Source organism: Candidatus Poriferisodalis sp. (genome assembly GCF_965221945.1).
GTDB lineage: Bacteria > Actinomycetota > Acidimicrobiia > Acidimicrobiales > Poriferisodalaceae > Poriferisodalis.
In genome coordinates this window covers 1483386-1539245 of sequence record NZ_OZ244925.1, presented here as the reverse complement: position 1 = coordinate 1539245, position 55860 = coordinate 1483386, and the positions used below count along the sequence as shown (strand labels likewise).

Sequence of the window (55860 nt, the reverse complement as noted above, 5' to 3'; positions counted from 1 at the left end):
TCAGGCTCCACCGGAATTGATCGAACGCACGGAGACCAAGCTCGGCTTGAACGACTCACTGCCCGAGCAATTCTTTACCTATGTGAAGCTCACGCTAAGAGGCGATCTCGGCGACTCATGGTTCACCTCACAGCCGGTCCGCACAGACATCGCCGAACGCCTGCCTGGGACGATCGAGCTCATGGGCATCTCGATGGGTCTGTCGGTCCTGATCATGATCCCGCTAGGGGTGCGAGCGGCTCGACCAAAGGGACGCCTCATCGACAAGATTCTTGCCCAGTTCATCCGGATCTATGGCCTGCTGGCTGGGTCGTTGGCCGACTTCTGGCTCGCCCTGATCTTCATCTTCGTGTTCTTCACGACGTGGAACATCGCGCCAACACCGCTCGGCGCGTTAGACGTCGACCAGATGCGCCCTGAATCGGTGACCAACTTCTTGATCATCGACTCCATAATCGCCGGCGAATGGGGCGTGCTGCGGAACTACCTCGGTCACCTCGTCGGCCCCGTCCTGGTGCTGATGTTCGTGTACGGCGGTCCGATTCTCAAGATCACCTACGTCAAGATGACCGAGATCGAGGACAGCCCCTACCTCCAGAACGCCCGCGTCATGGGCTTGCAACGCAAGACTCTCAACCGATACGCGCTGAGGAATGCACTCCCACCGATCATCACGACCATCGGCGTCATGTACGGCTTCCTGCTCGGAGGGGCCGTGCTCGTCGAGAACGTGTTCAGCATCAACGGGTTCGGTAACTATGGCGTGACGGCGGTCCTTGAAGCCGACTACGCCGCCGTCCAGGGGTTCCTGCTCGTATCGGCCCTCTTCATCATGTTCGTGTACCTCGTCGTGGACATCCTCCACGCCTGGTCCGATCCGAGGGTTCGACTATGAACACACCATCGACCGAGCCCGCCCGTCGGCGCTGGAACCCCTTCCGTACCCTCGGCCCGGCGGCGACCATCACCTATATCGCGGTCGCGATCTGGATCATTCTGATGTTCATCGGCCCGAGCATCGGCCCGTACGGCCCCGAAGAGATCGACAGCGACTCGATCCTGCAGCGGCCCGGCTCAGAGCACTGGCTCGGCACTGATCGGTCGGGGATGGACATCTTCTCGCGCATCCTGGCTGCGCCGCGTGTGAACCTGTTCATCGCCATCACCGCAGTGATCATCTCCATCGTCATCGGTTTCCCGATCGGCGCGCTGGCCGGCTACATAGCCGGTGTCGGTCGTGTGACGGCGGCGAGCAGCGAGTTCATCATGCGGTCTATGGATGTGCTCCAGGCCTTTCCCGTCTTCATCTTCGCCTTGGCCCTCGTCGCCGTTCGAGGTCCGTCGACCACGAACGTGATCGTCGCCATGGCGTTCGTCAACATCCCCCCGTTCGTGCGCCTCGGGCGCGCCGAGATGCTCACCGTGCGAGAGCTGCCCTACGCCGACGCGGCGCGCGTGCTCGGCCATTCGGGTCCGCGCATCGTGTTCCGCCATCTCATGCGGAACTCGATTCAAACGAGCGTCGCCACGATACCGGTGGTCATGGGCTTCGTGATCCTGTTCACGGCCAGCCTGAGCTTCGTCGGCGCGGGCGTGCCTCGTCCGACACCCGAGCTCGGATCGATGGTCGCCATCGGGGCGACCAATATGGTCACCGGCCAATGGTGGCCGGCGCTGTTCCCCGGCATCGCCTTGGGCCTCATCGTCCTGTCGTTCGCCTTCGCGGCCCAGGACGTCGGCTTGAGGATCCGGGCCGTGAAGCGGGGCACAGCGGTCGGAATCCAGCCCGGGACGGAGCTCTGAAGGTGCTCGAGCTGAGCCATCTGAACATCGGCATCAGCGATGGCGGTCGAGGCGTCGAACCGATCCTCACCGACATCGAGCTGACGGTCGAGGCCGGTCAGGCCGTCGGTCTGGTCGGTGAGACCGGGACGGGGAAGTCGCTGCTCGTGCAGACGATCGGTGGGCTGGTCGATCATCCCATCGTCGCCGAGGGAGCGATACGCCTCGACGGGCGCGACCTGCTGGCGATGGAGCTCGACGAGCGCCGCAAGATCCTCGGCCGCGAGCTGGCCATTCTCATGGGCGGCGGCCGCTCCCGGCTGAACCCCCTCGAGCGGGTTGGCAATCAGATCGCGAGGGTTGCCCTCGACCACGACGAGTCGCTCGACAGGAAGGACGCCTACGACAGGGCTGTCGAGCTCATCCGGCGCGTCGGCATCCCCGATCCCGAGATCCGGGCGCAGAGCTACCCTCATGAGCTCAGCGGCGGTATGTGTCAGCGCGTGGTCATCGCGATGTCGCTCGTGAACCGGCCTAGGTTCCTGGTCACCGACGACCCGACGACCGGCCTCGACGTCACCGTGGCCCGTCAGGTGCTCGACGACTTCAACTCGCTGATCGAAGATTCTGGACTCGGGCTGCTGATCGCGACCGGAGATCTGGGTATCGTCGCTCAGTACTGTGACCGTGTGGCCGTGCTGAGCGGAGGGCGGCTGACCGAGAATGCCGACGTGAAGACGTTCTTCGAGAATCCAGAGCACGAGTACAGCAAGCGCCTGCTCGAGGTGACAGAGCTTGACCGGGCGCGAGCGGCTGGTGACAAGGGAGGCGGCAATGGGTCCGGAGAGTGAGACGCCGCTCATCGAGATGCGAGGTCTGGTCAAGCACTTCCACATCCCTCACCAGGGCACGCTCGTCGCCGTCGACGACGTCAACCTCTCCATCGCCAAGGGCGAGACGCTGGGGCTGGTCGGGGAGTCCGGGTCCGGGAAGACCACGATCGGCCGTCTCATTCTCCGCCTGACCGAGCCGACCGCGGGCGAGGTGCTCTACAACGGAGAGCGGATCAGCGACCTCAAGGAGAAGGAGTTCCGGCGCTTACGGCCCAAGCTCCAGATGGTCTTTCAGGATCCGTTCCTGTCGCTCAACCCGCGTATGACCATGCGCAACATGCTGAGGGACGCGCTCCACGCGATGAAGCTCTCGCGCGCCGACCGAGCGCGCCGCGTCGACGAGGTCCTGGAGATCGTACGGGTGCCGCCCGGGCTCGTCGATGCACACCCCGAAGCGCTCACGACGAGCCAACAGCAGCGGTTCGCGGTCGCACGAGCGCTCATGATGGAGCCCGACCTGATCGTGCTCGACGAGCCCGTCTCCAACCTCGACGTCGTCGGTCGCGGCGAGATCCTCGGGCTGCTTCACGAGCTCCAGGATCGGCTCGACGTCTCTTATCTCTTCATCTCCCACGACCTGACCGCCGTCCGGAGCGTGAGCAAGCGCATCGCCGTGATGTACCTCGGGCGCATCGTCGAGGTCGAGGAGACCGACGCCCTGTTCGCCCGTCCGCTCCATCCGTACACCCGCTCGCTGCTGGGCGCCGTGCTGTACCCGGACCCAAACGCGGCCGCGCCGACCTACGAGCTGAGCGGCGAGATCCCGAGCCCCATCAACCTCCCGATCGGCTGCCCCCTGTTCTCCCGCTGCCCGGCAGCAGAGATGGAGTGCTCGGGGTGGGAGCCGCAACTCCTCGAGATCTCTGTCAACTCGAGCACCCGCCCGGTCGCGTGTCGCCGGGCCGAGGAGATGCTTCGCGCCGGCTCCGTGTGACGGCAGGAGGTTGGCCACGTGCCAGACATCGTGCTCACGGAGAAGTCAGGTCAAATCGTGACGATCACGTTGCATCGTCCCGAGGTGCTGAATGCCCTGAGCCTCGAGGCGCTCACTGGGCTCAACGAAGCCCTCGCTGCTGCTGACCACGACGCCGACGTGCGGGCCGTCGTCCTCGCTGGCAGCGGCAACGCGTTCACCGGTGGCTGGGATCTCCACGAGGCGGTGTCGCTCGACGAGTCACGGCTCAGCGACGCGATCGACGCCTTTCAGGCCATCACGCGCACCCTGAGGCACATCGGGACGCCCGTCATCGCCGCCATCGACGGGTATGCGATCGGCGGCGGAGTCGAGATGATCTGCGCATGCGACCTCCGCATTGCATCGCACCGCTCCAGCTTCGGATGCCCCGAGGTGAGCATCGGCGTGACGATGACCAATGGCGCGGCCTCCCTCCTCGCTCGAGTCGTCGGCGAGGGCAATGCACGGGAGATCGTCCTGCTGGGCGACGTGATCGACGCCGCCGAGGCACACCGCATCGGTCTCGTGAACCGGGTCGTCGACTCGGGCTCGCTCCTCGACACCGCCAACGAGATGGCCGGGCGGATTGCCAGCCGGGCGCCGCTGGCCGTGCAGCTCTCGAAGCGCCTCATGGACCAGATGCAGCAGGACGAGCTCGAGCGAGCGCTCGAGCTCGAGACCGAGACCATTCACCGCGCGCTGGCGACCAACGACGCCCGAGAGGGCATCACCGCGTTCGTCGAGAAGCGACCAGCTCGCTTCGAGGGCCGCTGACGGGGCGAGCGTCCGGTCCAAGAGCTCGCCCGACCCGTCAGGCGTGGATGGGCGGCACCTTGTCGCTCCATGGCTGGGCCCGTTCGATCTGCGCTGCCAGCCGGAACAGCAGGGAATCGTTGGCGTGCTTGGCGATGAACTGCACGCCGCAGGGCAAGCCCTCGGTGCTCCAATGAAGCGGCAGTGACATGGCGGGCAGACCGCTGACATTGTGCGGGAGCGTGAAGACAATCTCCGGAATCAGTAGCTCGAACTGATAGTGATCGAAGCTCAGGGTCATGTCGTAGTAGCCGACCCTGTGCGGCGGGTTGGGCATTGTCGGCGTGATCACCACGTCATAGGGCAGGCAGTCCTTGGCGATGGTCCAGCCGAAGGCGTGCATCGCCTCGATGTCGTCGACGAGCGCTGCTGCGCTCATCTGCTCGCCGCGCTCGACCATCTCTTGAATCACATTGCCGAGCTCGTCCTGCCGTGGCGCACGCCCGACTCTCCTCGTTGTATCACGGAGGAGGCCGGCCGTCGCCGCGCAGGCCATGCGCGAGAAGACCTCGCTGAGGGAGTCGAAGTCGAAGCTGTATTCCGCCTCCTCGACGTCGTGGCCGAGCGAGCTGCACAGCTCTGCCGCGTTGTGGGCGCCTTCGACGCAATCAGGATGGACGGGCTTACCGTTTGCGGCCTTCGTGATGATCGCGATTCTGAGCCGCCCGGGATCTCTGCCGACCTCGTCCAGGAACGGAAGCTCGGGCCGCGGCAGTGAGTACACATCGCCAGGCGTCGAATACTGGGTCAGGTCGTGATAGGCCGCCTGGTCTCGCACACTCAACGACACACAGCCGTCGACGACGCAGCCGTACCACGGCGCCGCTTGGAGCGGGGCCAACGTCGTGCCACCACGCGATTGCTTGAGTCCGACCAGGCCGTTGTTGGAGGCCGGGATGCGGGTCGAGCCGCCGCCGTCGCTGGCGGTGGCCAGGGGCACGACGCGGGCGGCTACGGCAGCACCCGAGCCGCCGCTGGAGCCACCTGGCGTGTGGTCGCGATTCCATGGATTGCGCGCCGGCGGATAGATGGGCGGCTCGGACGCGGCGCAGTAACCGAGCTCAGGCGTCACTGTCTTGGCGAGCCGGATGAAGCCACCCTCGGCGATGCGCTCGGCGATCACGCTGTCTTCTTCGGCGACGACATCCTGGAGGTAACGGCAGCCGCCCGTCAGAGGCAGTCCTTCGTAGCTGATGCCCAGATCCTTGAGCAGCAGGGGCACGCCGATAAAGGGCCCGTCCGGCAGCGGGCCACTGGCTGACTCCCGGGCTGCGTCGTAGTTCTTGAACATCACGCAGTTGAGCTCGGGGTTGACGCGCTCGATCCTCTCAATCGCCGCGTCTACCAGCTCGATCGGCTTGATCTCCTTGCGCCTGACAAGGTCGGCCAGAGCCAATGCGTCGTACTGCCCTACGTCGATCGCCATTTCCTCATCCCCCTCGTTGCCGCGCGGGCTCCCTGACTCGGAGTCTGGCATCAATGAGCAGCCTCGGTTCCGAGGACCACTCACGCCAGAGGCAGGCCACTAGATTGATCGCGTGCCAGATGTCACTGCTCAGTGGGAGCACGCTGTCCGGGAGGCTGCGATCGCTGAGGCGTGGTGGATCCCGATGAAACACGGCGGAGCTGCCGTGCTGCACCACGAGGGCTACGACGCGACCCTCGCCTCGATGGCTTACGTCAAGCTCGTGGCCGTGCTCGACGCCTGGGCGGAGTCAGCCGAGCCGATAGAAGCGGCCCGTCGGCGTCGCGACGAGCTCGTGCACGGGCCATCGCCGACACCCAGCTCGTGGGACGAGTACAAGCAGACGATCGCCACGCTCGCGCCCGAGCTCCACCGACTCGGTCTGCTCACCAGGGTCACCCCGGAATACGAGGTGACGTTCCGTCGAGACCAGCTCACCTTGAACAAGGAGCCCACCGAGCCCGACGTCCTCTTCGAGCGACAGTGGAACCTCGATGTCCACGAGGGTGATGCCATCGTTGAGCACCACGAATGGACCGAGCGGATCCTGAAGAGCGACCGAGTTGCTCCCGCGCCCGGCCTCATCATGAGGCCGGTCACGGACCCCGGCTCCGCGTCTTGACGAGAGGCTGGCTCCTACGAGCGGCTACGCCATGCGCTGCTCGACCCAGCCCTTGTCGTACGGTGTGTTGAACGCGACGTTCAGCTTGCTCAGCGAGAAGCGCCACTTCCCGTCTTCTTTGCGGTATTCCTCGTCGTAGGTCGCAGCAAACCAGCGGGCTTCACCTTCGACCGTGCACGGCTGGAAGAGGTAGACACTTCCCGTTGCCGTATCGGCAAACGGTTCGACGTTGACGGTGTGCCCCAGCACATTATGAAGGGCAAACTGGAAGACGTCTTCTTGTCCGGTGAAGAGCTCTCGGATCGTCTCCCGACCTTCATGCCGACCGAACTCACCGGTGTCGAAGACCCCGTCTTCCGTGTAGCACTCGGCAATACGATCCTGGTCGTAGCCATCATCACATGCCTGGGCGTACTCGATCTTGAGGCGGCGAATCGCCTCAATGTTTTCCAGTACGTCGACACGCTCTTCAAGAGTCGCCACGATGGATTCCCTTCTCTCTTGTTCCGCTAGAACCGACCGATCACATTTCGTAGATGCCCGTTGACTCGAAGGCGTGGGCAGCGCGCAGCACTGTCGCTTCGTCGAAGTGCTTCCCGACGAGCATCAATCCGACCGGGAGCCCGTCGTGCTTTCCGCACGGAACACTGATTGCCGGATGACCCGTGAGATTGAACGGAGACGTGTTGTTGCCCATCGTCCAGCCGGTAGCGAAGAGCTCCTCGATCGTCGGGTCCGCGATGTGCTTCATGGCGACGCCCTCCGGCGCGCACGTGGGCATGACGAGCAAGTCGACCTCTTCGAGAGCTCTGTCGTACGCGGCCCTGAGAGCGGGCCGCTGGTTCTGCGCCATCGCGTAGAACTGCCCGTTGTACCGGTCCATCATGTAGTGGCCGTGGATGAGCAGGTACTGGGCGGTCGCCGAGAGACTGTGGGCCTTGGTCTTGAAGCCCCGCCCGAAGTGCTCCATGGCGGCCATCGGGTAGTAGCCATTCCAGCCCGTACCGAACCCGTTGCACAGGAACATCTGGATGAACGTGCCCTCGGCGAACATGCCGAGGAAGACCGGGAAGCCGTCGAGGTGAGATGGCACCGAGATATCGATCATGTTGGCGCCGAGGCTGTCGAAGTTCGAGATCGCCGATCTGACGACCTCGTCGACGTCCTGCGAGCCTCCCTCCCACCCGAAGCCCTCGCTCATCACGCCGATCGTGAGATCGCTGATGTCGCCGATCAAGGCCTCGGTGTAGGGCTGGACCACGACATCGTCCCGTTGCCGCGGGTCCATCGGGTCGCGGCCGGCGATCGCCTCGAGCAAGAGCGCGACGTCGTGTGTCGACCGGGCCATGGGTCCGAGATGGTCGACGGTCATCTCGATGCCGAAGGCGCCCGTATAGGGGACGAGCCCATAAGTCGGCTTCAGCCCGTAGCAGCCGCTCCAGGACGAAGGCATTCGTATCGAGCCCCCCTGGTCACCACCGATGGCCATGTCGCAATCACCGTTCACGAGGAGGGCGGCACACCCACTCGACGAACCGGCGGTCGCGTACTCGGGGTTGTGCGGGTTCAGCACCGGCCCGGTCGCCGCTGAGTTCGAGCCACCAGTGACACAGAGGTTCTCGCACACCGCCTTGCCGACGATCTCGCCCCCCGCGTCGAGGATCCGTGTCACCACGGTGGCGTCGATATCGGGAACGAAGCCATCGAGCAGGGCCGAGCCGTTCATCATGGGAACGCCCGCCACGCAGACGGCGTCTTTTATGGCGACGGTCTTGCCAGCGAGGATTCCCTCCGGAGCGCCCTTGACCGAGCACCGCCAGTACCAGGCGTTGTACGGGTTCTCCTCGGGTGGCGGTCTATAGCCAGGCGTGCGGGGGTACTTCACATCTGGCCTTACCTCCGGTAGCTCTCTCAAGCGAGAGTAGGCGGGCACGGCCCCCGCGATGACTCCCGCGTGCGACTCGGCTTGATCTGCCGTGAGTGTTATCCCGTAGGCGGCGGCGATCTCGCGCACCTCATCAGCCGTCGGCGGGACGAAGTTGTTGTTGGCCGTCAGTGACTCTGACATGGCGCCCCCCTCCGCTCGGAGAGGAGGAGGTTAGCACATTCCCGACCGGCTTCGCTCTAGTATGGCACCCGGTGCGTTACGGCGATTATGCCCTCGATCCTGGAGACCTGATCAGTCGCCCAGAGATTCATGAGGCCTTCGGCAGCCAACCCCTGGGTTCGGTTAGCCCTTCGGCAACTACGCCAGCAATTCTCTTGTTTAGCGACACGGATGCCGAGCCATTTCGGAAATATATGGACGGGTGGAAGCGGAGTGATAACAACGAACTGTTCTTCCACTTTGTCGGCGAAGGACCCCACGGTGATCAACGTATGGTCCGGGGAAATCTAGCAATTAATCATCATGTGGCCGAGGGCATAAGTCTCGAATTATTCGATCGAGGGCGGGAACTGTGGCGCTTCCAGGGGACGTTCCGGTTCGTCGACAGCTACGAAGCCGATGCGCCCGACGCCACGGCAGCAGAGTTGCGCACCGTGATCGTCTTCCGGCTGGAGGGCATCGACGCACTCGAGCCCGATCCAATGGCTGCGTCGGCGGCGGCCCCGGACCACCTGGTCGTCGAGCAGGTGCCGGTTCACGATCGCAGCACGGAGTCCGAAGCTCAGTGGGCCGGTCGTCCTCGACCCACGTCCGAGAACATTGCCAGCGATCTCGTGCACACCTACGCGAGCTTCGTCAGACGGCAGGGAGGTCAGCCGATTCGCCTCAGGAGTCATCCGCCGGGGGAGGTCGGTCGCGTCATCGCGGATGTGTACGACCCCGACCAGGGGCTGCTTGTCGTGGCGAAGGGCACGACCTCGCGGGAGGCCATACGAGCTGGCATCGGCCAGCTGCTCGATTGCCGACGCTTCACCGACGGCGACCCGCGGCTCGCCCTGCTCCTCCCCCTCGAGCCGCGAGCCGATCTCGTGGCGCTTCTCCACAGTGTGGACGTGACTGCGATCGTCCCCGACGGGCAGGGCTATCGGGAGATCGCGCCCCGGCTCGGGTGGTGAGGCCAGTACTCCGAAGATCTCCCCGAGTTCCCAGATCGATAGCTGGTCATCGGGCCGGATTTCTCCGCCAACTTGCTCGAAGTCGACGTGTCGCTGACCGCGGAGGGCACAGAGATGATCATTCATCCGATGTCGCTGCGTGCCACCCACAGATGCTGCTGGAACGTTGAGCGCCGAGCAGATCTACGGTGACACGAAGTCGGGTAGGCCGATCACCGAGGAGCTCATCGAACATCTCGCGGATGAAGCCGAACGCAGCTACGACGCCGACGAGTTCCTCGCTAGCCGAGGCAAGCCCGGTCGCTTCGCCTCGACCGTGACCTGAAAAGACGTCGTGCGCCTTCCTGAGGACGAAGGAGTGCCCGTGTCAGCAGTGATCCGCTAGGCACTCAGACACCACCTGGAAGCGAGCTGAAGCCGGGCCGCCCCGCCGGTTCCGGGCGCCGGCTCGCTCTCATGCCGAGGCGCCGATCTGTGCGGCAGCCCACCTCTATGACCGCGTGTTCGGTGTGCACGATCGGCACGTGAGCCCCCATTAGGAGGTCCCGTGGAGCGATTAGCCCAGTGCGTTTGCGGCGAGGCGAGCGGCCTGTTCGACCTATTCAAGGGGGCTGTCGGCTCCAATGATGTGGAGCGCGGTCACCGGTCGGCACGACAAGCTGACCAGATCCCTCCGCGCGCAGACCGTCTCAGTCTCAGGGGCCGAGCTTCTCAATCGATCGACCTGATGTTGAGGCAGCCCTCATGCTCTAGCAGGTGGACTTCTTCATTGCGACCGTTGTGGGCAGCAAACTGAACCTGCAGGCTACGGCCGATCGGCCCGCTCGAGTCGATCGGAACGACCCGGGTGAGAGCGGGTTGAAGGGTCGGGGGTGGTGTGCGCTGGTTGTGCCGACCAGGTCGCAGTTGGCCGACCCGAGCTCGGGCTGAGTCATCGAGCGCTCAGAGCTGATGGCCGGTGGATGCAATGCTTGGGGTCGGGACCACGATCGAGGCCCTCTTGACCGACATCGCCAGACATCAGCTCTCCAGCCGCGGTGAGGCGCTGGTCGCCAACCGCCCGCTGCCCCCGTTCATCGACGAGCATTTCGCCCGGGCGGAGGACGCCTGGGATCTTGTGACCAACCCTGACGGGTACGTGTCGATGTGTCTTGCTGAAAACAAGTTGGTGTGGGATCTCCTCGAACCGAAGATGGCGGCCAGCCGTGATGTTCCAGGCCGGGTCATCGGCTATGACGCGATGGTCGGGGCGCTGTCATTTCGCGAGGCGTTGGCACAGTTCCTCGGAGACCGGCTGTTCGGCAGGTCGATCGAGCCCGAGCACGTCATCGCGCTGGCGGGTTCGGGAAGCGTGCTCGAGACGTTGTTTTATGCCATCGCCAACCCGGGCGACGGCATCCTCGTCCCCACCCCGAGCTACACGGGGTTCTGGCCCGACCTCGAGACGCGCGATGAGCTTCAGGTCGTGCCAGTGCACACCACCAGCGCCACGTCGTTCCAGCTCACTGCCGATGTCCTCGACGAGGCGCTAGACGCGGCCGCTGTGCCGGTCAAGGCACTGCTCTTCACCTCGCCAGACAATCCGCAGGGGCGTGTGTATGAGGCTGATCAGATCAACGACATCCTCACCTGGGCCGAACGGCGCCAGATCCATGTCGTGCTCGATGAGCTGTACGCCTTCTCGGTTCATGGTGATCGGGAGTTCGTCAGCGGGGCGGCGCTGCGCCCGGCCCTCGGAGAGCTGATCCACCTCGTGTGGGCCTTCAGCAAGGACTTCGCCGTCAGCGGATTGCGGTGCGGCGTGCTGGTTTCGGAGAACGCCGGCGTCCTGGGCGCGGTCGGCGGGCTGGCGTATTGGTCGGCGGTCTCCGGCGATACGCAGTACCTGCTGGAACAGCTCATCTCCGATCGAGGATGGGTGGCGGGCTTTGTTGCCGAGAACGAGCGACGCCTCAGAGAGGCGTACCGCCGGACCGTCGAGGCACTCGACACCGCATGCATTCCCTACTTCCCAGCCCAAGGAGGCTTCTTCCTCCTCTGTGACCTGCGCCCTTTCATGGACACCGTGACGTGGGAGGCCGAAGCGGGCTTGTGGACCCGGCTCCTCGAGGAAGCGAACGTCAACCTCACCCCGGGCGCCGACTGCCACATCGGCGAACCGGGATTCATGCGGCTGTGCTTTGCCGGCATCCCGACCGATGGGGTCGTAGCCGGGATCGAGCGCCTCGGACGCCTCCTGGACGGGGGCGGGATCTAACGAGTAACGAGGGTGCTTGCCCTCAACCGGCAGAGTCGAGCGGGTCGAGAACCCACGATCAGTGACCGAGGGGATCGGGCCAGACAACTCTCGAGTGCCAGAGGGGCATATCTGCGGCCCTCATACTCGAGAACATGGCTGCGCCCTGTGCCTGACAACTCTCGGTGAAGAACCCCCGTGCGGACTCTGGATCGACCCATTCGGGAAGTGCCGGCGGCCCTCGATGCCCTGTGGGCGATCTTCCAGGCCGCCGCCACCGCCCTGCCGGACGCAACCAACGGTGGCAGCGGGGTCGTCACCGACGTGGTGATGGACCACGAGACCTTCCAGCGGGAGCTCGCCAAGCTGGCCGGCGGGCACGTGGGCCGCCGTGACCCCAACGACGACAGCTACCGGTGCCAGACGCGCAACGGCACCCCCATCGACACAACCGAAGCGACCATCGCAGGCATCCAGGGTCACGTGCGGAGGGTCGTCGTCGGCTCTGACGGCGTTGTCATCGACCTGGGGCGCAAACAGCGACTGTTCACTGGTCGGCCCGCCTGGCGGTGCTGTTGCAGAGCGACGAGTGCATCTGGCCGGGCTGTCATGTCCGGCGACTCGGTGCCAGGCCGATCACACCAAACCGGCCGCTGTCGGCGGGTGTACGTGCCCCGGCAACGGGGCACCCCTGTGTGGGCGACAGAACCGACTCAAACAACACGGCTACAACACGTGGCGAGACCCCACCGGCTCGTGGCACACCTACCGGCCCGACGGCACCGAGATCTGACCCGGCCAGAGGTGGTGGACTGGGCGCCATAATCCACGCATTCGTGGCGTTCAAGCGGCGGCCCGACCTCGACCTCGAGGCCTTCCGCATCCACTGGCAGACGACCCATAGGGAAGTGCTCTGCGCCTTGCCGGGCGTGCAGGAGTACTGGCAGTACCCGACGCTCGACTCGGGCTACCGTAAACACGAGCCGACCTACGACGGTGTCGCCGAGGTGCGACTCGGACCCTGATCCTGACCACCGACCATGTGGTGGTCGACGGCGAGATACCGGCCCATGGCGTCAGCTGGCGTTCGTGAAGAGCCTCCCGGGCACGTCGCCACGACGGGGTCGCCCAGACCTGGTTCGACGACCTGACGCCATGAGAGCAAACGTCGGCTCACCGGAGCTGGCCCGGGTCCGAGACGACGAGCCCGACTTCCTCATCCAGGACCAGCTCGTGATGGCCATCGCGACGCCGCTGCAAATGGCCTAGGACTCTCCGACGAAGCGCTCTGCTTCCCAGCCCTTCTCGTAGGGCGAGAAGAAGGAGACCTCGATCCGTGTCGCGGCGATCTTCCAGTCGTCGCCGACCCGCCGATACCCGTCCAGGTAGGTCGCCGCGAGCCAGACCGCCCCCGCGTTGGCGTCGGTGCATGGCTGGAAGAGCAGCCACTGCCCGTTCGCCTCGTCGCCCTCGACCTCGATGATGGGGTTCATGACCTGGTGACGGGCGAGGGTCATGATCTCGGCCGCTCCCTTGAAGAACTCCCGGATCTCTTCCCGGCCGTTCAGGCTCGGGAACGACGGGCTGCCGTCCCAGGTGCCGTCCTCGGTGTAGAGGCCGGCGATTCCGTCGGCGTCGTAGTCGTCATCGCAGTAGGCGCAATAGCGTGCTTTCAGTTGCTTGATGGCCTCGATGTCCTCGAGCCGTTGCAGCCTCGCTTCGATGTCACTCGAACTCATGATGCTCCTCTCCCTCTCATGCCAGAAGTGGTCACAAGGCCGGCTGCCAGTCACCAGCGGCGACCAGATCGGAAGCCTGGGGCAGGACCTCGCGTCCGACTCGATCGATCTGCTCCCGGAGCTCGGAGAGCTCACCCGATGGGACGTCCATCAAACAGACGGCCAGTGAGTACCCGGCCTTGGCGAAGCCTTCGAGGTCCTCGAGGACCTGCTCGGCCGAGCCCGTGCAGATCATCCTGGGGCTGGCGGTGGCGAGAGCGTCGCTGGCATCGGTCACGTGCATCGTCGTGGCAGCGGCCATCGTGAACGTCTCGTGGGCCCGGCCGACCTGGTCGAGCTCGTCCCGGATGACGTCGTTCAGGGCGTCGTATCTGTTCGGCTCGGAGTACGGATCGAGGAACAGTGGATAGAAGCCATCACAATGGCGCGCTGCCCGCCGGGCGCCCGTGGCGGTCACCCCGCCGTACAGGATGGGTGGTCGGGGCTGCTGTACCGGTTTGGGATCCATCGAGAGGTTCTCGAACCTGAAGTGCTCACCTTCGAAGGCCACGACGTCGTCCGTCCAGCTGCGCTTGTAGATCTCGATGGACTCGATCGTGCGACGGCCACGTTCTGCGAAGTCGATACCCAGCGCGTCGTACTCCTCGGCCATCCAGCCCGCCCCGACACCGAGGATCAGGCGGCCGTTGGACAGGATGTCCACCGTCGCGAACTGCCGGGCGTCGCTCAGCGGGTTCCTGTACGGGGCGATCAGCACACTCGTGCCGAGCCTCAGTCGGGTCGTCACCGTGGCCACTGCACCCATGACCACCGCTGCGTCGAGCATCTCGTGACGGGGCTCGTACGCTCGCTCTCGAGACTCGTTGGCGACGTGCGCGCTCTCGCTCGCCATCGGCATACAGACGTGATCGGGAAACCACATCGAGTGGAAGCCGGCCCGTTCTGCGTCCTGGGCGACGCTCGTGGGATCCAGCAACGTTGCTGGCATGCTCCGCGCGAACAGGTTGATCTCGTCCCGATAGCCCAAGCCGTGCGTGTGCCCGTAGAGACCGATCTGCATCTTGCCCTCCCCTGCTAGCCCACGATCTCACCGTCGACCATGGCGATCACGTCGATCTCGATCATCAGCTCGGGCATCGCCAGCGCACTTACCTCGACGATCGTGTCGGCCGGGTAAGGGGGCGTGAACCACCGCTCACGGAGCTCCAGGATCTTGTCGTAGTAGCCCATGTCCGTCAGATAGATGGTCACCTTGATGATCTGATCGAGGCTCGACCCAGCGCTGCTGAGAACCCACTCGATGTTCTTGAACGCCTGCTCCGCCTGGGCGTCGAAGTCATCGACGCTCACGGGCTCGGCCCCGTCGGGGGTGACGCCCGGGAGCCCGGAGAGATAGACGAGGTCGCCGACCCGGTAGCCAGCGGCCAGATTGAACCGGGCGAAGGGGTCGGGGTCGGTGATGATTCGGTGGGCTTGAACCTTGGCCATGGGACTCCTCAGGTGAAGGGTCCGTGCTCCGCTGCAGGAAGAAGTCTTGCTCGTTCCCAGTCAAGAGACCATACTAGAAATAATCCCGGCGGATCGCGCGAAAACGCGGGTGACCCGAAGGAGGTCCCGATGACCCGCTCATCAGTCGGCACTGACCGACATTTCCAGAATCCCCTTCTCAGGATGAGCTCCCCCGAAGAGCGGGAGTCGCGCTACGGGAGACTGCGCGACATGATGCAGGACGAGGGTGTCGACGTGATGGTGGTCGTGGGGCGCGACGACATCCGCTATCGGGGTCGTACCGCCTACGTCTCCGATTACTGGCAGCTCCTCTCGGACGCCTTCGTCATCGTGCCCATGAAAGGCAACCCGATCTTCGTCGGGCATCCGGTTCTCGGGACCGCCCAGGCCGAGCAGTCCGACTGGCCGAGCGACTTCCGAACGGCCGGCCAGCCCGGGGAGGAGACCGCGCTGATTCTTCGCGATCTCGGACACGCCGCCGGCGAGGTCGGCGTGGTGGGGATGGCCGATGCCCTGTCCCATGCTCACTATCTGGAGATGACCGAGACGATCCCCGACGCCAACCTCCGGGATCTCACTCGACAGTTCGACGCCGTTCGCCAGGTGAAGAGCGACGAGGAACTGGCGAATCATCGTGAGACATCGGCGATCTTCGCTCAGATGTTCAAGGACCTCGAGCCGTCCATTCGACCGGGCGTCACCGAGATCGACCTCGTCGCCGAGGCCCACCAGATCTCGCGGGAGTACGGCTGTCGCTCGTCGATGGTGCTCGTCGGGTCGCCGCCGTTCGGTGCGCCTGCCTTCGGCACCATGAGGGAGATCGCCAAGGACGGTCTCGTGATGGTGTGGATCGAGGGACCGGGCCCGTCGGGTGCGTGGTTGGAAGCGCGTCAGCTGTACCGGCTCGGACCACTGTCCTCGGAGACACAGGACTTCTGGGACCTCCACGTCGAGTCGGTGACCGCTGGTATCGCCGCGCTGAAGCCGGGCGCGATGGCGAGCGACTTCGTGAAGACCACCGGTGAAGGTATGGCGGCTGGCGGCTGGCCGGTCGAGACGAATCCCGACGAACAGCACCACACATACAACCTCCACGGCATCGGCCACGACGCCATCGAGGGTGTCTGGGTGCCGGGGAACGATCGAGCTTGCCAAGAGAACGAGATCGTCAACGTCCATTGCTGGGTCGATTTCGCCGACCCCGCCGACGGAGACAAGCTCGGCTTTGTCGGCGTCACCGACAATGTGCTGGTCACCCCGGACGGGGGCCAGTTCATGACGTGGGACACACCCACGATCAACGAGCTCTGATCCTCTCGAGGTGATCTGGCTCGTCATGCAGAGAAAGGGAGGCCCACCATGCGCTTAGAAGGACGCACTGCGGTCATCACCGGGGGCGGCTCCGGCCTCGCCCGGGCCGTCGCCCTCCGATTTGCCGAGGAGGGTGCCAACGTCGTCGTCGGCGACATCCAGAAGGACCCGATCGGCGGTGGGCAGCCAACCGCTGACATGATCACCGAACAGGGCGGCAGCGCCATGTTCGTCCAGACCGACGTCAGCCGCTGGGACGACGTCGACAATGTGGTCAGCACGGCGGTCGACAGCTACGGCCGACTCGACGTGATGGTGAACGCGGCGGCTGTCTTCGAGGCGACGAACATCCTCGACACGACCGAGGAGATGTTCGACGTCCTCATGAACGTGAACGTGCGGGGCGTCTTCCTGTGCTGCAAGCGGGCGATCGCCGAGATGATCGACCAGCCCGAGATCAACGAGGTCCGGGGGAAGGTCATCAACTTCTCGTCCCAGCACGGGATGATCGGACCGCCCGACTTCTTCGCCTATGCGGTCAGCAAGGGCGCGATCATCAACATGACGCACCAGCTCGCCGTCGACTACGGACGCCACGGCATCATGGTGAACGCCATCGCCCCGGGGCGGATCCTCACCGGGACCCACGGTGACGTCGAAGACGACGACCATCCGTCGGTCGCCGAGTCGTTCAAGCGCACGCCCTTCCGACGCCTCGGACGGCCGGCGGACATCGCCGGTGCTGCCCTGTACCTGGCCTCGGACGACGCCAGCTACGTGTCGGGCATCAACCTGCTCGTAGACGGCGGCCACATGGCGTACTGATGGCGCCCCAGTTCCTCAACAACCAGGACGACTTCGGGTCGGGGCCGAGCCGCGACTACGTCGGCTACGGCGAGCACCCACCCGAGTTCTCGTGGCCAGGCGGCGCATCGGTGGCGATGAACATCGTCGTCAACTACGAGGAGGGGTCGGAGTACTCGCTGCCGATGGGTGACGGGCGCAACGACATGCTCGGCGAGGTGAACCGCCCGCTCGACCCGTCTATTCGCGATCTCGCCATGGAGTCGATGTACGAGTACGGCTCGCGCGTCGGAGTCTGGCGGGAGATGGGGATCTTCGCCGAGGCCGGCATCAACTGCACGTTCTTCGCCTGCGCCGTCGCCATCGAGCGAAATCCCGAGGTCGGTCGCAGGCTGATCGAAGAGGGTCACGAGATCTGCAGCCACGGGTATCGCTGGGTCGAGCACTATGCGATGACCAGAGACGAAGAGCGGGAGTCGATCCGCCTCGCCGTCGAGTCCTTCGAGAAGACTTGCGGTGAGCGACCGGTCGGGTGGTATTGCCGCTACGGGCCGAGTGTTCATACGCGGGAGCTGGTCGTCGAGGAAGGCGGCTTCCTCTACGACGGCGACTCGTACAACGACGAGCTGCCGTACTACGTCGATGTCGGAGGCACGTCACATCTGGTCGTGCCCTACGCGCTCGACCTGAACGACGTCCGCTTCGTCATGCCACAGGGGTACTCCTCCGGCGAGGATTTCTTCTCCGACGGTAAGGCGGCCGTCGACCGGCTCCGTCACGAGGCGGAACGGAGCGGCGTCGCCCGGATGCTGTCGGTCGGCACCCATCCACGTCTGTTCGGCCGGCCCGCACGCGCTGACGCCCTGGCCAGGCTGATCGACTACGCCCAGGGCACCGGTGACGTCTGGTTCGCCCGGCGAGACGAGATCGCCCGGTTCTGGCTGTCCGAGTTCCCGTCCGGCTGATGGCGACCAAGACCATCACCGCCGAGGCGCTGACCGAGGCGAGCTTCCGGGGGTTCGGGCAGGTCCTCGATCCGAACGCCTCCCGGGAGCCCGACTTCCACGGCCTCGGCTCGGTCGGATGGTTCGCCGACTTCCACTGTGGGAGCAGACCCCAGGTCGTCCTGTTGAGAACCGAGTACTTCGGGCTGCGCGTCAGCAAGCTCGAGCGCCACTTCCAGGTGGCCCAGACGTTCATCCCCCTCGAAGGTGTGCCGGCCGTCCTGGCCGTCGCTCCCCCCACCGAGCGCCAGGAGGCGTCGATTCCCGACCCCGACGACGTGCGGGCGTTCCTCATCGACGGCTCGGCCGGCTACCTGCTCAACGCGGGCACGTGGCACTCCCTCGATCGTCTGCCCATCCGGCCCGGCCACTCGTCGTTCGTCGCCATCTCCGACCAGGCGACGACCGACGAGCTGGCGTCGACTGACGAGAAGGACCTGAAGCTGACCCAGCAGGTCGATTACGAGGAGAGCTTCGATCTCGTCTTCGAGATCGACGTCTCCAGGAGCACCGGGTGAGCGAGCCCAGGAGCGCCTAGGGTGGCTCCGCGCTCGCACGACGCAGATCCGGGGTTGTATGAGCTACACGATCACCGTTGACACCGGCGGCACGTTCAGCGATCTCGTGCTCGCGGACGAGCACGAGGTGCTCGGTCTGTACAAGGGGGCCACGACGCCCGAGGACGTATTCGAGGGAATCCAGGTCGCCCTCGAGCTGGCCGCCGAGGACCAGGGTCAGACCGTCGCCGAGCTACTCGGGGACACCCGGACCTTCGTGTACTCCACGACCCACGCCAGCAACGCGATCATCGTCGGTACGACGGCTCGCACCGCCTTCGTGACCACCCGTGGCCACCCCGACATCCTCGTCTACCGGGAGGGTGGCCGTGACAACTCCCTGAACCTCGCGATGCCCTACCCCGAGCCCTATGTGCCCCGCTCGCTCACCTTCGAGCTCGACGAGCGGGTCCTGCACGACGGGACCGTCCACATCCCCCTGGACGAGGAGGCGTGCCGACGAGTGCTCGCCCGGCTGGGCGAGCTCGAGGTCGAAGCCGTCGGCGTGTGTCTGCTGTGGTCGATCGTCAATCCCTCCCACGAGGTGCGCGTCGGCGAGCTCATCGACGAGATGCTTCCCGGGGTCGAGTACACCCTGAGCCACGAGCTCAATCCCCTCGCCAGGGAGTACCGGCGAGCCTCGGCCACGGTCATCGATGCGTCGCTCAAGCCCCTCATGCGTGCTCACCTCGAGGACATCGACCACCGTCTCCGGGAGCTCGGCTTCCAGAGCGACCCCCTGATGGTGACGCACATCTCCGGGGGTGTCATGAGGATGGACGAGATGACGACCAAGCCACTGCACAGTGTCGACTCGGGGCCGGCGCTGGCGCCCGTGGCCGGCCAGGTGTACGCCGATGCAGGAGGGGCCTCGGAGATCTCCCGCGACGTGCTCGTCGTCGATGCGGGCGGGACATCCTTCGACGTCGGCCCCCTGCGAGACGGTCACATCGTCTACACCCGTGAGAAGTGGCTCGGCGAGAAGTGGTATGGCCACATGACGGGTCTCCCCGCTGTCGACACCCGGTCGATCGGCGCGGGCGGTGGCTCCATCGCCCAGGTCGACCGCGGTGGGCTCCTCACCGTCGGCCCCCAGTCGGCGGGAGCGCACCCGGGCCCAGCGTGCTACGGCTACGGCGGCGATCGTCCCACCGTCACCGATGCGGCTGTTGCGGTGGGGTACATCGACCCGGCCTTCTTCCTGGGTGGGCGGATGCGTCTCGACGTCGACCTGGCCCGCCGGGCCATCGACGACCATGTCGCGTCCCGGCTGGGAATGAGCGTCGAGGAGGCGGCCAGCGCGATCCTGACCGTCTCGAACGAGAACATGAGGTCCTTCGTCACCGAGCGCACCGTGGCCCAGGGGATCAACCCCAAGGACTGCATCATCGTGGCCGGCGGCGGGTCCTCGGGCCTGGGAATCGTCTCCATAGCGCGGGAGCTGGGTGTGCTCGGCGTGTTCATCCCGAAGCTGGCAGCCGGCCTGAGCGCGGTCGGTGGCCAGTACTCCGACATCACCTCGGTGTTCTCCCAGGGCGTTGCCACCTCGTCGGACAGCTTCGACTACGACCGGGTCAACGCCGCCTTCGCGACGATGCACAAGGCGATGGACGAGGCCGACACCCGCGTCGGGGGGGAGGGCAAGCGGAGCCGCGCCTTCACGGCCGAAGCGCGTTACGCCAATCAGCTCTGGGAGATCGATGTCCCGCTGGGCGATCGGCGAGGCTTCGACGGCCCCGACGATGTCGCTGACCTCCAGGCTCGCTTCGACGACATACATCAGGCCGTGTTCGCCGTGAACGAGCCGGGCGCGCCCATCGAGGTGATCGCCTGGCGCGGTGAGACCCGGACAGCGAGCGCCCGACCGAAGCTTCCCACCCTGCCAACCGACGAGTCCCTGAGGGTCGAGGAGCACAGGGTTGCCTACTTCGAAGGGCGGTCGATCGAGACCGAGATCTTCCGGGCCGGGGGCCTGAGGGACGGCGAGATCATCGAGGGGCCGGCCATCATCGAGGAGGAGACCACGACGATCGTGGCACCCCCGGGGTCGACGATCGAGGTCACCGCAGCCGCATACATCGCGACGCCTGGAGGTGAGTGATGGCTTCGACGGCGACAGAGGTCGATGCGGTCGAGCTGGCGGTGATGTCGAGCCGCTTCGAGGGGATCGTGCGCCAGATGGAGAACACCCTCCTTCGGGCGGCCCGGTCGACGACGTTGGCGATCTCCCGCGACTTCTCGTGTTCGCTTGCCACGGCGGACGGTGACCTGATCGCTGTCGGCGAGGGGCTGCCGGTCCACGTGTACGGCGCTTCGCTCCTCAACCAGGCGATGCTCGAGGCCCATCCCGTTGTCCAGGAGGGCGACGCCTTCCTGCACAACGACCCCTATACCGGCGGCACCCACGCGGCCGACTACTCGCTCATCGTCCCCGTCTTCATCGACGGTGAGCACATGTTCACCGCGATCGCCAAGGGCCATCAGGCCGACATCGGCAACTCGATCCCCACGACCTATATGCCCCACGCGCGCGATGTCTACGAGGAAGGCGCCCTGCTCTTCCCCTCGGTGAAGATCCAGGAGAGCTACGAGGACGTCGCCGACATCATCCGGATGTGCCAGCGGCGGATCCGGGTCCCCGAGATCTGGTACGGCGACTATCTCGCCCAGGTCGCGGCGTGCCGCGTCGCCGAGCGCTCGCTGAATGAGTTCTGCTCGAGGTACGGACGTGAGAAGGTCGTCGCCTTCCTCGAAGCCTGGTTCGACTACTCCGAGATCAGGTGCCAGGAGGCCATTCGCGAGCTGCCGGCCGGCCACATCGAGGCGCGCAGCCACCTCGACCCGTTCCCCGGGCTACCCGACGGGCTGCCACTGATGGCCGACATCGACGTCGACAACACGACGGGCACGGTCACGATCGATCTGCGCGGCAATGCCGATTGCCTGCCGGTCGGGTTGAACCTGAGCGAGGCGACCGCGGTGAACGGGGTCATCGCCGGGACGCTGTACGTCGTGAACTCGCAGCGAGAGAGCCGGACCCCCCGGGTCGAGTTCAACGCGGGATCGTTCCGGTGCTTCGACGTGAAGATCCGCGAGAACTGCTGTGTCGGGATCCCGAGATTCCCTCGATCGTGCTCGATGGCGACGACGACGATCTCCGAGCGGCTCTTCCCGCTGGTCTTCTACGCCTTCGCCGAGCTCGTCGAGGGGTGGGGAGCCGCTGAGCCGTGCTACGGGCACCCGCCCTGCTTCGGCGTCGTGTCCGGCTATGACCCCCGCAAGGGAAGCGACTACATCGCCCAGCTGTTCAACGGTACGGCCGGAGGGCCCGCAACGGCCGAGTCCGACGGCTGGCTCTCCCTGGTCGCGATCAACTGCAACGGTCTGCTCTATCGCGACTCGATCGAGGTGGACGAGGCCAAGTACCCGCTCATCATCACCCAATCGCAGATCCGACCCGACTCCGAAGGGGCCGGTCGCACGCGAGGCGCGCCCGGGAACCTCTGCGAATACGGGCCCCTCCTCGACGAGATGCGCGTTCACTACCAGATGGAGGGAATCGTCCATCCCGCCCGGGGTGTCCGCGGTGGCGACGGGCCGACCGTGTGCTCGGCGGCCGTCGTCGGTCCCGCCGGTGGGGTGACCGAACGGCCCGAGGCGGTGGCGGCCGTCGACCTCCAGCCCGGCGAGAGGATCCTGTCCCGGTCAGCGGGTGGTGGTGGGTACGGCAGCCCCCTCGAGCGCGATCCCGACCTCGTGCTGACCGACGTGCGTGAGCGGTACGTCACGCTCGGCCGAGCCCGCGACGCCTACGGCGTCGTCATCACCGGCGACCCGGATCGCTTCGAGACACTCGAGGTCGACCGGGCCGCGACCTCCGAGCTCCGGGCCGGTCGCCTTGGCTGAGGCCGATCAGCACGAAGCGGTCCGTGAGCTTCGGGAGAAGGCGGTGACCGTCCGCGACGAGATGGGCGGAGCCGAGAAGGTCGAGCGGATGCGGACGGAGGGCACGCCGACCGTCCGGGACCATATCGAGGGGTTCCTCGATGGGGGGAGCTTCCGGGAGATCGGGACGTTCAGCCGCTCGATGCGCCTGGAGGACAGGGACCGAACCCCCGGCGACGGCAAGATCGGTGGGCACGGAACCGTCGAGGGCCGACCGGTCGCCGTCTTCGGCGACGACATAACCGTCCTCCGGGGCTCGAGCTCGATCGTGGGGACCCGCAAGGAGTACCGCCTCTTCGAACGAGCCCTGGCCATGGGCGTTCCGATCGTGCACTTCGGCCAAACGGGAGGGGCGCGCATTCCCGACACGATGGGGGCAGAGGGGATCTCCGAGCCCGGCGACCTCTTCACGATGGCCGCCCGCCACCACCAGGTCCCGATGGCGACAGCGATCGTGGGACAGTCCTTCGGCGGCTCGTCGTTTCTGTCCGCGATGTCGGACTTCGTCGTCATGACCGAGGGCTCGTGTCTGGCCGTGACATCCCCGCGCGTGTTCGAGATCGCGACCGGCGAGATCATCAGCTTCGAGGAGGTCGGCGGCGTCGCCGTCCACGCCGAGACGACCGGCCAGATCGATCTCGGGGTCGAGGCCGATGAAGAAGCGTGGGCGGCGATCCGCCGCTGGCTGAGCTATCTCCCGTCGAACGCTCACCAGCCGCCTCCGCGGGGCGAGCCTCCGGGCGAGATCGAGCCCGACCCCGGGCTCGTTGGACTCGTCCCGACCCAGCGAACCAGGGGCTACGACATGCGTAGGGTCGTCACCCGGCTCTGCGACGAGGGCTCCGTCTTCGAGCTCCAGCCCCGCTATGCCCGCAGCGTCGTGAGCGCGCTGGCCCGCATCGACGGCTTCTCAGTTGGCGTGGTCGCCAACAACCCGATGTTCAACGCCGGGGTGCTCGACCCGGAGTCATGTCACAAGATCATCCGCTTGATGACCGTGTGCGATGCGTTCAACCTCCCCGTCATCTTCATCGTCGACGTACCCGGCTTCATGGTCGGACGCCGGGTCGAGCACGACCGGATGCTCCACTGGGGTATGCGCATGATGCAGGCCCTGCAGCTCGCATCGACGCCAACCCTCACCGTGTGTGTGCGCAAGGCGTTCGGGCTGGCGTGGCAGGCGATGAACGGGTCCCAGATGCCGGCCCACGGCGTCTATGCGTGGCCCGGAGCGGAGATCGGCTTCATGGACCCCGAGGTCGGGGTGAACGTCGCCTACGGGACCAAGCTGGCCCAGATCGCCGACGAGGACGAGCGCGAGGCCGAGCGGGCCCGGTTGGTGACCGAGGTGGCCGAGGCGACGTCGCCGTACGAGGCGGCCGGCACGATGAGAGTCGACGAGATCATCGATCCGGCCGAGACTCGCATGATCCTGGCCGAGGACCTGAACAGCCTGGCCAGCCGTTCCCTGCCCCCACCCGAGTCCAGGCCCCTCAGCTGGTGGCCGAGTTGCTGACTCGCGATCGTCTATAGGCTGTCGGTGACGTCGGAGGTTCACCATGCACGTTGGCTATTCGGCGAACTTTCAGAACCCGGCTGATGCCCTTCCCGACAGTGAAGTCTGGGGTAGTGAGCTCGAGTTGATCGACGAGCTGGAGAGTCTCGGTTTCGAGTCACTCTGGACGGTCGAGCATCACTTCACCGACTACATCATGTGCCCCGACCCGGTGCAGTTCCTCACGTACCACGCCGGCCGCACGGAGAGAATCCTGCTCGGCACGGGTGTCATCGTGTTGCCCTGGCACGACCCCATGCGGATCGCCGAGCAGATCACCATGCTCGACAATCTCTCGGGTGGACGTCTGATCCTCGGTCTCGGCCGCGGTATCGCGCGCGTCGAGTACGACGGCTTCCGGGTCGACATGAACACCAGTCGCGAGAGGTTCATCGAGTACGCCGAGATGATCATCGAAGGGCTCGAACGGGGCTATCTCGAGCACGACGGTGAGTTCGTCCAACAACCCAGACGCGACATCAGGCCCAGACCCGAGCATTCGTTTCGGGGGCGGACCTACGCGGCTGCCGTCTCGCCCGAGTCGATGCCGATCATGGCCAAGCTCGGTGTCGGCCTGCTCGTCATCCCTCAGAAACCATGGGACATCGTCGAGCAAGACTTCGCTGTCTACAACGAGATCTACGAACAGGAGAACGGCTGCGCCGCTCCACCGCCGCTGTCGGGTGGGAGCTGCTTCGTCGACGAGTCGGCCGATCGGGCCGAGGAGATGGCGCACCGGTACATGGGGGCCTACTACGCGTCGATCATGCAGCACTACGAGTTCGGCGATGACCCTCACCGCGGCGTCAAGGGGTACGAGTTCTACACGAACATCACGAAGTACATCTCCCGCCATGGTGCCGAGGGAGCCGCCGACGACTTCGTGAAGCTCATGCCGTGGGGGACACCCGAGCAGGTCATCGAGAAGTTCGAGTTCATCAAGAACACGATCAACGCAGCCGGCTTCATGCCCGGATTCAGCTACGGCGGCATGCCCTACAGCGAGGTCGAGCGGAGCGTCCGTCTCTTCGCCGACAAGGTCCTGCCCGAGCTCAAGTCGTGGGACGCGCCGCCGTTACAGGTGCCCGCCCTCGCATCCGCCGCCTGAGCCGGCCGGGTTGGCGCCGATGACCGACTACAGCTCCGGGTGCGCTTGGGTCGACGGCGAGTTCGTCCCTTATGAGGCCGCCACGGTGCCCATCGCCGACACCGGCTTCCAGCACGCCGATCTCACCTACGACGTGGTCGGCGTATGGGGGGGCGCGTTCTTCCGGCTCGACGACCACCTCGACCGGTTCGAGAAGAGCTGGCAGACGATCTGTATGAACCCACCGGTCACTCGATCGGAGATGAGGGAGATCCTCTTCGAGTGTGTGCGCCGCTCCAGTCTCCGCGAAGCGTTCGTCGACATGCTGGTCACCCGGGGCATCCCCCACTCTCGTACCGCCGATCCGCGGACCTTCGTGAACCGGTTCTACGCCTATGCGATCCCGTACGTCTGGATCGTCCCCGCCGAACGTCAGGAGACGGGCTCGCATCTGGTGATCGCCGAGAACACGATCCGCATCCCGCCCGAAGCCGTCGACCCGACGGTGAAGAACCATCACTGGGGCGACCTCATGCAAGGGATGTTCGAGGCCTTCGACCGGGGCGGCGATCTCGTCGTGCTGCCCGATGCCGCCGGCAATGTGACCGAGGGCAACGGCTTCAACGTCTTCGCCGTCGCCGGCGAGCGGCTCTATACGCCCGATCGGGGCGTCCTCGAAGGTGTCACCCGTCGAACGGTCATCGAGCTCGCCTCCTCGGTCGGTATCGACACCGTGGTGGCACCGCTGCCGGTCGACGACGTGAGAGCGGCCGACGAGCTGTTCGTGACCAGTACGGCCGGCGGGGTCATGCCGGTCACGGTGCTGGATGGTGAGACGATCGGCGACGGGAAGCCCGGGCCGGTCACGACCCGTGTACGGGACCTCTACTGGGCGGCCCACAGCGACCCGGCCTACATCACGCCAGTCGACTACTGACACAACCAGACGACAGGAGGCAGCGATGCCACCGGGCACCGATCTCGACGTGGCTGTCGAGGCCGCTCGTCGCCGGTACGCCGACCGTCGGCCCGAGAGCGCGCGCCTCGCAGCGGCCGCTCGCGAGTTCCTGCCCGGGGGGAACACCCGCTCCGTGCTCGACTTCGAGCCGTTCCCGTTCCGTGTCGTGTCGGCCGAGGGGGGACTGCTGACCGACGTCGACGGTCACACCTATGTCGATCTGCTGGGCAACTACACGGCCGGCCTCCTCGGGCATCGTCCCGAGGCGGTCCGGCGGGCGGTGATCACGGCCCTGGACGCCGGGCTGTCGATCGGCGCCACGCACCCGGCCGAGCTCGAGCTCGCCAGGCTGGTGTGCGAGAGGTTTCCGTCGATCGATCAGGTCCGGTTCACCAACTCGGGGACAGAAGCGAACCTCTACGCCATCGCGACTTCGCTTCACGCCACGGGGCGACCGGGCGTTTTGGTGTTCCATGGTGGCTACCACGGTGGCGTCCTGTACTTCGGGCCGACCGGCAGGCCCCTGAACGTTCCCCACAAGTGGGTCTTCGCCGACTACAACGACACCGAGTCCGTTCGTCGTGCCTTCGCCGCTCATCCCGACGACATCGGCTGCGCTCTCGTCGAGCCGATGATCGGCGCCAGCGGCTGTATCCCCGGCGAGCCCGACTTCCTCGCCGAGCTGAGTGCCCAGTGCGATGCCTACGGAGCTCAGCTGATCTTCGACGAGGTGATGACGTCGCGGCTCTCGCCAGGCGGTGCCCAGGAGGTGCTCGGCATCACCCCCGACATGACGACGCTCGGCAAGTACATCGCCGGCGGTCTGACGATCGGTGCCTTCGGTGGTCGTCGTGAGCTGATGGCTGCCTTCGACCCGGCGGCCGGTGGCGGGCTGACCCAGGGCGGCACGTTCAACAACAACAACACCGTGAGCATGGCAGCCGGCGTCGCGGCCCTGACCGAGGTTCTGACACCAGAGCTCATGGCCCGGCGCCTCGGTGCTTTCGTCGCCGAGCAGTCTCGTTCGGTGTAAAAGCTCCCCATGTCCTACGAGCTGACTGGTCTCCAGGATCGAGTGGCGGTGGTCACCGGCGCAGGACGTATGAGGTCGATCGGCCGCCCGATCGCGGTCGCTCTCGCCCGCGCCGGGTGTGACGTCGTGATCACCGGCACCGGACGAGCACCCGCCGACTACCCCGAGGACGAGCAAGAGGCCGGCTGGCGCGACATCGACTCCGTCGCCGATGAGATACGTGGCGAGGGTCGCAGTGCCCTGCCCGTCGTGAGCGACGTGGCCGATCCCGACGCCGTCCAGTCGCTGCTCGCTCAGATCGTCGACGAGCTCGGGCCGGTCCACATCGTCGTGAACAACGCTGGCGCCGCCAAGGGCGCCGATCGTGTCCCCATCGTCGACCTCGAATTGGCTGCGTGGAACACGGTCATGAACGTGAATCTCACGGGCACGTTCCTGATGTCGAAGTACTTCGCGCGACACATGATCGAGCACAGCGAAGGGGGCTCGTTCGTGAACATCTGCTCGGTCTCGCCGCGCATCCTGGCGCCGAATAGCGCCGCCTACGCGACCAGCAAGGCTGCGGTGGAGACCTTGACGGCGTTCCTGGCCCAGGAGCTCGGTCGCCACGGCATCACCGCCAATGCGATCAACCCCGGGCTGATCGACACGTTCCGCCACGACGACTGGGGCCGGGGGGAGGAATGGACCGACTACATCGACAGTCGGATCGCAATGGAGCGGGCTGGAACGGGTGAGGACGTCGCTCACCAGGTTGTCTATCTGTGCAGCGATCAGGGCCGGTGGATCACTGGGCAGAGCTACACCATCGATGGTGGCATGGCGCCCGCGAGCTGATCGTCGGCCTGACCGGCTCAGATGTCGGGGTGCATCGTGTACCACTTCTCGGATTGCTCGTAGGCCCGTGCCACCTGGAACATCGTCACCTCGTCGAAGGGCTTGGCGGCGATCTGGAACCCGGTGGGGAAGCCATCGGCGTCGAAGCCACAGGGAACCTGGATAGCCGGGAGCCCGGTGAAGTTGAAGATGGGCGTATAGATCTCGAACGCCGAGCCGATGAAGTTCAGTCCGGGCGACTCCTCGGGCACCGGCCCGGGCCCCTGGAAGCCGGCCGTCGGCAACATGAGAACGTCACACTGGCTGGTGAGAGCGGCGCAGAGATCGTCGCGGACCTGGGCTCGGCACCGTGACGCCAGCAGGTAGTACGTGCTGCTGACCAGCATCCCCCACTGGAGAAACTGGCGGGTGTTCGGATTGAACTCGTGTCCACGGTTGCGCACATTGCGAAGGTGGATCGCGGCTGCGTCGGCCCACAGCGTCGGCCACTGGATGGCTTCGAGCTCGGCGAGACCGATGCTCGACACCCTGACGATCTCTGCGCCGAGGCTGCGGTATCTGTCGACCGCCTGCTCGTAGACCTCGAGCACCTTCGGATCACACGTCGCCTCGTAGAGGTCGGTCAGCAGGCCGATGCGCATGCCACCGATGTCCCGTCCGAGCTTCGCCGTGAAATCGGGTACCGGGGCGTTCGCCGAGCCCGGGTCGAGCTCGTCGTAGCCGGCCAGCCCCTGGAGCACGAGCGCCGAGTCCTTCACCGTCCTCGCTAGGGGCCCCGGGTGGTCGAGGCTCCACGCGAGCGGGAGTATCCCCCTCCTGCTCACCCGGCCATAGGTGGCCTTGAGCCCGACGTGCAGCAGACACTGGGCCGGCCAACGGATCGAGCCGCCCGTGCACGAGCCCATCGCCGAGTAGGCCATGCCCGCAGCGACCGCTCCAGCCGAGCCACTGCTCGAGCCGCCCGCCTCCAGGGACAGATCCCACGCACTGCGCACCGGCTCGACAGGCGATTCCAGGCTCTGGACGCCATAGGCGAACTCATAGGTCGCCGTCTTGCCCAGGATCAGGGCGCCCGCGTCCTTGAGCTTCTTGACGGCGACACAGTCCTCCTCGGCCACATAGTCCTGCAGGGGCTGGGAGCCCCAGGTCGTGCGCCCCATCTCGTAGATGTCCTTGATACCCATCGGTATCCCGTGGAGGGGACCGCGGTAGTCGCCTCGGGCGATCTCCTGCTCGGCCCGCTTCGCGTCGTCCATGACCTGCTCGTCGAAGACCGTGTAGTAGGCGTGGATGATCGGGTTCAGCTCCTCGATGCGGGTGAGCATGAGTTCTGTCACCTCGACGGGTGACACCTGCCGCTGCCGGATCCGCTCCGACAGGGACTCCATCGAGGCGAACGCCAATTCCTGTCCCGTGCTCGCCATGGCTACCGGTACCTCTCCAGGTCGTGAACCACGATCGGCTCGCTCAGCGGGAACTCCATGTCGTTGCCCATCGATCGGGTCCGGAGCATGTCCTCCAGGACCCGCTGCCACCCGATCAGGGCTTCATAGGCGGGAATGAGCTCCTCGAGATCCTCTTCGCTGGGTTCGATGCCCCACTCGGAGAGCTTGGCGATGACGATCTCCCGGGAGTCCATGGCCGCTCCTTCATCTCTCGTGAGACGGAGCCTATGGGTCCCCGTGGGGTCGAAGTCCGGGCTCTCACAGCCACCGGCGGAACCACTCGCCGCATGCGCCGGCCACCTCCCGCACCTTGGCCTCGTCGCGGTACAGGCCGAGATGCCCGGAGCGGGGCACGACCTCGAGGTGCTTCTTGGGTGTCGGGATGGCGCCGTAGGCCTCGATCTCGAGGTCCCACATCGTGTGGTCATCGCCTTCGGCCACCACCATCATGGTCGGGACGTCCACGAGGCGCTCGACGAACGGGTAGACGCTGTAGGCGAGCAGCATCTCCGTCGATGCGACCGTCGCCCTGTTCTGGTAGTTGGGGGCCCTGTTCTGTTGGAGCCACTCGAAGGTGTCACGCGACGCGGGGAACGGCCATGTCGAGACCTCGGTCTCGGGGGTCCGCGTGCCGTGAGGGATGTGCGAGTGCTCGCCGGTCACGAAGAGCTTCCTCCGGGCGGCGGCAATGGCCTCTTCCAGTCGGCGCATGCCGAGCGTCCCGTGTGCTCGGCGCAGCGTGCGGAGCCCGTCGACGACGGGAACGATCGACACGACGCATCTCACGCGGGGGTCGGTGGCGCCGAGGATGAGCACGTGGCCCCCTGAATAGGAGATCCCCCAGGCACCGACCCGCGCCGCATCGACGTCCGGGCGCGTCTCCAAATAGGAGATCGCATTGCGGTAGTCCTCGATCTGGTCGTGAGGGTCGAGGTGCTGGCGGGGCTCACCCCCCGAGGTGCCGAGCCGGCGATAGTCGATCAACAGAGCCGCCAGCCCGATGGCCGCGAATGCCTCGGCATAGAGCGGCTGCACGAGCTCCTTGACGTAGCACCATCCCCCCGCGAGCACGACAACCGGTGGCCGCTCGACGCCATCGGGCAGGTAGAAGTAGGCCTCGATAGTATCTCCAGCGCTCGTGAACTCGACGGTGTCACGGGTGAAGGACCCACCATCAGTCATCGTGGTCCTCTTCCTCGAGGAGGCGTGCCGGCATGGACATCGGCGTCAAGATACCCAACCACGGTCTGTTGACCCGAGACGAGACGGACTTCTACCTCCAGCCGATTCAGCCGGCTGACGTCCGTCCCTTCGAGTTCGCCCAGCTCGCAGAACGCCTTTCCTACCACTCGATCTGGCTCTCGGATCATGTCGTGATGGGGGGCGACCTCTCGATGGACTACCCGGTGACCTCGTCGCGGACGAGGGCCTATCCGGAGAGGCCGATGATGCTCGATGTCGCCGTGCTGTTGGGGGGCCTCGCTCACGCGACCGAACGGATCAGATTCGCTCCCTCGGTCCATATCGCGCCCTACCGGCATCCCCTCGCGTCGGCACATCAGTTCGCGACCGCCGACCAGCTCTCCGAGGGCCGGGTGATCATGGGCGTCGGGATCGGGTGGGAGGAGGACGAGTTTCGCGCCCTCGGCGCCGACTTCGAGAACCGCGGTGAGGTCACCGAGGAGTGCATCGAGATCTACAAGAAGGCGTGGTCCGACGACTGGATCGACCACGACGGGAAGCACTTCACGATCCATGGTGTCTCGATGGACCCGAAGCCATACCAGCAGCCCCGGCCGCCGATCGTCTACGGCGCAACGACGCCGATCGGAGCACGACGCGCTGCCCGACAATGCGACGGGCTCTACACCGTTCACGCCGAGCCCCATTGCCCGGTCGACTTCTACGCCGCTGCGAAGCACGCCGCGATTGCCGAAGGCGAGCGAATCGGCAAGGACATGTCGGGATTCTGGTACGGCACGATCTGCTCGGCGCTGCTCTGTGACTCCGACGATCCCATCCTCCGTGGGGCCAACCGGCCGACGATGACCGGAACGGCCGAAGACCTCCTCGAGGAGCTCGAGCGGTACGCCAACGAGGGGTACGGGCACGTGACGCTGATCTTCGACGTTCGGTCGAACACGATCGACGAGCTGTTCGATCTGGTGACCCGGTTCGGTGAGGAGGTGCTGCCGGAGGCCCAGAAGATCGAGGCCGCCCCCTTCGTCTGAGCTGCTGGGGGAGCGCCTGCTACAGCGTCCGCCAGTCGTCGTGCTGCTCGAAGGCGGCGGCCGCCCGGTAGATGGTCGTCTCGTCGAAATGGCGACCGACGAGCATGAGCCCTACCGGTAGCCCATCGCTCAGCCCACACGGCAACGACAGCGCCGGATGGTGGGTGAGGTTGAACGGCCACGTGTTGGTGAGCGACTCATAGGACCGGGTCATGATCTCCTCGCGAGAGGCGTCCGGCCCGGGCAGCACCGACGCCTTCATGGGTGTCGTCGGCAACAACAGCAGATCGACCTCCTGCAGGGCCGCGTCGTATCTGGCCTTCAGCCGCCTGGTCTGGTTGATGGCCTTGGCGACGTACCTCATACCGCTCTCGCGCTTGAGGAGCGCCGCAGCGATCAGGAAGACCTTGACCCCCTCAGGCAGATCGTTCGGTCGCTGACGCCAGGTGTTCTGGACCTCATAGAAGCTCTCGACGAGGGGCTCGTTGCGTCCCAGCGGCAGGCCGTCGTTGGTGTACATGATGTCGATGATCGCCGGGATGAACGCGGCCGAGATGATCGCTGCGTCCCGGTGCATCGACACCGAGATGTCGCCGACCTGGGCGCCCAGCTTGGCGAAGCGCTCGGCCGCCGCTCTGACCTTGGCGTCGACGTCGGGATCCGAGTCGTCGTAGCCGAAACCCTCGGTCAACACACCGATCTTCAAGCCCGTAACGCCCCCGCCGAGGGCCTCGGTATAGGCCTGAGCCTCCTGGTCAGGCTGGCGCTCGTCGAGCCCGTCCGGCCCGGCGATCACCTCGAGCATCAGAGCGTTGTCGCCGACCGATCCCGTCATCGGACCCGTGTGGTCGATGCTGGGGTCCATCCCGAGTATGCCGGTATAGGGCACCAGGCCGTGCGTCGGCTTCAGGCCGTAGATGCCGCAATAGGAGGACGGGATGCGAATCGATCCGCCCTGGTCGCCACCCATGGCCAGATCGACCTCGCCGGCCGCCACGAGGGCGGCGCTGCCCGACGACGATCCGCCGGCCGACCGCTCATGGTTGAGCGGGTTCAGGACAGGGCCGGACTCGCTGATGTGGCTGCCCGCCGAGAAGCAGTACGCCTCACAGACGGACTTGCCGGCGATGGTCGCTCCCGCGTCGAGGAGCCTCGTCACGACGGTTGCGTCGACGGGAGGCACATAGCCCTCGAGGATGTGCGTGCCGTCCATCATCGGCACGTCGGCGACGAAGATGTTGTCCTTGATCGCCACGGTCCGACCGCTCAGCTTGCCGCTGCTCGCTCCCTCGATGTCGGTCCGGACATACCAGGCGCCCAGCTCGTTCTCGGCCGGGTCGGGATACGCCCACTCCGACCGCGGGTACTTCACTTCCACGGGCTCGTCGGGCAGGTCGGCGATGCTCTCGGCCCCCTCGACGGACCCCCGCACGGCCTCGACGAACGAGGCCAGGTCGTCATCGCCAGCGAAGCTCAGCCCATACGAAGCTGCCAGGTCGGCGATGTCACGATCGGCTGCACTTGTCATGCCCGGACTATACGCATCAGCGCCGAGTCCAACCCGGGGTCGAGTCAGATGTGGCCCCCCTCACCCCCGTCGACCACGATCGTCGCACCGTTCATATACGACGCTGCGTCCGAGCAGAGGAAGACAATGACGGCCGCGACCTCATCGGCTGTTCCGTACCGGCCCAGTGGAACACGAGCTGCGTTGCCGTCGAGGACCCCTTGGCGAGTGCCGCCAGTGGCCTCGGCGACCTCGTCAGCGGCCCGATCCCACATGGCGGTATGGATCAGGCCGGGCAGAACAGAGTTGACGAGGACATTGTCCGGCCCGTACTTGCCGGCCAGCGCCTTGCCGGTCGCCACCATCGCGGCCTTGGTGGCCGCATAGTCGATGAGAGCCGCCCCGGGATAGAGCGCTGCGCCGCTGGCCACCATGACGATCCGACCCCACTTCTGGGCGCGCATTGCCGGAAGACAATGCCGGGTGCACCGAACGGCCGACATCAAGTTGAGCTGGAACAGGTCCTCCCAGTCGTCATCGGACATGTACAGGAAGTTGCGCGAGGGCGAAGCGCCCACGTTGTTCACGACGATGTCGGCCGGCCCGATGTCGGCGCCGACCGACGCGAGGAAGGTTGCCACGGAGTCCGGATCGGCCATGTCGGCGACATAGCCGTGAACGGCTCCGCTGGCCGACTCGGGTGCATACTGACTCAGCGCGGCGACACCGTCGTCGTGGCGAGCGCAGAACGCCACCCGGGCGCCGTGGTCGGCGAGCTGGCGCACAGCAGCGGCGCCGATACCGAGGCTCGCTCCCGTGACGATGGCCGTGTGCCCGCTGAGGTCGAGATCGAGCATGGTGTGTCTCCAATCAGACTCGCGCGGCCGGAGTTGCCAGCGACGGTAGGCCGTGTGCACTGACGCCTGCGCAATGTCGGGTGTTCGCGAGGAGCGAACACATCCTGCAGCAACCCGGGCCGTTCGCCGCGGTGCCGAGGCATCGACTGGCCTACCCGGGAGACCAGAGCAGCCTTCCGGACACTGTCCTTGCGCGTCGTTGCTGGCGGCGCGTCGTGGGTCTCAAGCTCTGCGTGATGTGAGCGTCCGCACGATGGAAGTGACCAGGAGCGTCAGGGCGATGCTTCCGCCGACCGAGATCGGCAACGCTGCTCGGCGCAGCGCGACCAGGGCTGCGGTGAAAAGAATGAAGGCGCCATAGGGTCGCATCGGTACTCCTCGGACAGGCGGATCTATCCTGTGACGGCGCCACGACCCCGCCCTTCGTCAGCGACGCTCTCCGCTCACAGCGATGCCACGACCTGGCAACGATCAGGCAACCGAGCGCTGGCCAGCAAACTCGAGCCGATCTGCTCGGCTCGACCTCGAGCCCCGCTCGTGCCGGCCAGATGCGTGCTGGTCCGTGACGCATTCTGGTGATGTTCGCGGGGGCGTTTTGCCGGAACGTGTGCGACGATCGCGCAGTGACCGGCGAGCTGGACCGGGTCTGGATCCGCCATGATTGGCGAGCCCGCGTGGGTTCGCCATGATCCCGGTCGACCCGCACGCCTACCCGATCGACATCGAGCGGTACCGCAACGCCGACCTGCGCTGGCTCGATGAGCTCGACCGGGTCAGCGTGCATGCCGGCGTTCCGTATCAACGCATGGGCACGCGGGGCATCGAGGAGGCGGACTGGCTGCGCGCCGACGAGCTTCGCGCCAGCGAGCTCGCCCTCAAGCGCAGACTCCACGACGAGGCCCATGGGGAGGTGTTCGCTGCGCTCCCCGGGAGCGAGGGCTCTTGCGCCGAAGCAAGCGGGCTCGTCCACGACTGGCTGGCCCGCCACTTGCCTGAAGCGCTGTCGGAGTGGGACGACACGATCGCCCCACCGCTGGCCAGAGCCGGCCTCGCCATACAGGAGGACCTGTGCGTCATGGAGCAAGCCGACGGTGGCTGGCGTTTGACCGCGGGGTTGGTGGGCTTCCCGACCTACTGGGCGACTCGGCGACAAGCTCGGCCGACTCCAGGAGGACGTCCACGGACCCGTCCCCCATTATGAGCATGATCTTGCCACCCGGGTGTCGCGGTTCTTCGACCGGCTCTCCCCGGACCGGATCGTCTCACGCCGCAACTGGGGCTTCAGCGCCCACCCCCTCCTGTTCGCTCCCGACCAGAGCGCGCTTCGTCAGCCCGATGCCTTTCACCCCGACCACCTTTGGCTCCGCAGCGAGCGTCAGACACTGCGACGATTGCCCGCTACAGGGGCCATCCTGTTCACGATCCGCGTCCAGCTCGCACCATCGGCGGCGCTGACAAGGCTCCCTGACCTCGCCGCACGACTCCTCGAAGCGATCAAAGACTGGACTCCCGAACTCGTCGAGAGCCGGGGTGGGCGCTATGGCTGGATCGACGACGTCACCGCCTGGCTGGGCTCCATCAGTACTGGCTGAGTGCCAGTGGATCGCTCCGTTCCCGCAGTACCGAGCGGGTGGTCAGCGTCCCCGGCCCCGGCTGCTGTGAGCGGGGTTCTCGGGGGCGCCGGCGCTTTCGATGCCGGGGCCGGTGAGACTCGCGCCCTCGGACCTCTTCGGTCAGCAACACGCTCGATCGGGCCGCGCTAGACACGTTCGATGGACGATAGGCCGAAGCAGATCACTGGGTACTGCGAGCCGCTCTCACTCCGCGCCGGTGACCACATCAGCCTGAAGGCTTCGAGCCACAGCCCCGGTCCTGCGACCCTTGACATCGTCCGGATCAGCTGCGGTGACCGCACTCGCTATGGGCCGGGATTCTCCGAGACCGAAATCGACAGCAGCCTACCCGACCGGGTCGATCTCTCCGAAGCGGCCCTGATACCGGGGTCCTTTGCGAGCGTCGATCTCAAGGGGCTCACCGCCGCTCAAACATTGCAGCTCGAGTTCGCGCTCATGGCGACCAGGCCGTCCGAGTCGCAGCCGGTCGTCGTGCTGGAGGGAACCACGGGCACAGTGGTCGAAATCGCCCTCGACAGTGGCCACCTGATCGCCCGATCGAGCGTAGCTGAGCTGCGCCTTCGTTCTCGACCTATTGCCGGACGGAGGTGGTACCGCATCGAGCTCGACGTCGACCTCGAAACAGGAGCTATCACCGCTCTGGCTACGACAGCGCCAACAGTCTCACCGGGCCGTGACCTCCTCGAGGTCGATCCCGAGCCGACCATCGGCGACGGCTCAACCGGCCCAGTCGATCTCCAGACGATGTTGCTGGCTGCATCGCCAAGCGGTGGTCGCTTCGACGGGCGCATCTCGTCGCCGCGACTCGGCGTCGATGGTCTGGAGCTCAGCTGGGACTTCAGCTCGGACATCGGCGATCGGACCATCGCGGATCTGGGCGGCGTCGATCGCCCACTCGAGCTCCACCAGCTCCCCGCCCGCGCCGTAACCGGCCCCGCCTGGAACGGCACCGTGCATCGTTGGTGCGACGAGCCGACTCACTACGACGCGATCCATTTCCACAGCGACGACCTGTACGACGCCGGATGGCAGGAGACTGCGTCGTTGGATCTGCCTGCCGATCTGGCCAGCGGGATCTACGCGTTCCGTCTGCGCGGCGACGCCGGCGACGACCGAATCCCGTTCTTCGTGCGCCCGGCGATCGGTGCGCCGACCGCTGACATCGCGCTGCTGATGCCCTCTTGCACGTACATGGCCTACGCGAACCACCGGATGCTCTTCGAGGGGACCGATTTCGTCGAATCAAGGACGCGGCTCCGCCCCGAGCACGAGTACGTGAGGGACCATCCCGAGCTCGGTCTTTCGACCTACGAGAAGCACTCCGACGGCAGCGGCGTCATGTTCAGCTCGAGACGTCGCCCGGTGCTCCAGCTGCGTCCTGGGGCAGACGGCTGGAACTTCACGCCTGACACAGTGATCAATGCCTTCCTCGATCACCTTGCCGTCGGGCATGACATCGTCACCGACGAAGACCTACATGCCGAGGGCGTCGACGCGCTCGCTCCGGACCGGGTGATCGTCAGCGGGTCGCATCCCGAGTACTGGTCCACGGTGATGCTCGACGGGCTCGAGCAGTGGCAGCGCGGCGGTGGAAGGCTGATCTACGCGGGGGGCAACGGGTTCTACTGGCGGGTCGCATTCAGCGACAGTTGGCCCGGTGCGATCGAGCTGCGTCGCGCCGAGGATGGGGTGCGGAATTGGCAGTGCGAGCCGGGCGAGAGCTACCACGCCTTCGGCGGCGAGTACGGCGGGCTGTGGCGGCGACTCGGCCGAGCACCGAACGAGCTCGTGGGGATCGGCTTCGCCGCCCAGGGATTCGACCGCGCCAGCTACTACGAGCGGACTGAGGCGAGCTATACCTCACGGGCCGCATGGATCTTCGACGGGGTACACGGAGAGCGGATCGGGACTTCGGGACTGGGCGGCGGGGCTGCTGGCCAGGAGGTCGACCGCTACGACACTCGCCTCGGATCGCCCGAGCACGCCATTGTCCTGGCATCTGCCACTGACTTCGGGCCGGACATGATCCGCACCAAGGAGGAGTTCGAGGCCGCCGTGACCTTCCCAACGCCCGACCCATACGTCCGGGCCGACATGACGTTCTTCGAGACCCCGAACGGGGGCGCGGTGTTCTCGGTCGGTTCGATCTCGTGGTTTGGCGCGCTGGCCCGAGACGGCTGGGACAACGACATAGCCCAGATCACTACCAACGTCGTGCGGCGATTCCTCGACCAGGCGCCGTTCGAGCTTCCGTGACCCCTCTTCGTCAGCCTGATCGGGATGGCTATCGAGAGCCGGGAGCCTGACGAGACCCTGATCCACAGCGATCACGGCACCCAGGGCCAGTTCACGTCAGGCCTATAGGAGCGTCGAGCCGCCGCTCGAGCTGCGCAGTGAGCGGCGGCGTTTTGCTGCCGTCATGCCGGTACCTCGGCCACGGGTCGAGCCTCGATGATCCCCGACCCCGCCAGCGCTTCGAGCCCCGACGCGTAGCTGGCGCGCTGGCGCTCGTCGATCAGTCCAGCCTCGATGGCCGCGTCGAGGGCGAGCTCGACGCTGTCGTGGTGTTCGAGTGACCGGACGACCTCGACGAGGCCGGTGGCCTTCACGAAGACGAGCCGACGGGAGTCGAAGTGGTAGGCCAGCGCCGAACGGCTCGGCCCGCAATGCGACCTTGGAACTGAGGCGATACGGGGCCTCAGGGTCGAAGCCTTCCGGGGAATCGGGCTGAGCGGAGATGGCTCAGTACACCCCGCACATGCCGTCGATGGAGATTTCCTCGACGAGGAGCTCCGCTTCGACGAGATCGTCCTGCGCGACGGCCTCTCGTGCGTCCTCGTCGCCGGCCACGACCTCCAGTGCTTCGACAGTGTCGGTCACCTCGATATGCATCGGTCTCGTCGTGGTCTGGCGGTCTGTTCGTGGTAATCGGCCTGCCCGCCCCCTCGCCGGCAGGCGTCACACGGGCGGTGGCGGTGCGACCGGGGTCTCGCCTGCTCGAGCTCGGCTGCGAATGTGGCCGGGCGGTTGTCGAGGTACAGGCGGGTGACCGGCTCGAGCTGGTGACGCTCGCCAGGATGAACGGGCCGTCCTCGCCGAGGAGACCTACTATGCGCCTGCCGTGTCACCATCCAGCAGCCCCAGGCTCTGAGCCATGACCGGCGTCGACCTGGCCATCGACTCGACGCGGTTGACCAAGTACTACCGCCGCCAACGCGGAGTCGAGGACGTGGATCTCGATGTGCGGTCAGGTGAGGTGTTCGGCTTTCTCGGACCGAACGGCGCGGGGAAGTCGACGACCATCCATTTGCTGGTAGGGCAAATCCGCCCGACATCAGGCTGCGGGAGGGTGCTCGGCCTCGACTGCTGGCGCGAGCGCGACGCGGTCCAGCGGCGCGTTCCTGCCCGGGGAGTTCGCCTTCTATGAGCGGCTGACTGGGGCCGAGATGTTCGACTACCTCGCAAAGCTACGAGGCGGGATATCACTGCGGCCATTGGCGGATCTGGTCGATCGGTTCGCTGTCGAGCTGGGTCGACCGATCCGGGACCTGTCCATGGGCAACCGGCAGAAGCTCGCGCTGGTACAGGCCCTCATGCACGAACCGGAGCTCATGATCCTCGACGAACCGACACTTGGTCTCGACCCGCTGCTACAACGCGAGTTCCAGAACCTGGCCCGCGAGATCCGTGACGAGGGCCGAACACTGTTTCTTTCCTCACACACCCTCTCCGAGGTGGAGCGGGTGGCTGACCGGGTCGGGATCATTCGCGACGGCTCGCTTGTCGAGGTGGCCGAAGTGAGCCAGCTGAAGCAGATGGCGGTGCGCCGCGTCGACTTCGAGTTCGCGGTGCCGATCGAGCCGACGCGCTTGGAGAGAGTCGATGGTGTGCGCAAAGTCGACATCGACGGGCGAGCCGCCAGGGTCGAGGTGGAAGGGCCTCTCATCCAGTTGATGAAGGTCGCCGTCGACCACGAGATCGTCGACCTCCATGTCCGGGAGGCCGACCTCGAAGACATCTTCCTCGACTACTACCGCAGCGACACCCCACCAGCCGGAGAGAGCCGATGACGGCGGCGGTCGTGGCCCGAGGTCTCCAGGATTGCCGACGCGGGGTGATCGGCTACGGCATCGGCCTCGGGCTGATGATCGTCTGGGTCATGGCCCTCTACCCGAGCGTCGAGACCGAGCTCGCCGACTACGTCGAGGCCATGCCCGAGACCATGAAGTCGCTGTTCGGCATCGAGGACATCACCAGCCTGGCCGGATTCGTACACGCCGAGGTCTTCACCATCATGGGACCACTGGTCTTCCTCGCCTTCCGGCAGGGCGATCTCGATGCCGATCTGCTTCCCGGGGTACCCCAGCGTGGGCCGCTGCGTCCTCGTCGCGGCGCCGTCACATGGCGAGCGCGCATCGGCAGCCGCCGTGCGTGCGTTCGTGGACCATGACGCGTTCGGCGACGAGGATCAGCCCAGCGCCGACGATTGCGCCGCCGATGACATCGGTCGGCCAGTGGGCACCGAGGTAGACGCGGCTCAGGCCGACGGCGACGATCATCGATGCTTGGCCCCGCGCCGCGAACGCGTCGGACACCCGTTTGGGCACGTCCATCGCGACGTTCATGATGTGCGGGTAGTTGGACGGGAGCTCGTACAAGACGCCCTCGAAGCGGTGCTCAGTTCGATCCGTCACGCACGCTCCCCTTGGGCCCCGTGGGGTCGGGTTGGGTCACGCGGTCTGCCGGCTCTTGACCGACGCAGCTTGCGGTGGTTTGGGATCTCCGCCTGCACGGCGACCCCAGAGGACCTACCTCCATCACTGGCACAGCACGGTCCGTGCTGGCGACCTTCTACATCGTCATCACTTCCCTTCAGGACACACGAAGGTGCCCGATACTCGGTCGTGGCTGGTCAGGCGGCGTTTCGGTATTCGTTGATGAGTCCGTCGCAGCGGGTGGATCTGACGACGCGTAGCCGCGGCTGGGAAGCGGCCGCGGTTGATTGTTGGTTGCCCAGCGGGGGGCAATTGTCCGAGAGAGCGGTAGGTGTGGGTGCCAAAAACCCCGTCGTGAGTCTCTGACTAGCGACTTCGCGTCACGCAGCGATCAGTTCGGCGGTCCAGGGGCCGCGTGTACTTAGGGTTAAACTCGCCCCTCCGACACCAGGAACAGGGCGCAGCTATAGCGTCGGGGCTCGTTCGGCCGGGCGCTCGGCACCCTGGTAGAGGAGTTCGCGGAGTGCCACGCCGGCTCGCTGGTGGAACTCGACTGCGACGGGATCGAAGTCTCTTTGTGGTCGCGGGGTCAGCTCGAAGTGACCGTATGTGTCGGTTCCGCGGACGAGGGTGGCGAAGTCCCAGTCGACGAGGCGCTGCTTGGTTCGGGTCGGTATGTACTGCAGCGACAGACCGATGCGGCGGTCGTCGGTGGTGTTCGGTCCCGATCCGTGCGCGAGCCGCACGTTGTGCATGGACATCTGGCCGGGCTCGAGTGCCATCGAGGCGACCTCTCGCTCGGAGACCTCGATCTTGAGCTCCTGGCCCCGAGTCAGCATGTTGTCTGCGTGGTAGGTCTCGTCGTGGGAGAGGAGTTCCCGGTGGCTTCCGGGGAGAACCGACATTGCGCCGGCTGCCTCGGAAGCGGGCGAGAGTGCGATCCATGCGCTGACGAGCTCGTCGTTGTCGAGTCCCCAGTACTCGAGGTCTTGGTGCCAACCGACGTAGCTCGGCGAACCCGGCTCCTTGATCCAGAAGATCGAGTTCCAGCACAAGATGTCGGGGCCGATCAGGTCCTCGACTGCGTCGAGCAGGGTCTCGTGGCGCATAAGTTCGTCGATCCATGGCCACAACAGATGGCCGCCGGCACGCTGAGCGCCGCCGAGCGGGCCGCCGTTGCGGGCCTCGAAGGCCTCGAGCTTCGCCCGCGCCTCGGCCGCCTCGCTCTCGGTCAGAAGATCGACCGGCGCGATGTAGCCGCGGTCGCGGTAGTGGTCGACTTGGGCGGCGGTCAGGTGCTTCGGCATTGCATCCTTCTCTTTGCCTGCCGTGGCTGGCCGGTCTGGCTCGTCGCTGAAACTACTACTCGGGTCTGGACTCACCTCTAGCATCGCCTGCTAGACGACCGTGAGTCCTCGTATTGCACGACCGGGGGGAGGTTCGCATGGTCAGTGCCGATGAGAACCGACTCTTGACCGAGAGCGGACCGGGGACTCCGGGCGGTGACGTGCTTCGCCGGTACTGGCAGCCGGCGGCCCTCACGGAGGAACTCGGCGGCGACCGGCCGGTGGTCCCGGTTCGCTTGCTCGGCGAGGACCTCGTGCTGTTTCGCGACGACCGAGGCCGGCTGGGCATGATCGGGCGCCGATGCCCACACCGCGGCGTCGATCTGTCCTATGGCCGGGTCGAGGACGGCGGCCTGCGGTGCCCGTTCCACGGCTGGCTCTTCGATGTGACCGGGGCGTGTCTCGAGACACCGGCAGAGCCGCCGACGTCGACGTTCCACACCAGGGTGTGTCAGGTCCACTACCCGGTCACCGAGCGCAACGGCATCATGTGGGCGTACCTGGGCGAGGGCGATCCGCCGAAGCTTCCGGGGTTGGATTGCTTCGTGGCGCCGGGCCCGCAGGTGTTCGCGTTCAAGGGCATGTGGGGGTGCAACTGGCTGCAGGCCCACGAGGTCGGGATAGACCCGGCGCACGCGGCGTTCCTGCATCGCTTCCTTGGCGCTGAGGACGGCACGTACGGGCTGCAGTTCCGCGACACCATCGCGGACACCGACGTGACCGTCGCTGAGCTGATGAGGGAGGCCTCTGCGCCGGACATCACCATCGAGCCCACCCCGTTCGGGTTCCGGTTCCGGACGCTGCGCCGTTACCGGGACGAGTTCACCCACGTCCGGATCTCGAACTGCATCTTCCCCAACGCGATCACGATCGCGATGAGCCGGGAGATGAGCATCTTCCAGTGGCACGTGCCCATCGACGATCACCACTGCTACTGGTATTCGATGTTCGTCAGCTACGGCGAACCCGTCGACGCCGAGGTGATGCGAGCCCAGCGCATCAGCCAGGTCACCCTGCCTGAGTACCGCCCGATCGCCGACCAGTCGAACAACTGGGGGTTCGATCCGGTCGAGCAGCGCGAGCGGACCTACACCGGCATGGGCGCCGACATCAATGTCCACGATCAGTGGGCTGTCGAGTCGCCCGGCCCGATCTTCGACCGCACCACCGAGCACCTCAGCCCGACCGACGCCGGCATCCGTACCCATCGCCGCATGTTCTTGGCTGCTCTGCGCCAGCCCGATGCGGACACGCTCATCGGTACGGCCGATCCAGGTGCGCTCCGCGGACCCGGCGCCATCGACGGCGTCACCACCGGCGACGACTTCGACGCCGCGTGGCGCGATCTCGAGACCAAACGACGCGAGGCCTCAGGGTGGGCCCCCGCGCTGGCGGACTGACCGATGCCCGACACCACGAAGCCCGAAGACCGCTGGGATGCGGACTGGGCCGACGCCGCGGCGGCAGTCGAGGATCAGGTCCGCGACAAGGGGCTGCGAAGCGTTCGGGTGTCGTTCGCCGATCAGCATGGGCTGTTGCACGGCAAGGTTCTTGACGCGGCGCACGTCCCGCAGGCGCTGCGCAACGGTGTCGCGTTTCCGGGTTCGCTGCTCACCAAGGACACCGGCGGTCAGTACGCGTTCCGCATCTGGGAGCCCGACGGCGGCCCGACGCTCGCCTCAGCCATGGGGGCGCGCGACATGGTCATGGTCCCGGACCCCACCACGTTCCGCGTGCTGCCGTGGCTCGACGGGACCGGGTGGCTGCTGAGTGACCTCTACAGCGTCGAGGGTGCTCCGATCGTGCTGTCGACGCGCCGGATCTGTACCGAAGCGCACCGCAAGCTGACCGAGCGCGGGATGCGGCTGCGCGCCGGACTGGAGATCGAGTTCCATCTCTACCGCCTCGACGAGCACTCCGGTGAACACCGGCGCATTCACCAGGGGTGGGACCTTCTGGCTGAGGACTATTCCGATCAGATCGAACCGCTGCTCGAGCCGATCCAACGCCACCTCACGGCGCTGGGCCTGCCGCCGCGCACCATCGAGACTGAGCTCGGGCCCAGCCAAGTCGAGCTCACCTTCGCACCCGCCGACGGCGTCGAGCTGGCAGATCAGGCGGTCCTGATCCGCGCCGCGGTGAAGCAGATCGCCAGGCGGCACGGCCTCCATGCGACGTTCATGTGCAGACCGGAACATGACGATGCATTCCCGAGCGGCTGGCACCTCCATCAGTCGGTCGCCGCTGTCGACGACGGCCGCAACCTGTTCGCGCCGACGGTGCCCGGCGAGACGCTCTCGGAGATGGCGAGGCACTACCTCGGCGGGCTCCTCGCCCACGCCGAGGAGTCCTGCCTGCTCACCACGCCGACCATCACCGGCTACAAGCGCTACCGGCCGCACAAGGTTGCTCCCGACCGGATCGTGTGGAGCCGCCAGCACCGCGGTGCCATGCTGCGAGTCATCGACGAGCCCCCGGGCCCCGCGACCAGGATCGAGAACCGCGCAGGCGACCCTGCGGCGAACCCCTACCTCTACCTCGCATCCCAGATCCTCTCGGGACTCGACGGCATCGACTCGAGGATCGAGGTGCCGCCGCCCAGCGAGATGCCCTACGAGGCCGAGGCCGGGCCCCTGTTGCCGCGCACCCTCGGCGATGCCATCGACGCGTTCGATCGCAGCGCCTTCTACCGCAACGCGCTCGGCGACGAGATCGTCGACTACCTCGTCACCCTCAAGCGGTCCGAGTGGTCACGGTTCAGCGGAACCGTGACCGACTGGGAACAGCGCGAGTACTACGACACCTTCTAGCCGAGGCGGGACGGTACCGAGGAGACAGTGAATGGAGTTCGAATTCCCGGCCGAGGCGGAGCAGTTTCGGAAAGAGCTGCGCGCGTTTATGGACGCCGAGCTGCCTGACTGGTGGAAAGGCCTGTTTCACGACGACGACCGCATCTATCCGTTCACCCGAGAGTTCTGCATGAAGCTGGCGGAGCGGGATTGGCTGACGATGTCGTGGCCGGTCTCCCATGGAGGCGTCGACGCCGACGTGTGGAGCCAGATGGTGGTGCGCGAGGAGATGTGGGCGGCCGGTGAGCCCCGCGGCCCGCAGTACATGAGCCTCAACTACATCGGCCCGATGCTCATGGAGTTCGGAACCGCCGACCAGCAGGAGCGGTTCCTGAAGCCGATGGCGGCGGGTGAGGTCATGTGGTGCCAGGGGTTCTCCGAACCCGAGGCGGGCTCCGATCTCGCGGCGCTGTCCACGAGGGCAACCGACGCCGACGGGTGCTTCCTGGTGAACGGTCAGAAGATCTGGACCAGCTACGCGACTGCTGCGGACTGGTGCTTGTTGCTGTGCCGAACCGATCCGGGCGAGCGGAAGCACCAGGGCTTGTCGATGCTGCTGGTCGACATGAACACTCCGGGCATCACGGTCCGGCCGATCGACTCGATGGGCGGCCCCCAGGAGTTCAACGAGGTTTTCTTCGACGACGTCGAGGTGCCCTACGACTGCCTGCTGGGTCCGCGAGGCGACGGTTGGCGGGTCGCGATGTCGACGCTGGCCCATGAGCGGGTCGGGGCTGCGCTCCATGCCCGGGTGAAGGTGCTGCTCGACGCATTGATCGAATACGCGACCACCACGAAGGACGAGAATGGCCGGCCGCTGGCCATGCGCCCGTCGGTGCGGGCTGGGTTGGTGCGGCTGCAGGCCCGGTACCGAGCAGCACGGCTGTTGTGCTACCGCGTCGTGTCGGCCATGGCGGCGGGCGACGCCAACGACGTCGACCCCGCAGTGAGCAAGGTGTTCTCGTCCGAGCTCAACATCCTGATCGGCAATATCGGTCTCGACATTGTGGGCGCCAGGGGACAGCTCCGCACCGGCGACGGCCTCGCCCCGCTCGACGGGCTCATGAACGATCACTGGGTCCACAGCATCCCGCAGCCGATCGCCATGGGCACGAACGAGATCCAGCGGAACATCATCAGCCAGCGCGGCCTCGGCCTCCCCCGGTAGGAGCGACTGCCATGGACCTGATGCTCAACGACACGCAAGAGATGATTCGGGACGGCGCCCGGCGCTTTCTGGCCGACTCGCTCGACGCCGACACGGTGCGAGAGGTCGAGGCAAGTGCCGACGGCGTCAACGCCGAGATCTGGGCTCAGATGGCCGAGCTCGGCTGGACCGCGCTTGCGCTCCCCACCGACATCGGCGGGGGTGGTGCAGGACTCGCCGACCTCTGCGTGCTCGCCGAGGAGCTCGGACGGGCTGCCGCCTCGACGCCTCTCGTCGGCACGGCTGGCTTCGCGGCGACCTTCCTCGCCGCCGCCGAGCCGACGACAGCGACCCGCGACATGTTGAGCACGCTCGCGGCCAGTGGTGCAGTGATCACGCCCGCACTGATCGACGCGGTCGGGCGCGACGAACGATCTGCCTCGTCGAGCGTCCTGTCCGAGACCGACGCTGGCGCCACGATCTCGGGCGCGAAGGCGATGGTGCCGTACGCGTCGGCGGCGCAGGTGCTGCTCGTGTCGCTGACGACGCCGGACGGCGAATCGGCGGTTGTCGCCGTGCACCGCGACACTCCAGGCGTCAGATGGACTCGCCACGGCGCCACGGGCGGGGATCCGCTGTTCCACGTCGAGTTCGACAACGTGGGGGTGCCCGCTGACAGCGTCCTGGCTCGCGGCCGTGCGGCGGAGCGGGCCATCGACGCAGGATTGGATGCGGCCACCGTCCTCGCCACCGCTGAAGCCGTCGGCTGCTGCGAAGGGATGATCCGGCTCGCGTCGGAGCACGCATCGAGCCGTCAGCAGTTCGGGAAGGTGATCGGCAGCTACCAGGCGGTATCCCACCGGTTGGCCGACATGCGCATCAACACCGACGCCTGCCGGCTCTTGGTCGCAGAGACTGCCTGGATGCTGGACCAAGGGCGCGATGCGACCCTCGAAGTTGCCGGGACCAAGGTCTTCGCAAACGAGGTGATGGTCGACATGATCCATGCCGCCCACACCGTTCACGGTGCGATCGGCTACACGACCGAGTACGACCTGCAGCTCTACACCAGACGCGCCAGGGCGTTCTGCCTCAGCCACGGCGACACTGACGTCCAAACTGAGCGCGCCGCCGTCGCACTCGGCCTCGAGCCGAGGAGGCCGGGTCACGCATGACGTCGCCCCTGCAAGATCCTGTGCTCGAGGCACTGCTCGATCGGCTGCACGCCGAGAGCGACGCGCAGGCCAGCGAGACGTCGGCGTTCTTCACCGAGGCGCGGCGGGAGAGCGGCCGGGATCGAACCCAGCGCGGGTTCGACGACGACATGCGCCGGTACCTCGCCGACAAGCTCGTCGCGCTCGATCGCGACAAGGCCACGTTCTGCTATCAGGTCTGCCGTGCTCTGAGCGCTCGCCGCGTGGTCGAGGCCGGGACGTCCCACGGGGTATCCACGCTATACCTGGCCGCTGCCGTGCGGGACAACGGTCATGACGACGGCGTGGTGATCGCCACCGAGTACGAACCGGAGAAAGCAGCGATTGCCTGGGCCAACTTCGAAGAGGCAGGTCTGGCGAGCTGGATCGAGCTTCGCGAGGGAGATCTGCGCGAGACGCTGGTCGACTGCGGGGGACCGGTCGATTTCCTGCTCGTCGACATCTGGCATGTCGCCCTCGACGCGCTCGAGCTGGTCGCCCCCGCCCTGCGCCCCGGCGCGGTCGTCGTCACCGACAACACCGTCTCCTCCGCCGAGGGCTACCAGCCCTACTTCGAGTTCCTCAATGACCCCGCCAACAAGCTCCGCACCATGACCCTGCCCTTCGCCGGAGGACTCGAGTTCACCGTCCGCGTCGGCTAGTTGCGCGTTGTTGTTGGGTTGTCGGGTCTGACCACGTGGTCGCGACCGGTTACGAGAACAGTCGTAACTGTGGCACAGACAGCCTTCGCAATACCGGCAGCCTTCTCGAACACGTCGAGGCTTTCGTCAGACAGCAGCTAGCCACGGGGAGTGAGGTAGTGGCCCAAAGTCAGGTGAACCGAGATGCCGTTAGCGTCAGTCGGCACCACGTTCTACGAGGGGGTAACGAGCGATGGCGACGAGGATGTCACTTTGGCAGCTCAACGACGACGGTAAAGCTGTACCGATCGACGAGAAGCCACTCGCGACCGAAGGTCAGATTGAGGCAGCGATCGAATCCGATCCAAAGCTGCTGGGCATTGATGTCCTGATCATCGGGCGCCAGACGCAGACGCCATCCGGTCCGCTCGACTTGCTTGCGCTCCACAGCGAGGGACAACTTGTCGTTATCGAGAACAAGCGAGACAAGACCCCACGAGAAGTTCTCGCACAGACCATTGATTACGCAGCCTGGGTCGCGAAGCTTGACTTTGGCGAGGTGGATGACCTCTACGCGAAGTATCGGGCATCGATTGGAGACGAAGGATCAGACCTCGCAGCGGCCTTCGAGGAGCACTTCGACGAAGAACTGGGCTCGATTGGTGATGTGCCGCGGATGATTGTGGTCGCGGCGCACCTCGACGACTCGACTGAGCGCATGATCGACTTCTTGAATGAGTCGTTTGACGTTCCCGTAAACGCAGTCCTGTTTCAACCCTTCGAGGGCAGGCTGCTGGGTCGCACTTGGCTTCGGCCCGATGCGATCGGTTCACGGGCCTCCGGCAAGCGGTCGTCCGCGAATGCGGAGGCGCGGGAGCAGGCGCGCCAGTTCTGGGACACTTGGCTGCCGATCGGGCGGGAGGTTCTGACCGAAATCAAGCTTCCAGCCAGGGGACCGAAGGCGGTGTGGGTCAAGCGGAGCATCACTCCCGGAATTCCTGCTGCGCTCCTGATGTTGGTCACGGCCTCGTCCGCTTATGCGGAAGTCCAATTCGACGACGACGACCCCCAGTTCAACGACTCGCTCCTGTGCGCGCTCAAGCAGCGGCGGTTGCAGATCGAGGGCGCTTACGGTGCCGAGTTGGATTGGCGCGGCTTGGAAAACAGCGCATCGCAGACGAGGCGCACAAAGGTCGTTGCGCCGTCGGTAAACATCGGACGACGGGCCGAACCGAACGAAGAGGGCTTGCGGGCGTTGGCAGATTCTGCTCGTTGTCTTGTCGATGCAGTGAGGCCCCACCTCCAGGAGGCCTTCGATGCGGCATCGGCACCGGGTACCGACTAGTCGATTGATAGCGGCGGCGGCTTGAGCGCCTGATCACGACGACGATGCGCTCACCTCGGCGGGGTGGAGTGCGAGCACTGAGCGGTCGTAGAATCCGAGGGAGTTCTCGTAGTCCATGTCGAAGCCGAGGCGGCTGCGCATGGCATCCGGCAGTGCGAGCACGTCGGCGAGGGGGATCGACACGTGCTGGTTTTCTTCCTGGCGGAGCCAGCCGAGGTTGTAGGTGAGGATGATCCCGTAGCGCCAGTCCTCAGGCGTGGAGTTGGCGCCGGCGCCGTGCAGCGTGCCGCCCAGCCAGTACAGGACTGAGCCCGCCGGCATCTCGGCCCGGACGACTTCGTCGGGTGCCGCAGAGCGGTCGGCGTCCCAGCGGTGGCTGCCGGGCACGAGCTGGGTGCCGCCGTTGTCGGCGGTGAAGTCCGACATGGCCCACATCGATGCCAGGATCAGGTTCGGGCGGGGGAGCGGGAAGTACGGGTAGAGGTCTTCCTCCCGATGGAGGATCTGGTCGCGGGCGCCGGGCCCGACCTCCAGCGCTGCAGTCACGTTCAGCGTCCATTTCGAGCAGTTCTGCCCGAGGTGACGGTCGCCGAGCGCTTCGGTGACCGGGTGCATCATCAGCTCGCGCACCGTCGGCGAGCGGTGCATGAGCGCCACCACCCGGCGGGTGAGGCCGGGGTAGAACGCGGTCGGCTTGTCGTCGGCCACCCTGGCGCTGGCCATGTGGTCGACCAGCTCAGTCCGGGCGGCAGCTACCTGGTCAGGGCGCGCAACGTCATGGACGACCACGCAGCCGGCGGCATCGAGCTTGGCGTACATGGCGTCGGGGTCGTCGTCGGCCGAACACGTCGGGATGCCGAGTGACATGGAGTGCTCCCTTCGTGCGCAATTCGCCGGTGGCCTCAGAGGACGCCGGCGAGCCAGTCGCGGGCGTCGACCATCATTTCGATGGTCTGGCTGTGCGCCATGTCGTAGGCGTGGTGCCGCAAGTCCCACCTGCCGTCGCCTAGGGCTGCGATCACTTCCTTGGGCTGGTCTTGGCCGATGAAGATGTCGCGGGTTCCCCACTGGAACAGCGCCGGTCGGCCGTCGCCGCCCGACAGGTCGAGGTCGAGACCTGGTGCGCTGGGAAGGCCGCAGCAGATGGCCCACACGCCGGCGTAGCGGGGCGCGCCGGGCCTGCCGACCAGCGCCAGCGACAGGTAGCCGCCTTGGCTGAAGCCGCCCACGATGCACCGCTCGAGTGGTACGCCTGTCTTGCCGGCCTCGTCCGCGATGAACGACTCGAGCATCTCGAGCGACGGCACGAACTGTGAGAGATCCATTTCGAATGTCTCGAGGTCGATAGACCACCAGCCTGCGCCGTCGCCGTCGGGCATGTCGATCGGTCCCCGCGGCGCGATCGCGGTGAAGCGCTCGTCTGGATCCACCAACGGCACGTACGACGCAAGGTGGTGCTGCTCGGCGGTGTAGCCGTGCATGAGGAAGAGGAGACGGTCGGCGCCGTCGCGGTCGATGCGGTACTGGGTCAGTGGCATGGCGCGGCGCGCTCCTGTGCTCGTCGTCCGATGAACCTGAGTGGCGAGGCTACCCGTGCCCCGAAAATCGGATGAGTTGTGCCGGCTCACTCGCGTTGCCGGCGGAGGCCCGAAATGCCGGTGGCCGGGGCTGCTAGAACCGCGCCCGTGTCGGTGTTCGCTGGGTCAGAAGGTTCGATTCACTACGAGCGATGGGCGCCCGAGGGCGCTCCGCGCCGCATCGTGATGGTCGTGCATGGCTACGCCGAGTACGCAGCTCGGTACCGCCATGTCGCCGAGCGGCTCACTGCGGACGGCGCAGTGGTCTACGGACCAGATCACATCGGGCACGGCCACAGCGAAGGCGAGCGGGCGCTGCTCACTGATTTCTCCCATGTGGTCGCCGATTTGCGGACGCTGGTGGATATCGCTCTGGCTGATCACCCAGGGCTGCCCGTCGTAATGATCGGACACTCGATGGGTGGATTGCTCACATCACGGTTCGCCCAGCAGTACCCGAACGAGGTCGCAGGCATCGTCTTGCTGGGCGCGGTGATCGGGGACTGGAACTGGGCTCGCGAGGCCTTGGCGCGACCGGAGCTGCCGCCGGCCACGACCGACTTCTCGGGAATGTCCCGCGACGAAGCGGCGGTCGAGGCCTACTCCACCGACCCGCTCATCTACCGGGAGCGGTACAAGCGGCCGTTGCTCGAAGCTGAGATGGTCGCGTTAGACCTCTTTGGAGCCAATATCGATCTGCTCACGATGCCGGTCCTGTTCTGCCACGGCACCGACGATCCCTTTGTCGACTACCGCACCTCATTGGCGGCGGTCCAGGCGATGCCGGCCCACGACAAGACGATCCGACTGTACGAAGGCGCCCGTCATGAGCTCGTGAACGAGACGAATCGAGACGAGGTGATCGACGAGATCGCCGCATTCATCGCTCGGGTGGCCGCCAATCGGAGAAATAGGGTCGGGTGATGAGCGACGGGAACGTGATGCACCTCGGTGTGAGTGCCGCCGATCTGGGCGGGGCCTCGTTGGCGATCGTGCCGGGAGACCCGGCCCGGGTGGAGCGGATCGCCGAGACGATGGCCGAGCCGGCCCATTTGGCCTCGAACCGGGAGTTCACGACCTACCGGGCGTCGATCGACGGCGCGCCGGTGGTGGTGTGCTCGACCGGCGTCGGCGGGCCGTCGACGTCGGTTGCTGTCGAGGAGCTGGGCCAGCTCGGTGTGAGGACATTCCTACGGGTCGGCACCACCGGTTCGATTCAGCCCGATCTGCTGATCGGTCACCTGGTCATCACCCAGGCAGCGGTTCGCCTGGACGGGGCGAGCCGGCACTTCGCACCGCTGGAGTACCCGGCCGCCTCGTCGTTCGAGTGCACCCGGGCCTTGGTCGATGCAGCGGTCGCCCTCCATGCCCCTCATCAGGTCGGCATCACGGCATCGTGCGACACCTTCTATCCCGGCCAGGAGCGCTACGACACGGTCGCCGGTGACGTCGTGCCGTGGCTGCGGGGCAGCCTGGCCGAGTGGCGTCGTATCGGGGTGCTCAACTACGAGATGGAGTCGGCCACGCTGTTCACGATGTGCGCGGCCAACGGCTGGCGGGCTGGGTGCGTCGCCGGGGTGATCGCCCAGCGCACCACCTCGGAGGCCGTCGTCGACGAGGACCGCATCGCTGCCACCGAGGAGCAGGCAGTGGGCGTGGTCGTCGAAGCCGCCCGTCGCCTGCTCGCTTCCTGAACTAGTGACAGCTCAGGCTGACCTCGCCGAGGCCTTCGATCGTGAACACCAGCTCGTCGCCCGCAGACGGGAACTGGGTGACGATGCTGCTGCCGGTCATCACGAACTGGCCTGCGCGCAAGCTCTGGCCCCGGGAGTTGAGGTTGTTGGCCAGAAAAGCCACGGCCTCGAGCGGATGACCGAGCGCATCTCCCGTGCGGCCTTCGCCCGCCGGCTCGCCGTTGAGCGTCAGGCGGGTGGCTGCGTCGACCAGGTCGACTGAGCGCCATTCGGTGACGGCATCAGCGAGGACAACTGCGGCGTTCCAGGCGTTCTCAGCGACCAGATCGAACACGTTCAGACTGCTGTAGTCGGCGTTGCGGTCCTCAACCAGCTCGAATGACGCATGGCAGGCACCGACGGCGTCCGCGACGCTCTCGCGGGTATGGGGGCCCGCATCAGCGGTGAGATCGGCTCCCATGCGCACGGCGACCTCGAACTCGACACCCAGGTGGCGGTGATCGTTGAGCCGCACAGCGGCGGGCGAGGCGTGCACCACGTGGTCGAACACCGCACCGGCGAGCGGCTCGTCGACGCCGACGAACTCCTGCATCGCCCGAGAAGTGAGGGCAACTTTGTATCCGGCGATCTTGCGGCCCCGCTCGCCCAGCAGCCGGTGAAAGGCGTCCTGGACCGCGTAGGCCGCGTCGAGTGACTGGTCGGTGGCGAGATCGGCGAATGAACGATGCTGTGCCCGAGCGTCGAGTTCGGCGAGGTACCGGCCTGCCAGATCGTTCGCCTCAGTCTGTTTCAACATCGTGACTTACTCCTCGGTTTGAGGTCGCCTCAGTGGCTCGGCTGTCAAGGGTGGGGTTGCGGAGGCTCGGTGCCGAGGGTTCGCCTGCCGGGCTCGGGCGTGCCGCCGGCGGGAACGTGCTGGAACTCGCGGTTCATTCTGCGGACGGCCGGTGTGATAGCCGCGGCGTAGCCGATCAGGGCGAGGAGGACTCGGCGAGCTGGCAGGAGCACGAAGCAGATGGCCCATGCAGCAGCGAATCCGATGAGTCGTGGTTTCATCGCGGACACACGCGCAGACGGCTTGTCGTCTGGTCGGCCGAGTGGGAATCGCTTCGGCTTGATGAACCAGCCGTGGGCGAACAGCTGAGCGACGAAGTACGGCCAGAAGGCCTCCGGGGCGTCCAGTGGGGGATCGGTGTCCCATGGCGCGTCGGTGTCGATGGCGAGTCCGTCTTGGATGCGAGACCACATATGCGAGGCGGTGACTCGGCCGGAGGCGCCACCGCGGTTCTGATGAGTGGGGCGACAGTGCCACCGGTACAGCACTCGTCGGTCCTCGGCGAGGGCCAGGATCCCGGCCTGGAAGATGCCGTTCGGGTGTGACGACCAGTGTCGCTCCAATATTGCGCCGTCGCCGATGTAGAGATCGAACCGGCCAGCCTCGCGGCAGTCGCCGAGGATCTCGTGGTGGGGGTCGCCTACCGCCTGATAGCTCAGTTCCCATGTGTCCTGTGCTTCGCTCGCGAGACTCTGGGGCTCACTGGAGACGGCGAAGATCTCGCCTCCCGCAGCCCGGATCTCCTCGACGACCCCCGACTTTTCGAAGCCGCGCAACTCGCGACGGCAGGGAGGTCACCACAGGCCGCGGTAGAACACCAAGACGACAAACTTGTGCTTGTCGAGTTGGGTGTTGAGCCACCCGGTGCGAACCCCGATCGGGGGATCGAGCAGCGGCGGGATCAGTGGGTCGTCAACGTCGGCGGCCGACACTCGAAAGCCCTCGGCCGATTGCTCGACCAGCACCTGCTCGCGGGCACAGACGTCGCCGTCGCACAGCACCAAGCCCAGCTCGAAGGACCCATTGCGCGCTTGTGCCACAGTGTCTTCGGCATCGATGATGCCGGTGATCTCGTAGTGCGACCCCTGTGTTGCATTGATCCACTCAAGGGCGGCCTCCGAAGCGGCCTGCAGCTCCTTGGGGGGTGCTTCGCTCACCGTCATGGGTTGCAGTGCCACCGAGGTCAGAAGCCGAGAATCTTGTCGGCGACGACGTAGCGCAGCGGTTCGCCGGCGAGCAGCCGGCGGCAGTTGTCGGCGACGAGCTCGAAGCGACGCTGGTCGATGTCGGGGCCGACCATCGCCACGTGCGGCGTGATGAGCACGTTGGGCAGCGTCCAGATCCGGTGGTCGGGCGGCAGCGGCTCCTGGTCGAAGACGTCGAGGCCGGCGCCCGCCAGCTCGCCGGCTTCGAGTGCGTCGACGAGGTCGTCGAGCACGACGGTCATGCCGCGCCCGATGTTGATGAACACTGCCGTGGGTTTCATCAGCGCGAACTGCGCCCGGCGGAGCATTCCCTCGGACTCGGCAGTGTGGGGAACGGTCATCACGACCGCGTCGGCCAGCGGCAGCTGCGCCTTGAGCTCGTCTGCGCCGAACACGGCATCGATGGCGCCGCCGGCGGTGGACTCGGGTCGGGCGTCGACGGCCACGACTCTCGGTCCCCACGGCTTCAGGTAACGAGCGGCCTGGTGAGCCACGCCGCCGGCGCCGATGAACAGCACGGTCGCATCGGCGAGGTGCAGGACCGGCGCAAGCCCGCCCCGGTACTCCCGGTTGCGCTGGCTGATGGCGTAGTGCGGCAACCCACGGGCGAAGGCGAGCAGGAACGCCATCACGTGGGTGGCGATGTGGTCGTTGTAGACGCCGCGCATGTTGGTGACGACGACCGGGTGGGCGGCGAGCTCGGGCGTGAAGTAGCCGAGCGGGGGATTGGCCATCGGGGCCTGCAGCCAGCGCAGCTTTGGCGCATGCCAGCCCTGCGGCAGCACGCCGTACGCCGCGTCGGCGTCGTTGAGCTGTTCGAGAATCTCCTCTTCGGTCGCAGCGATGACGACCGCGAGTCCCTCGAACTCGACCCGGAGCTCGGCCGCCCATTGCTCCAGCACCTCATGGTGCGGGATCGCCGGCGCCGAGGGCTGCGCCATCAACACGAACTTGGCCGACGAACTCATGTCAGGCCGGGTCTATCAGCCACTGACGAGATTGCGTTGATCTCAGTTCACCAGGTCGGGCCACGGTTTCGGGTGCAAGTCTTCGAAGCTCTTACCAGTGAGGTCTAAGTACATGGCCGTTTGGTCGAGTTCGAGCGCATCGCCCTTGCCCCAGGCAATTGCCCCGTACGGCCGCACATGCGCAGTCTTGAAGAAGGTCGCGTCCGACCAAGCTGTGAAGACCCCTCGGGTCGACCACTCGGCCAGATTGACGATGCCGCTCACGCCGTCGTCGAATCTGATCCACAACCTGAACGGCTGCCGCGCTTCAACCTCGACAGCCTGAGGTGGCCGCAACAGATCCATGCAGACGACCCTACGTGGGCCCGATGACGGGCATGCGGTTCGTCGCACGCAGGATCGCTGCGAGCTACAGCGTCGCCTTGAGTTCGTCGACGTCGGAGTACTCAGTCAGTTCGTCGAGATTCTGGGCCTGATGCAGGGCATCGACGGTCTCGGCCATG

The 55860-nt window shown here is 66.1% G+C and carries 60 protein-coding genes and 1 pseudogene (2 of these 61 running past the window's edge); 37 read left to right on the top strand and 24 right to left on the bottom strand.

Annotated features, from left to right (window positions below; genetic code table 11):
* The 5 genes in view from ACOQPH_RS07235 to ACOQPH_RS07215 are tightly spaced (at most 18 nt apart) and all read left to right on the top strand, a layout consistent with a single transcriptional unit that may run on beyond the window.
* A protein-coding gene (locus ACOQPH_RS07235) for an ABC transporter permease (RefSeq protein WP_420623975.1) crosses the window boundary here: on the top strand, positions 1-895 show its 3' portion. It extends 167 nt beyond the left edge of the window; the window shows 895 of its 1062 coding nt (coding positions 168-1062); its start codon lies beyond the left edge, outside the window; it ends in the stop codon at positions 893-895.
* Complete coding sequence (locus ACOQPH_RS07230) at positions 892-1803, top strand: ABC transporter permease (RefSeq protein WP_420623974.1); 912 nt, start codon at positions 892-894, stop codon at positions 1801-1803. Before ACOQPH_RS07235 ends, ACOQPH_RS07230 begins: the two co-directional genes overlap by 4 nt.
* A gap of 2 nt (positions 1804-1805) precedes the next feature.
* Positions 1806-2633 carry an ATP-binding cassette domain-containing protein gene (locus ACOQPH_RS07225; protein ID WP_419553433.1) on the top strand — a complete coding sequence of 276 codons (828 nt, stop codon included), beginning with the start codon at positions 1806-1808 and terminating at the stop codon, positions 2631-2633.
* A complete protein-coding gene (locus ACOQPH_RS07220) occupies positions 2617-3609 on the top strand; it encodes an oligopeptide/dipeptide ABC transporter ATP-binding protein (protein WP_419553432.1) in 993 nt (330 codons plus the stop codon). The genes ACOQPH_RS07225 and ACOQPH_RS07220 overlap by 17 nt, the downstream gene beginning before the upstream one ends.
* An 18-nt stretch (positions 3610-3627) precedes the next feature.
* A complete protein-coding gene (locus ACOQPH_RS07215; RefSeq protein ID WP_419553431.1) occupies positions 3628-4404 on the top strand; it encodes an enoyl-CoA hydratase/isomerase family protein in 777 nt (258 codons plus the stop codon).
* A gap of 37 nt (positions 4405-4441) precedes the next feature.
* On the opposite strand, the gene ACOQPH_RS07210 is transcribed toward ACOQPH_RS07215, so the two are convergent.
* Positions 4442-5869, bottom strand: coding sequence for an amidase (locus tag ACOQPH_RS07210; protein WP_419923358.1), 1428 nt, complete (start codon positions 5867-5869; stop codon positions 4442-4444).
* A 112-nt stretch (positions 5870-5981) separates the two neighbouring features.
* Here ACOQPH_RS07210 and ACOQPH_RS07205 point away from each other — a divergent pair, with 112 nt between their 5' ends.
* Positions 5982-6530, top strand: coding sequence for a hypothetical protein (locus ACOQPH_RS07205; RefSeq protein ID WP_419553429.1), 549 nt, complete (start codon positions 5982-5984; stop codon positions 6528-6530).
* A 24-nt stretch (positions 6531-6554) separates the two neighbouring features.
* Here the strand turns inward: ACOQPH_RS07205 and ACOQPH_RS07200 are convergent, their stop codons facing one another.
* Complete coding sequence (locus ACOQPH_RS07200) at positions 6555-7013, bottom strand: nuclear transport factor 2 family protein (protein WP_419553428.1); 459 nt, start codon at positions 7011-7013, stop codon at positions 6555-6557.
* A 40-nt stretch (positions 7014-7053) separates the two neighbouring features.
* Entirely contained in the window at positions 7054-8598 is a 1545-nt protein-coding gene (locus tag ACOQPH_RS07195) for an amidase (RefSeq protein WP_420623973.1), read from the bottom strand.
* A gap of 71 nt (positions 8599-8669) precedes the next feature.
* Between ACOQPH_RS07195 and ACOQPH_RS07190 the strand changes: the two genes are divergently transcribed.
* The 5 genes from ACOQPH_RS07190 to ACOQPH_RS07170 all read left to right on the top strand — a co-directional run bounded on the left by ACOQPH_RS07190 (position 8670) and on the right by ACOQPH_RS07170 (position 12854).
* Positions 8670-9593: a hypothetical protein gene (locus ACOQPH_RS07190; protein WP_419553426.1), complete on the top strand. Its 924-nt coding sequence runs from the start codon at positions 8670-8672 to the stop codon at positions 9591-9593.
* A gap of 139 nt (positions 9594-9732) precedes the next feature.
* Positions 9733-9918 (top strand): hypothetical protein, encoded by a 186-nt coding sequence (locus ACOQPH_RS07185; RefSeq protein ID WP_419553425.1) that lies wholly within the window; start codon positions 9733-9735, stop codon positions 9916-9918.
* 642 nt (positions 9919-10560) lie between these two features.
* Positions 10561-11850, top strand: coding sequence for an aminotransferase class I/II-fold pyridoxal phosphate-dependent enzyme (locus ACOQPH_RS07180; protein ID WP_419554873.1), 1290 nt, complete (start codon positions 10561-10563; stop codon positions 11848-11850).
* 177 nt (positions 11851-12027) lie between these two features.
* Positions 12028-12654, top strand: coding sequence for a hypothetical protein (locus ACOQPH_RS07175; RefSeq protein WP_419553424.1), 627 nt, complete (start codon positions 12028-12030; stop codon positions 12652-12654).
* Between the two features lie 11 nt (positions 12655-12665).
* Positions 12666-12854: an EthD domain-containing protein gene (locus ACOQPH_RS07170; protein WP_419553423.1), complete on the top strand. Its 189-nt coding sequence runs from the start codon at positions 12666-12668 to the stop codon at positions 12852-12854.
* A gap of 240 nt (positions 12855-13094) precedes the next feature.
* Here the strand turns inward: ACOQPH_RS07170 and ACOQPH_RS07165 are convergent, their stop codons facing one another.
* The 3 genes from ACOQPH_RS07165 to ACOQPH_RS07155 are packed head-to-tail and all read right to left on the bottom strand — an operon-like array spanning position 13095 to position 15056.
* Entirely contained in the window at positions 13095-13568 is a 474-nt protein-coding gene (locus tag ACOQPH_RS07165) for a nuclear transport factor 2 family protein (protein WP_419553422.1), read from the bottom strand.
* A 31-nt stretch (positions 13569-13599) separates the two neighbouring features.
* Positions 13600-14628 (bottom strand): LLM class F420-dependent oxidoreductase, encoded by a 1029-nt coding sequence (locus ACOQPH_RS07160; RefSeq protein WP_420623972.1) that lies wholly within the window; start codon positions 14626-14628, stop codon positions 13600-13602.
* 14 nt (positions 14629-14642) lie between these two features.
* On the bottom strand, positions 14643-15056 hold the full coding sequence (locus tag ACOQPH_RS07155) for a RidA family protein (protein WP_419553420.1): 414 nt from the start codon (positions 15054-15056) through the stop codon (positions 14643-14645).
* Between the two features lie 183 nt (positions 15057-15239).
* Here ACOQPH_RS07155 and ACOQPH_RS07150 point away from each other — a divergent pair, with 183 nt between their 5' ends.
* Genes ACOQPH_RS07150 through ACOQPH_RS07100 form a run of 11 tightly spaced genes read left to right on the top strand, consistent with a single transcriptional unit; the run spans position 15240 to position 28168 of the window.
* A complete protein-coding gene (locus ACOQPH_RS07150; RefSeq protein ID WP_420623971.1) occupies positions 15240-16388 on the top strand; it encodes a M24 family metallopeptidase in 1149 nt (382 codons plus the stop codon).
* A gap of 48 nt (positions 16389-16436) precedes the next feature.
* Positions 16437-17213 (top strand): SDR family NAD(P)-dependent oxidoreductase, encoded by a 777-nt coding sequence (locus tag ACOQPH_RS07145; protein WP_419553418.1) that lies wholly within the window; start codon positions 16437-16439, stop codon positions 17211-17213.
* Entirely contained in the window at positions 17213-18157 is a 945-nt protein-coding gene (locus tag ACOQPH_RS07140) for a polysaccharide deacetylase family protein (RefSeq protein WP_419553417.1), read from the top strand. Before ACOQPH_RS07145 ends, ACOQPH_RS07140 begins: the two co-directional genes overlap by 1 nt.
* Complete coding sequence (locus ACOQPH_RS07135) at positions 18157-18714, top strand: ureidoglycolate lyase (RefSeq protein WP_419553416.1); 558 nt, start codon at positions 18157-18159, stop codon at positions 18712-18714. Before ACOQPH_RS07140 ends, ACOQPH_RS07135 begins: the two co-directional genes overlap by 1 nt.
* A 58-nt stretch (positions 18715-18772) precedes the next feature.
* Complete coding sequence (locus tag ACOQPH_RS07130; protein ID WP_419923354.1) at positions 18773-20854, top strand: hydantoinase/oxoprolinase family protein; 2082 nt, start codon at positions 18773-18775, stop codon at positions 20852-20854.
* The gene (locus ACOQPH_RS07125) at positions 20854-22659 is read left to right on the top strand and encodes a hydantoinase B/oxoprolinase family protein (protein WP_420623970.1); all 1806 of its coding nucleotides are present in this window, start codon (positions 20854-20856) and stop codon (positions 22657-22659) included. The genes ACOQPH_RS07130 and ACOQPH_RS07125 overlap by 1 nt, the downstream gene beginning before the upstream one ends.
* Entirely contained in the window at positions 22652-24214 is a 1563-nt protein-coding gene (locus ACOQPH_RS07120; protein ID WP_419553413.1) for an acyl-CoA carboxylase subunit beta, read from the top strand. The genes ACOQPH_RS07125 and ACOQPH_RS07120 overlap by 8 nt, the downstream gene beginning before the upstream one ends.
* Before the next feature lie 43 nt (positions 24215-24257).
* On the top strand, positions 24258-25361 hold the full coding sequence (locus ACOQPH_RS07115; RefSeq protein WP_419923352.1) for an LLM class flavin-dependent oxidoreductase: 1104 nt from the start codon (positions 24258-24260) through the stop codon (positions 25359-25361).
* Between the two features lie 19 nt (positions 25362-25380).
* Complete coding sequence (locus ACOQPH_RS07110; protein ID WP_419553411.1) at positions 25381-26277, top strand: aminotransferase class IV; 897 nt, start codon at positions 25381-25383, stop codon at positions 26275-26277.
* A 25-nt stretch (positions 26278-26302) separates the two neighbouring features.
* The gene (locus ACOQPH_RS07105; RefSeq protein WP_419553410.1) at positions 26303-27331 is read left to right on the top strand and encodes an aspartate aminotransferase family protein; all 1029 of its coding nucleotides are present in this window, start codon (positions 26303-26305) and stop codon (positions 27329-27331) included.
* Positions 27332-27340: 9 nt separating this feature from the next.
* On the top strand, positions 27341-28168 hold the full coding sequence (locus tag ACOQPH_RS07100) for an SDR family NAD(P)-dependent oxidoreductase (RefSeq protein ID WP_419923351.1): 828 nt from the start codon (positions 27341-27343) through the stop codon (positions 28166-28168).
* Positions 28169-28185: 17 nt separating this feature from the next.
* Here the strand turns inward: ACOQPH_RS07100 and ACOQPH_RS07095 are convergent, their stop codons facing one another.
* The 3 genes from ACOQPH_RS07095 to ACOQPH_RS07085 form a co-directional block, all read right to left on the bottom strand.
* Positions 28186-29592 (bottom strand): amidase, encoded by a 1407-nt coding sequence (locus ACOQPH_RS07095; RefSeq protein WP_419553408.1) that lies wholly within the window; start codon positions 29590-29592, stop codon positions 28186-28188.
* Positions 29593-29594: 2 nt separating this feature from the next.
* Positions 29595-29807, bottom strand: coding sequence for a hypothetical protein (locus tag ACOQPH_RS07090; protein ID WP_419553407.1), 213 nt, complete (start codon positions 29805-29807; stop codon positions 29595-29597).
* Positions 29808-29871: 64 nt separating this feature from the next.
* Positions 29872-30795 carry an alpha/beta hydrolase gene (locus ACOQPH_RS07085; protein WP_419553406.1) on the bottom strand — a complete coding sequence of 308 codons (924 nt, stop codon included), beginning with the start codon at positions 30793-30795 and terminating at the stop codon, positions 29872-29874.
* A 32-nt stretch (positions 30796-30827) separates the two neighbouring features.
* Between ACOQPH_RS07085 and ACOQPH_RS07080 the strand changes: the two genes are divergently transcribed.
* Complete coding sequence (locus ACOQPH_RS07080) at positions 30828-31844, top strand: LLM class flavin-dependent oxidoreductase (protein ID WP_419553405.1); 1017 nt, start codon at positions 30828-30830, stop codon at positions 31842-31844.
* A gap of 19 nt (positions 31845-31863) precedes the next feature.
* Here ACOQPH_RS07080 and ACOQPH_RS07075 read toward each other — a convergent pair whose 3' ends face one another.
* From ACOQPH_RS07075 to ACOQPH_RS07065, 3 genes are all read right to left on the bottom strand, one after another.
* Complete coding sequence (locus tag ACOQPH_RS07075) at positions 31864-33372, bottom strand: amidase (protein ID WP_419553404.1); 1509 nt, start codon at positions 33370-33372, stop codon at positions 31864-31866.
* Between the two features lie 44 nt (positions 33373-33416).
* Positions 33417-34208 carry an SDR family NAD(P)-dependent oxidoreductase gene (locus ACOQPH_RS07070; RefSeq protein ID WP_419923349.1) on the bottom strand — a complete coding sequence of 264 codons (792 nt, stop codon included), beginning with the start codon at positions 34206-34208 and terminating at the stop codon, positions 33417-33419.
* A gap of 222 nt (positions 34209-34430) precedes the next feature.
* A complete protein-coding gene (locus ACOQPH_RS07065; RefSeq protein WP_420623969.1) occupies positions 34431-34577 on the bottom strand; it encodes a hypothetical protein in 147 nt (48 codons plus the stop codon).
* A 316-nt stretch (positions 34578-34893) separates the two neighbouring features.
* Here ACOQPH_RS07065 and ACOQPH_RS07060 point away from each other — a divergent pair, with 316 nt between their 5' ends.
* The 3 genes and pseudogenes from ACOQPH_RS07060 (at position 34894) to ACOQPH_RS07050 (ending at position 38098) form a co-directional block, all read left to right on the top strand.
* On the top strand, positions 34894-35409 hold the full coding sequence (locus tag ACOQPH_RS07060) for a heme-dependent oxidative N-demethylase subunit alpha family protein (RefSeq protein WP_419553402.1): 516 nt from the start codon (positions 34894-34896) through the stop codon (positions 35407-35409).
* 10 nt (positions 35410-35419) lie between these two features.
* Positions 35420-35800 (top strand): annotated as a pseudogene (locus ACOQPH_RS07055) (heme-dependent oxidative N-demethylase subunit alpha family protein); the annotation flags it as partial.
* 180 nt (positions 35801-35980) lie between these two features.
* Positions 35981-38098, top strand: coding sequence for a N,N-dimethylformamidase beta subunit family domain-containing protein (locus tag ACOQPH_RS07050; RefSeq protein ID WP_419553401.1), 2118 nt, complete (start codon positions 35981-35983; stop codon positions 38096-38098).
* A gap of 161 nt (positions 38099-38259) precedes the next feature.
* Here ACOQPH_RS07050 and ACOQPH_RS07045 read toward each other — a convergent pair whose 3' ends face one another.
* Positions 38260-38451, bottom strand: a complete 192-nt coding sequence (locus tag ACOQPH_RS07045) for a hypothetical protein (RefSeq protein ID WP_419923348.1) — start codon at positions 38449-38451, stop codon at positions 38260-38262.
* Positions 38452-38584: 133 nt separating this feature from the next.
* A complete protein-coding gene (mftA, locus tag ACOQPH_RS07040; protein WP_419923347.1) occupies positions 38585-38722 on the bottom strand; it encodes a mycofactocin precursor MftA in 138 nt (45 codons plus the stop codon).
* 274 nt (positions 38723-38996) lie between these two features.
* Between mftA and ACOQPH_RS07035 the strand changes: the two genes are divergently transcribed.
* From ACOQPH_RS07035 to ACOQPH_RS07025, 3 genes are read left to right on the top strand one after another with little or no spacing between them, the layout of a single operon-like run.
* Complete coding sequence (locus ACOQPH_RS07035; protein WP_419553398.1) at positions 38997-39269, top strand: ATP-binding cassette domain-containing protein; 273 nt, start codon at positions 38997-38999, stop codon at positions 39267-39269.
* Between the two features lie 19 nt (positions 39270-39288).
* Positions 39289-39912 carry an AAA family ATPase gene (locus ACOQPH_RS07030; protein ID WP_420623968.1) on the top strand — a complete coding sequence of 208 codons (624 nt, stop codon included), beginning with the start codon at positions 39289-39291 and terminating at the stop codon, positions 39910-39912.
* Positions 39909-40292 (top strand): hypothetical protein, encoded by a 384-nt coding sequence (locus ACOQPH_RS07025; RefSeq protein WP_419923346.1) that lies wholly within the window; start codon positions 39909-39911, stop codon positions 40290-40292. Before ACOQPH_RS07030 ends, ACOQPH_RS07025 begins: the two co-directional genes overlap by 4 nt.
* On the opposite strand, the gene ACOQPH_RS07020 is transcribed toward ACOQPH_RS07025, so the two are convergent.
* Both ACOQPH_RS07020 and ACOQPH_RS07015 read right to left on the bottom strand, forming a co-directional pair.
* Positions 40240-40536, bottom strand: coding sequence for a phosphatase PAP2 family protein (locus tag ACOQPH_RS07020; RefSeq protein ID WP_419553395.1), 297 nt, complete (start codon positions 40534-40536; stop codon positions 40240-40242). The genes ACOQPH_RS07025 and ACOQPH_RS07020 overlap by 53 nt on opposite strands.
* A 485-nt stretch (positions 40537-41021) precedes the next feature.
* Positions 41022-41864 carry a phytanoyl-CoA dioxygenase family protein gene (locus ACOQPH_RS07015; protein WP_419553394.1) on the bottom strand — a complete coding sequence of 281 codons (843 nt, stop codon included), beginning with the start codon at positions 41862-41864 and terminating at the stop codon, positions 41022-41024.
* A 137-nt stretch (positions 41865-42001) separates the two neighbouring features.
* On the opposite strand from ACOQPH_RS07015, the gene ACOQPH_RS07010 reads away from it, so the two are divergent.
* The 6 genes from ACOQPH_RS07010 to ACOQPH_RS06985 all read left to right on the top strand — a co-directional run bounded on the left by ACOQPH_RS07010 (position 42002) and on the right by ACOQPH_RS06985 (position 49078).
* Entirely contained in the window at positions 42002-43303 is a 1302-nt protein-coding gene (locus ACOQPH_RS07010) for a Rieske 2Fe-2S domain-containing protein (protein WP_419553393.1), read from the top strand.
* Positions 43304-43306: 3 nt separating this feature from the next.
* Entirely contained in the window at positions 43307-44713 is a 1407-nt protein-coding gene (locus ACOQPH_RS07005) for a glutamine synthetase family protein (RefSeq protein ID WP_419553392.1), read from the top strand.
* Positions 44714-44744: 31 nt separating this feature from the next.
* On the top strand, positions 44745-45920 hold the full coding sequence (locus ACOQPH_RS07000; protein WP_419553391.1) for an acyl-CoA dehydrogenase family protein: 1176 nt from the start codon (positions 44745-44747) through the stop codon (positions 45918-45920).
* Between the two features lie 11 nt (positions 45921-45931).
* Positions 45932-47074, top strand: a complete 1143-nt coding sequence (locus ACOQPH_RS06995) for an acyl-CoA dehydrogenase family protein (protein ID WP_419553390.1) — start codon at positions 45932-45934, stop codon at positions 47072-47074.
* A complete protein-coding gene (locus ACOQPH_RS06990; protein ID WP_419553389.1) occupies positions 47071-47754 on the top strand; it encodes an O-methyltransferase in 684 nt (227 codons plus the stop codon). Before ACOQPH_RS06995 ends, ACOQPH_RS06990 begins: the two co-directional genes overlap by 4 nt.
* A 244-nt stretch (positions 47755-47998) precedes the next feature.
* On the top strand, positions 47999-49078 hold the full coding sequence (locus ACOQPH_RS06985) for a DUF4268 domain-containing protein (protein WP_419553388.1): 1080 nt from the start codon (positions 47999-48001) through the stop codon (positions 49076-49078).
* A 33-nt stretch (positions 49079-49111) separates the two neighbouring features.
* On the opposite strand, the gene ACOQPH_RS06980 is transcribed toward ACOQPH_RS06985, so the two are convergent.
* Entirely contained in the window at positions 49112-49945 is an 834-nt protein-coding gene (locus tag ACOQPH_RS06980; protein ID WP_420623967.1) for a phytanoyl-CoA dioxygenase family protein, read from the bottom strand.
* 35 nt (positions 49946-49980) lie between these two features.
* Positions 49981-50616 carry an alpha/beta hydrolase gene (locus tag ACOQPH_RS06975; protein ID WP_419553386.1) on the bottom strand — a complete coding sequence of 212 codons (636 nt, stop codon included), beginning with the start codon at positions 50614-50616 and terminating at the stop codon, positions 49981-49983.
* A 147-nt stretch (positions 50617-50763) separates the two neighbouring features.
* Here ACOQPH_RS06975 and ACOQPH_RS06970 point away from each other — a divergent pair, with 147 nt between their 5' ends.
* Together ACOQPH_RS06970 and udp are read left to right on the top strand one after the other, a co-directional pair.
* On the top strand, positions 50764-51579 hold the full coding sequence (locus ACOQPH_RS06970) for an alpha/beta hydrolase (RefSeq protein WP_419553385.1): 816 nt from the start codon (positions 50764-50766) through the stop codon (positions 51577-51579).
* Positions 51579-52349: a uridine phosphorylase gene (gene udp, locus ACOQPH_RS06965; protein WP_419553384.1), complete on the top strand. Its 771-nt coding sequence runs from the start codon at positions 51579-51581 to the stop codon at positions 52347-52349. Before ACOQPH_RS06970 ends, udp begins: the two co-directional genes overlap by 1 nt.
* A gap of 1 nt (position 52350) precedes the next feature.
* Here the strand turns inward: udp and ACOQPH_RS06960 are convergent, their stop codons facing one another.
* From ACOQPH_RS06960 to ACOQPH_RS06935, 6 genes are all read right to left on the bottom strand, one after another.
* Entirely contained in the window at positions 52351-53145 is a 795-nt protein-coding gene (locus ACOQPH_RS06960) for a 2-keto-4-pentenoate hydratase (protein WP_419553383.1), read from the bottom strand.
* A gap of 44 nt (positions 53146-53189) precedes the next feature.
* Complete coding sequence (locus tag ACOQPH_RS06955; protein ID WP_419553382.1) at positions 53190-53960, bottom strand: hypothetical protein; 771 nt, start codon at positions 53958-53960, stop codon at positions 53190-53192.
* 18 nt (positions 53961-53978) lie between these two features.
* Positions 53979-54362 (bottom strand): hypothetical protein, encoded by a 384-nt coding sequence (locus ACOQPH_RS06950; protein WP_419923345.1) that lies wholly within the window; start codon positions 54360-54362, stop codon positions 53979-53981.
* Between the two features lie 5 nt (positions 54363-54367).
* Positions 54368-55357: a D-2-hydroxyacid dehydrogenase gene (locus ACOQPH_RS06945; protein ID WP_419553380.1), complete on the bottom strand. Its 990-nt coding sequence runs from the start codon at positions 55355-55357 to the stop codon at positions 54368-54370.
* Between the two features lie 42 nt (positions 55358-55399).
* Positions 55400-55702, bottom strand: coding sequence for a DUF2442 domain-containing protein (locus ACOQPH_RS06940; protein ID WP_419553379.1), 303 nt, complete (start codon positions 55700-55702; stop codon positions 55400-55402).
* Between the two features lie 64 nt (positions 55703-55766).
* On the bottom strand, positions 55767-55860 hold the 3' end of the coding sequence (locus ACOQPH_RS06935; RefSeq protein WP_419553378.1) for a hypothetical protein. 242 nt of this gene lie beyond the right edge of the window; only the last 94 of its 336 coding nucleotides appear in the window; its start codon lies off the right edge, out of view; it ends in the stop codon at positions 55767-55769.

Coding starts and splice junctions, on each gene's coding strand:
- ACOQPH_RS07230 (WP_420623974.1), top strand. CDS start 892: ATGAACACACCATCGACCGAGCCCGCCCGTCGGCGCTGGAACCCCTTC.
- ACOQPH_RS07220 (WP_419553432.1), top strand. CDS start 2,617: ATGGGTCCGGAGAGTGAGACGCCGCTCATCGAGATGCGAGGTCTGGTC.
- ACOQPH_RS07210 (WP_419923358.1), bottom strand. CDS start 5,869: ATGGCGATCGACGTAGGGCAGTACGACGCATTGGCTCTGGCCGACCTT.
- ACOQPH_RS07195 (WP_420623973.1), bottom strand. CDS start 8,598: ATGTCAGAGTCACTGACGGCCAACAACAACTTCGTCCCGCCGACGGCT.
- ACOQPH_RS07180 (WP_419554873.1), top strand. CDS start 10,561: ATGCTTGGGGTCGGGACCACGATCGAGGCCCTCTTGACCGACATCGCC.
- ACOQPH_RS07165 (WP_419553422.1), bottom strand. CDS start 13,568: ATGAGTTCGAGTGACATCGAAGCGAGGCTGCAACGGCTCGAGGACATC.
- ACOQPH_RS07160 (WP_420623972.1), bottom strand. CDS start 14,628: ATGCAGATCGGTCTCTACGGGCACACGCACGGCTTGGGCTATCGGGAC.
- ACOQPH_RS07155 (WP_419553420.1), bottom strand. CDS start 15,056: ATGGCCAAGGTTCAAGCCCACCGAATCATCACCGACCCCGACCCCTTC.
- ACOQPH_RS07150 (WP_420623971.1), top strand. CDS start 15,240: ATGAGCTCCCCCGAAGAGCGGGAGTCGCGCTACGGGAGACTGCGCGAC.
- ACOQPH_RS07145 (WP_419553418.1), top strand. CDS start 16,437: ATGCGCTTAGAAGGACGCACTGCGGTCATCACCGGGGGCGGCTCCGGC.
- ACOQPH_RS07140 (WP_419553417.1), top strand. CDS start 17,213: ATGGCGCCCCAGTTCCTCAACAACCAGGACGACTTCGGGTCGGGGCCG.
- ACOQPH_RS07135 (WP_419553416.1), top strand. CDS start 18,157: ATGGCGACCAAGACCATCACCGCCGAGGCGCTGACCGAGGCGAGCTTC.
- ACOQPH_RS07130 (WP_419923354.1), top strand. CDS start 18,773: ATGAGCTACACGATCACCGTTGACACCGGCGGCACGTTCAGCGATCTC.
- ACOQPH_RS07125 (WP_420623970.1), top strand. CDS start 20,854: ATGGCTTCGACGGCGACAGAGGTCGATGCGGTCGAGCTGGCGGTGATG.
- ACOQPH_RS07115 (WP_419923352.1), top strand. CDS start 24,258: ATGCACGTTGGCTATTCGGCGAACTTTCAGAACCCGGCTGATGCCCTT.
- ACOQPH_RS07110 (WP_419553411.1), top strand. CDS start 25,381: ATGACCGACTACAGCTCCGGGTGCGCTTGGGTCGACGGCGAGTTCGTC.
- ACOQPH_RS07105 (WP_419553410.1), top strand. CDS start 26,303: ATGCCACCGGGCACCGATCTCGACGTGGCTGTCGAGGCCGCTCGTCGC.
- ACOQPH_RS07100 (WP_419923351.1), top strand. CDS start 27,341: ATGTCCTACGAGCTGACTGGTCTCCAGGATCGAGTGGCGGTGGTCACC.
- ACOQPH_RS07095 (WP_419553408.1), bottom strand. CDS start 29,592: ATGGCGAGCACGGGACAGGAATTGGCGTTCGCCTCGATGGAGTCCCTG.
- ACOQPH_RS07090 (WP_419553407.1), bottom strand. CDS start 29,807: ATGGACTCCCGGGAGATCGTCATCGCCAAGCTCTCCGAGTGGGGCATC.
- ACOQPH_RS07085 (WP_419553406.1), bottom strand. CDS start 30,795: ATGACTGATGGTGGGTCCTTCACCCGTGACACCGTCGAGTTCACGAGC.
- ACOQPH_RS07080 (WP_419553405.1), top strand. CDS start 30,828: ATGGACATCGGCGTCAAGATACCCAACCACGGTCTGTTGACCCGAGAC.
- ACOQPH_RS07075 (WP_419553404.1), bottom strand. CDS start 33,372: ATGACAAGTGCAGCCGATCGTGACATCGCCGACCTGGCAGCTTCGTAT.
- ACOQPH_RS07070 (WP_419923349.1), bottom strand. CDS start 34,208: ATGCTCGATCTCGACCTCAGCGGGCACACGGCCATCGTCACGGGAGCG.
- ACOQPH_RS07065 (WP_420623969.1), bottom strand. CDS start 34,577: ATGCGACCCTATGGCGCCTTCATTCTTTTCACCGCAGCCCTGGTCGCG.
- ACOQPH_RS07060 (WP_419553402.1), top strand. CDS start 34,894: ATGATCCCGGTCGACCCGCACGCCTACCCGATCGACATCGAGCGGTAC.
- ACOQPH_RS07050 (WP_419553401.1), top strand. CDS start 35,981: ATGGACGATAGGCCGAAGCAGATCACTGGGTACTGCGAGCCGCTCTCA.
- ACOQPH_RS07035 (WP_419553398.1), top strand. CDS start 38,997: ATGACCGGCGTCGACCTGGCCATCGACTCGACGCGGTTGACCAAGTAC.
- ACOQPH_RS07030 (WP_420623968.1), top strand. CDS start 39,289: ATGTTCGACTACCTCGCAAAGCTACGAGGCGGGATATCACTGCGGCCA.
- ACOQPH_RS07025 (WP_419923346.1), top strand. CDS start 39,909: ATGACGGCGGCGGTCGTGGCCCGAGGTCTCCAGGATTGCCGACGCGGG.
- ACOQPH_RS07015 (WP_419553394.1), bottom strand. CDS start 41,864: ATGCCGAAGCACCTGACCGCCGCCCAAGTCGACCACTACCGCGACCGC.
- ACOQPH_RS07010 (WP_419553393.1), top strand. CDS start 42,002: ATGGTCAGTGCCGATGAGAACCGACTCTTGACCGAGAGCGGACCGGGG.
- ACOQPH_RS07005 (WP_419553392.1), top strand. CDS start 43,307: ATGCCCGACACCACGAAGCCCGAAGACCGCTGGGATGCGGACTGGGCC.
- ACOQPH_RS07000 (WP_419553391.1), top strand. CDS start 44,745: ATGGAGTTCGAATTCCCGGCCGAGGCGGAGCAGTTTCGGAAAGAGCTG.
- ACOQPH_RS06995 (WP_419553390.1), top strand. CDS start 45,932: ATGGACCTGATGCTCAACGACACGCAAGAGATGATTCGGGACGGCGCC.
- ACOQPH_RS06990 (WP_419553389.1), top strand. CDS start 47,071: ATGACGTCGCCCCTGCAAGATCCTGTGCTCGAGGCACTGCTCGATCGG.
- ACOQPH_RS06985 (WP_419553388.1), top strand. CDS start 47,999: ATGTCACTTTGGCAGCTCAACGACGACGGTAAAGCTGTACCGATCGAC.
- ACOQPH_RS06980 (WP_420623967.1), bottom strand. CDS start 49,945: ATGTCACTCGGCATCCCGACGTGTTCGGCCGACGACGACCCCGACGCC.
- ACOQPH_RS06975 (WP_419553386.1), bottom strand. CDS start 50,616: ATGCCACTGACCCAGTACCGCATCGACCGCGACGGCGCCGACCGTCTC.
- udp (WP_419553384.1), top strand. CDS start 51,579: ATGAGCGACGGGAACGTGATGCACCTCGGTGTGAGTGCCGCCGATCTG.
- ACOQPH_RS06960 (WP_419553383.1), bottom strand. CDS start 53,145: ATGTTGAAACAGACTGAGGCGAACGATCTGGCAGGCCGGTACCTCGCC.
- ACOQPH_RS06945 (WP_419553380.1), bottom strand. CDS start 55,357: ATGAGTTCGTCGGCCAAGTTCGTGTTGATGGCGCAGCCCTCGGCGCCG.
- ACOQPH_RS06940 (WP_419553379.1), bottom strand. CDS start 55,702: ATGGATCTGTTGCGGCCACCTCAGGCTGTCGAGGTTGAAGCGCGGCAG.